Genomic DNA, 56,791 nt, shown 5'->3' with positions numbered 1-56,791 from the left:
CTGATCGCCATGGTGAACATCGCCTTGGTATACAAATACTCAAAAGCAGCTGTTGAAAATGCGGACAAAGAATATCTTGTTGCGCGTTATGAGGGCTGGACCCAAACCCACCTTATCGGCGCCATTGGCGTCTTTATCTTGGGGCGATTGTTCCTTGCGTGGTTGGCGGATCGTTTCTACGCCAGGCAATATGATAAATGGCGCGTTGATCGCACGGTGAATTCGGGATTTGTCGCGTCTCGATTGCTGATCGCGTTGCTGGTATCAGCCCTGATCCTGCCCTTGCTGCTGTATCGCACCACCCAGTTTGCACCGGAAGAGCGTGCCTGTATCCGTCAGGATCGCGCCATTGCAAAGGGCGAGGATGTGCCTTTCAAGAACCGGTTTGACTGTTTTGTTATTGGCGAATTTCCGACCTTTGTCTGGATCGATCGCCCTGATGAGATCTCGTTCCCGCGTGACGAGAATGGCAACCGCACGATCAAACGGACACCGCCCAGTGCCAGTGCGCCACCGGTTAATCTAAACACATATACGGCGCAGGCGATTGACGACTCGATCAGCTATCTCACGGTGTTTTACGGCTTCCTCTTCGATGGGATCACCCATTTTTTACGAGGAATGCTAAGCGCGATCACCTCTGTCTTTGTGGGAACGCCATGGCCGATCACGATGTCTGTCCTGTTGTTCATCGCCTGCAAAATGGCAGGCAGCCGAACGGCAATCTTTGTTGGGGCTTCACTGGTTTATCTGGCCATATTCGGCTTTTGGCAGACGGCGATGGATACGATGTCTTTGGTCGTCGCGGCATCTATCATTTGCGTGGTCATGGGCCTGCCGCTTGGCGTGTGGGTTGGTAAATCAAAACGAGGCCAGGCAGTTGTGACGCCCATCCTGGATGTGATGCAGACGATCCCGTCCTTCGTCTATCTGTTGCCTGCGATTGCCTTTTTCTCGATCGGCAAGCCGCCGGGCATCTTGGCAACTGTGATCTTTGCAATGCCGCCGATGGTACGTCTGACCGCGCTTGGTATCCGGCATGTGCCTGACCACACCAAAGAAGCGGCGCTCGCCTTTGGGGCCAATCCACGGCAATTGCTGACCAAGGTCGAGCTGCCATTGGCGCTGCCATCGATTATGGCCGGGATCAATCAGGTGGTGATGATGAGCCTATCGATGGTTGTCATCGCTGCGCTCATCGGTGCGGGGGGCATGGGCTATGTCGTCACCGAAGCGCTTGAGAATACCGAAACAGGGCGCGGTGTCCTGGCAGGTATCGGAATTGCCCTGTTGGCGATGATGATCGACAGGGTGGTCCAAAAGGCGAAAGTCACTCGCCATTAACGAATTGAAAATGTGGGGCCATTCAGGCCCTGCGGGCAAAGCGAAAGGGAGTATTATGATAAAAACAAGAGATTTCATCGGAGCGGCAGCACTGTCTGTTCTCGCCACTGGTGCCATGGCTCAAGATGCCACCGTAAAAATCGGTGATCTGAGCTGGACTGGGGCCAAAGCCATCGGTTACGTGATCCAGGCCGTGATCGAGGGCCCCCTGGATTCAGAGGCTGAAATCGTGGAAGGCATGTCCGATGGTTCGGTTATCGCTGCTGGGATGGACAAGGGCGATGGATCGGTTGATGTCTATTCCGACCTTTGGATGCCCAACCGACAGGCCATTTGGGACAAGTATATCGATGGCGCTCAGACCGTTGCCCATAACATCCCCTATCAGGGGACGCAGCGCATCTATGTGCCCAGCCACATGGCCGATCTGGTCAGCTCGATCGAAGATCTGCGCGACCCAGAAATTGCCGCCATGTTTGACAAGGACGGCAATGGCTAAGGTGAATATTGGGCTGGTGATGCCGGATGGAAATCAACCCGGATGTGGCAGGTCAAGTTTCAATCCTACGGTCTGGATGATCTGTGGGAGGCCGAAGTGCTGCCGCAGGACACGTTCAAAGCACAGTTGAAAACCGCCGTGACCAGAGAGCAACCGATCCTGTTCTACTACTGGACACCTGAATGGATCCACGCGGCCTATGATATTTCACCGATCGAGGAACCCGCCCGCACCGAAGGCTGTGAGGACGTCAACCTGGATGCTGAGGATTGGTTGGAAGTATCTACTTTCGCCTGTGCCAGTCAGGATGCGAGCATTTATGTCGCCTACTCGAAGTCGCTGGAAGACCGTAACCCGGCGGTGGCCAAGTTCCTCAGCCAATTGGCAATGGACCCAGCCACAATCAACGGCTGGATCCTGCAGATCGGTCGCGACAAAATGGACCCGCGTGATGTGGCCGAGGCCTGGGTCGCGGAAAACATGGACGTGGTAAACAGCTGGATCGAATAGATTTTCTGATCCTCTCTATCTTGACTGCCGGGCGCCAGATGCGGCCCGGCAGTCAGTGCATTTCTCAAACATCTTTCACAGGCCTCCCGCACGTCGCTTTCCTTTGGTGGCGATTATGAATTCTGCATCCTGGAAGCGCCGCCGAACTTTGTCGGTCTGACGGGCTCGTAGTGATGCTAAACGGACCTGTTGCCTCATCGGTCTATCGGCAGGCATTGCTGTGGAGGGGAGATAAATTTCCTTACGTCACCATATGCGTGATTGTGCCGATGCCCTGTATTTTGTCTTTAATAATTCCAATTTTAATGTCACCTTTTCACAATCAATAGTTGACGCTGTCTATTTGTTTAGAGGTCGTTGACTTGATTTTAGTTGCCGGGAGATTGCGAATTAATCGTGAAGTGCAACTTTCAATAAGGGAGAAAACACATGAATAGATATACGCGAACTGCGATTGCAGGTTTGTTGGCAAGCACGTTTATTTACGGTGCGGCCAATGCGGCGGGAACACATCCTGTTACGGGTGAGCCCTTGGCCGATGTTCAGACTTTTACATACCGGGTTCTGGATGAGCATTCCTCTGTCGACCCACAAGTGGTTGAGGACGTAACCGGGGCCGAGGTTGTGCGCGACCTGTTCGAGGGCCTGATGAACCAGGATGAGGATGGCAATTTGGTGCCGGGCGTTGCCACGGGTTTCACAACCAATGACACCAAAAATGTCTACACCTTCACCCTGCGTGATAATGCAAAGTGGTCCAATGGCGACCCGGTCGTTGCCGGTGATTTCGTTTACGCCTGGAAACGGGCAGTGAACCCGGAACTGTCCTCACCCTATGCCTGGTTCATGGAGCTGATGTCGATCGAAAACGCCTCTGCCATTATTGCAGGTGAACAGCCGATCGATAATCTGGGTGTGACCGCGATTGACGATCACACGCTAGAGGTTCGCCTGTCCGCACCGCTGCCGTATTTTGCGCAGATGACCACCCATTCCACCACCTTCCCCGCGCCGCAAAAGGTGATTGAGGAGTTTGGCGATGAGTGGACCAAGCCTGGCAATATCGTCTCGAACGGCGCTTATGTTCTGACCGAACACCTGCCCAATGAACGCTCTGTTCGCGAACGCAACTCGATGTATTGGGACAATGACAATACGATCGTTGAAAAAGTTGTGGCGCTTGTCATCAATGACGAAAACGTCGCGCTGACCCGGTACATGGCAGGCGAGCTGGACCGGACCGAAGTGCCCGCAGGCCAGTACCCACGGTTGAAAGAAGAGCATCCCGAAGAGGCGATCAGCTTCCCACGTCTGTGTAACTACTATTACACTTTCAACCTATCTGATAGCGGACCCGAAGCGTTCAAGGATAACCGGGTGCGTCAGGCCTTGTCGTTGGCCGTGGATCGCAAAATCATCACCGAAAACATCATGGCCGGTGGTCAGCCACAAGCCTATACTTTCGCCCCTGAAGCCACAGCCGGCTTTACCGTTCCTGCTGTAGAGATGGCCTCTATGTCTCAGGCGGAGCGGGATTCGCTGGCTAAGGAGTTGTTGGAAGAGGCGGGTTATGGCGCCGACAATCCGCTGAGCTTTTCCATGATCTACAATACATCCGAGGCGCATAAAAAGGTCGCTGTGGCGCTGAGCCAGATGTGGAAGCAAAAGCTGGGTGTTCAGGCAGAGCTGGGCAATATGGAATGGAAGGTCTTCCTGGACGAACGCGGCAATCAGAACTTTGATCTGGCCCGTGGTGCCTGGTGTGGGGACTATAACGAGGCGTCGACCTTCCTCGACCTGTTGCAATCGGACTCCGGTTACAATAACGGCAAGTTTAACAACACGCGCGTAGACGAGCTGTTGGCAGAGGCGAAGACGTCCAATGATGCCGCGCCTCTCTACACCGAGGTGGAACGCATCATTGCCGCAGAAAACCCGGTGATCCCGATCTATCACTATGCCGGCGTCTATATGATGGACAGCGATGTCGGAAACTGGCCAGTCGATAACGTAGAACAGAACTGGTATTCCAAGAACCTTTACAAGATTGCAGAATAAGCCTGTGATCGACTGAACGTCGCGTTGCCCCATGTCGGGGCAGCGCAACCATGTGAAGGGGATATCACGTGTTTGCCTACATCATTCGTCGGCTGCTGGTTGCCATTCCAACCATACTGTTATTGATCACCGCCTGTTTTTTCCTGATGCATGTGGCCCCCGGGGGGCCTTTTACCTCTGAACGGCCATTGCCGCCGCAGGTTCTGGCCAATATCGAGGCGCGCTATGGGCTGGATCAACCATTGTGGAAACAGCTATGGGACTATCTGGTTAATATCGTTTTGCATTTTGATTTTGGCCCGTCCTTCAAGTTCAAGGACCGGGATGTTAATGACATCATCACGCAGGGTTTCCCGATCTCACTGACCTATGGGTTTTTGTCCTTTATCGCCGCCACGCTGGTTGGGGTGGTGTTGGGCGTTGCAGCGGCAATCCGGCACAATACCTGGATCGACTATTTCGCTGTCGGGCTGGGGATCGCGGCACAAGCGCTGCCCAATTTCATCATGGGTCCGATCCTGATCCTGACCTTTACGCTGTGGCTGGGATGGCTGCCCGGTGGGGGATGGAACGGGGGCGCGTGGCCCTATCTGATTATGCCAGTAATCGCGTTGTCGACGTCCTATATGGGATCAATTGCTCGGATCACCCGATCATCGATGCTAGAGGTTCTGAATTCCAACTTCATCCGCACGGCCAAGGCCAAGGGATTGCCGACCCGTTCGGTGATCTGGCGGCATGCGCTGAAACCCACGATGCTGCCAGTGGTGTCCTATCTGGGGCCGGTCTTTGTCTATGTGTTGACCGGATCGGTTTTCGTGGACCTGTATTTTTCGACCGGTGGATTGGGGCAAGCCTATGTGGGATCGGCCCTGTCGCGCGACTATGCCGTGTTGCTGGGGGTGACGATCCTTTACGGCACGCTAACGGTTGTTGTGAACCTGTTGACTGACCTGGCCTATGCCTGGTTTGACCCGAAAATCCGGTATTGAGGGGCAGTTTGATGTTTGGAAAATCAAAGAAAGCTGCAGACCTTGCCGGGGCAATCACCGATCACACCGTCGTTCAGGGCCGGTCCTTGTGGCAGGATGCGAGGCTGCGTTTTGTGCGTAACAAGGCGGCGATGGCAAGTGTAGTGATTTTGACGCTGATCATTCTGTTTACAATCTTTGGCCCCAGCTTTGCCAAGTGGAGCAACGAAGAGATCGACTGGGTGGTGATGGGCGATGTGCGCGGTATGGGTATGCCGTCAATGGAAACCGGCCATTTCTTTGGTGTCGATGATCTGGGGCGGGATCTGTATTCGCGGGTCATCCAGGCGACGACCACATCCTTGCTAGTGGGGTTGATCGGCGCTGCGACAGCGCTGATTGTTGGCACATTCTATGGCATCGCAGCTGGGTTTATTGGCGGGCGGCTGGACAGTGTGATGATGCGGTTTGTCGATATTCTGCTGGCGATCCCGGCCACATTGATCATCATCCTGATGCTGGTGATCGCGGGGCGATCGTTTGTCACCCTGTTTGTGGCGCTGGGTGCCGTGGGGTGGCTGACCATGGCCCGTATTGTGCGGGGCCAGACCCTGACACTGAAAAACCGTGAATTTATCGAGGCTGCCCGTGCCGCCGGGGTCAGCGAATTTACCATCATGTATCGCCATATCCTGCCCAATCTGTTGGGGGTGGTGATTGTCTATGCCTCGCTTCTGGTGCCGGAAATGATCCTGACGGAAAGCTTTGTGTCCTTCCTGGGGCTGGGGATTTCCGAGCCTCATACGTCGCTTGGGGCGCTGATATCAGAGGGCGCAGGCACAATGGCCTATGGGACGCTGTGGCAACTGCTGTTCCCGCTGACATTTTACATCACCATCATCATTACGATGTTCTTTATCGGTGATGGTCTGCGCGATGCGCTTGATCCGAAGGACCGATAAAATGACACTGTTATCTGTCAAAGACCTAAGCGTACGATTCGACACCCCTGATGGGGCGGTCGAGGCGGTGAAAAACATCAGCTTTGATATCCATCCCGGCGAATGTCTGGGCATTGTGGGGGAAAGTGGATCGGGCAAAAGCCAAACCTTTATGGCCGCGATGGGGCTTTTGCCACCTAATGGTAAGGCCGCTGGATCAGTCATATTGAACGGTCAGGAAATTCTGAACCTGCCGATAAACCAACTGAACCGGATTAGGGGCGATGATGTGGGCATGATCTTTCAGGACCCGCTGACCGCCCTGACCCCACATCTGCGGGTGGGTGAGCAGATGCGCGAAGTTTTGCAAGTGCATGAGGGGCTTTCGGGCACCAAGGCGCGCGAACGCTGCCTGGACTGGCTGAACCGGGTGCGTATCCCAGAGGCGAAACGCCGGTTGGATCAGTATCCACATGAACTGTCGGGCGGCATGCGGCAGCGGGTGATGATCGCCATGTCGATGCTGTGCAATCCGAAACTGTTGATCGCGGATGAACCGACAACCGCGCTGGATGTTACTGTGCAGGCCGATATTCTGGACCTGATGGCGCGGCTGCAACAGGACGAGGGCACCGCCATTGCCCTGATCACCCACGACATGGGTGTGGTGGCGCGCATGTGTGACCGCATTCAGGTAATGCGGCTGGGCGAATTTGTCGAGGCGGGTGACACGCGCGAAATTTTTCGTACCCCGGCCCATGATTATACAAAACAACTGCTGGAAGCGATGCCGCGGATTGATGCAGGCGACGCGCCCAAGGCCATTGATCCGGTCGAAGAACCGCTGTTGCAGGTGGACGATGTAAAGGTGCATTTCCCGATCAAGGTGTCGGGCGGGATTTTCGGCCGAACCATACCCCTGAAGGCGGTAAATGGGGTCAGCTTTGACATTCGCAAGGGTGAAACACTGGGTGTGGTGGGGGAATCCGGTTGCGGGAAATCGACGCTCGCCCGCGCAGTGTTGCAGCTGATCGAACCCTCGATGGGCAATGTCAGCTGGCTGGGCAATCCGATAGTCGGGTTGAAGCGGCGCGAGTTGAACAAATATCGCAAGGATTTGCAGATCGTCTTTCAGGACCCGTTGGCCAGCCTTGATCCGCGGATGACGATCGCAGCCTCGATTGCAGAACCCTTGAAAACCTACCGCCCTGACCTGACGGAGCGGGAGCGCAAGGAATATGTTGCCCAGATGATGGAGCGGGTGGGGTTGAACGCCAACATGATCAACCGCTACCCGCATGAACTGTCTGGCGGGCAAAACCAGCGCGTGGGCATTGCACGCGCCATGATCAATAAGCCCAAGCTGATCATTTGTGACGAGGCGGTATCGGCGCTGGATGTCTCGATCCAGGCACAGATCGTAGCGCTGTTGAAGGAATTGCAGGCTGAATTTGGGCTCGCCATGATATTCATCAGCCACGACCTGTCAGTGGTGCGCGTGGTGTCGAACCGGATCATGGTGCTGTATCTGGGTCGCGTGGTTGAAATGGCGGATGGGGAGGTGATTTGTTCCAATCCTATCCATCCCTATACGCAGTCGCTGATTTCGGCAGTCCCGATCCCGGATCCGGATGTTGAGCGCACCCGTCAGAGGATCAAGCTGCCGGGCGAATTACCATCGCCAATGGACCCGAAAGCCGCGCTGCGATTTCTGCCCAGCCGTTTGTTGATGGGAGAGATCGACTATGTTCCCAGGCTGACCGAGACCGCGCCGGGACATCTGGTGGCTGAACATGATCCGCTGGAAGAAATCATGGCAGGGTCGTGAAAACTAGGCGGATCACAGGTCAATAGGGCGGTTAGCCCAGGGGCAAAGGGGACTTAGGCCCAAATCATTAACTTTTGCCGATTGACAATCCGATGGGGAGCGAAAATTGTAAAGCTTCCAATAGCCTGACTTCCATATGATCGTCGGATGGTTGGGGTCGGGCCTTATCGTAGTATCGCGTGGTCTGATAAGAGAATAAAACATAGGACGGCAAGCTGCGATGTGCCCTGCACCAGTATCTGAATTCACGGATCGCGGATTTATTATCCCGATCGGCGGGGGAGAAGACAGAGTCAAGGAAATGCAAATCCACCGGAAGTTTGTTGAACTTTCCGGCGGAGAGGACGCCGACATCGTCGTCATTCCAACCGCGTCGTTGTTGGAGGAAACAGGCCCTGACTATAACCGCATTTTTTCCGAACTCGGCGCGGGCAAGGTTGAGTTCCTGCCAATAGCCCGGCGGGCAGACTGCGATAATCCTGAATTTGCCAGCATGCTGGACCGTGCGACGGGCATTTTCATGACGGGTGGCAATCAGCTGCGGCTGTCGGCCATTTTGGGCGGTACACTGGTGGCGCAAAAAATCCGCCGTCAGAACGCAGCTGGTGTGCCGGTGGCCGGCACGTCTGCCGGGGCGTCTATAATGTCGGAACATATGGTGGCAGGCGGGAGTGGGAATTCAGCACCTGCCGAGGGCAATATCACGCTGGCCCCAGGGATGGGGCTGACCAATGCGGTGATCATTGACCAGCACTTTACCCAGCGAAACCGATTGGGGCGATTGCTGACTGCGTCCTCGTACAACCCGTTTTTGATCGGATTGGGCGTTGACGAAGATACCGCAGCCTTTATTGGCCCCGACAACGTGTTGGAGGTCGTCGGCAGTGGCTCTGTCACCGTGGTTGATGCCAGCCACCTGTCTCATTCATCGATGTGGGATGCACGCAATGGCGAGGCGCTAAGTTTATTGGGGCTTCGGCTTGACGTTCTGGGTGAAGGCTGTCGTTATGATCTAAATGCTCGGATTGCTTACCCGCCTGACGAGCATCTCGCATTTTGCTCCCTACCGACCTGATACTGTATCTGGAGGGCGCAATTAGAAGGAATTGCAATTATAAATAGGGGAAACGTATGAAAATCGTCTCAACCAATGTCTTCGTCGGGCCTAACGTATGGGCCGGCTTTCCGGTCATTCGACATGTCATCGAATTGGGTGTTCTCGAAGATTGGCCATCTGCGAAGATTGGGACGGATTTCATCGATGCTTTGCTGACTGCATTACCGGGCCTCGCGGAACATGGCTGTTCCTACCGCGAAGCTGGCGGGTTTGTTCGACGGTTGCGCGAGGACGGAGGCACCTGGCTGGGTCATGTCTGGGAACATTGCGCGCTGGAAATTCAGGGTGTTGCCGGATCTGACGTCACCTTTGGCCGCACACGCGGAACCGGAGAGCCGGGTCAATACAACATGGTCTTTCAATACCGCCAGCGCGATGTCGGGCTTGCGGCGGGAGATTTGGCCTTGCGTCTGTTGATGCACCTGCTGCCGCAAAGCCTGAAAGATCAAACCGACTATGAGTATGACGACGAATTCGATTGGGATGATGAATTGCGCTCCTTTGTTTTGCGGGCGCAGCGCAAGGAATTTGGCCCGTCAACCGGATCGTTGGTCAAGGCTGCCGAAGAACGCGACATCCCCTGGATCAGGCTGAACGACTATTCGTTGGTTCAGTTCGGGCACGGAAAGTATCAAAAACGCATTCAGGCGACGATTACATCTGAAACCAAAAGCATCGCGGTGGAAATATCCTGTGACAAGCAAGACACCCATAATCTGCTGAACGATCTGGGCCTTCCGGTGCCTCAGCAGCGCATAGTCTACAGCGCCCAAGAGGCTGTCAGGGGGGCTCGGCGCATTGGGCATCCTGTGGTGGTGAAGCCGTTGGATGCAAACCACGGGCGCGGCGTGTCGATCAATCTGAACAGCGATGAAGAGGTCGAGGCAGGATTTCTGGAGGCAAAGGAACATTCCAAGAGCCGCGCGATCCTGGTCGAGAGCTTTGTAACAGGCTTTGACCACCGGATGCTGGTTGTAAACAACAAGCTGGAAGCCGTGTCTAAGCGGGTGCCGGGGCATGTTGTAGGAGATGGAAAAAGCACAATCGAGGAACTGGTTGATATTGTGAACCAGGATCCCCGCCGTGGGATCGGACATGAAAAAGTCCTGACACAGCTGGAGCTTGATAATCAGGCCAAACGATTGATGGCCGATGCCGAGTATACGGCGGAAACTGTTTTGCCGGAGGGGGAGGTCTTCTACCTCCGTTCAACGGCCAACCTGTCCACCGGGGGCACGGCGATCGACATGACCGACGTTGTTCACCCGGATAACAAAGATATGGCCGAACGTGCGATCATGGCGGTCGGGCTGGATGTCGGTGGCGTGGATTTTCTGATCGAAGATATCTCTAAATCTTACAAAGAAACTGGCGGTGCGATTGTTGAGGTGAACGCAGCCCCCGGTTTCCGCATGCATGTCGCCCCGTCCGAGGGGGAGCCACGCGATGTATCTGGCAAAGTGATCGATATGCTTTTCCCGGTTGGTCAAGAGGCCCGCATTCCAATCGCCGCGATCACCGGAACCAATGGGAAAACCACAACCTCGCGTATGTTGGCCCATATCGTGAAAGGCAGTGGCAAGACGGTTGGGTTAACCTCGACCGATGGTGTTTATGTTGACGGCAAGCTCAGCGTAAAGGGCGACATGACCGGGCCGAAGTCTGCGCAAATTGTTCTGCGTGATCCGGCGGTCGACTTTGCAGTGATGGAAACCGCGCGCGGCGGATTGGTTCGCGCTGGTCTGGGATATCAGCGATCCAATGTCGCAGCCTGTTTGAATGTTTCGGCCGACCATCTGGGATTGGGTGGTGTCAACACGGTCGAGGAACTGGCGGTGGTCAAGCGGGTCGTGGTGCAAAGCGCCACGGATACCGCGGTATTGAATGCCGATGATATCCTGTGTCTGAAGATGGCCGACTACGCCAATGTGAAATCAATTTTCTATGTTACCATCAATCCCGGAAATAATCTGGTGAAGGAACATATCAAGGCAGGTGGCAAGGCGATTGTTCTGGAACAAGGCATGAATGGTGACATGCTGACCATCTATGACAACGGACGTCATATTCCGGTGTTATGGTCGCATCTGATCCCCGCTGCGCTGGAAGGCAAAGCGATGTTCAATGTGCAAAATGCGATGTTTGCCGCCGCGATGGCCTATAGTTTCGATGTGGATCTGGACAATATCCGCCATGGATTGCGGACATTCGATACCAGCTATTTCCAGGCACCGGGACGGATGAATGTGTTCGATGAGCATCCGTTCAAGGTGATATTGGATTATGCGCATAACCCGGCCGCCTTGACCATGTTGGCGGATATGACCGACCGCTTGGATGTCAAAGGGCGTAGGATGATCATGGTTTCGCTGCCTGGAGATCGCAGAAACGAAGATATTGCAGAATCTGTGAAAGCTCTGTCCGGCCATTTCGATCATTTCATTTGCAAGGCAGACAACAACCGACGGGGTCGCGGCTATGACGAAATCCCGAGGTTAATAGAAGCCGAGCTATTGAAAAATGGTGTCGCGCAAGAGGCGATAACCGTCATCCCGGACGAAATCCCAGCCCTTGATGCAGCATTAGATATGGCAGAACCCGGCGATCTGTTGGTGGTTATTGGGGATGATACAGCGAGATGTTGGAAACAGATTATCTATTTCAATTCGGATGATGCAGATGTGCCCGAGAAAGCGCCTACCTCCAGCTATGCTGCTGCGGCTGAATCCGATGATGTTTTCGATTCCGAACAAAACCTGATCCGAGATGAAAGAGGTGTGCGGCTGGCCCGTGTCGTCGACGAAGAAGCTGATTGATCGGAGGGGCCAATGGACCGGATCGAACAGCTGGAATCTGCGTTATCGATTGACTATGCGACCTCTGATGCCCTTCAGGTTGATGAGGCCCGCCGACTGACCGGCCCTGGAATGTTGTGGAACCTGCCGGGGGCTGTCATTGATGTTTTCTTTGATGATCATGATGCAGATCAGATCATTCGCTTGTGGGAAACACATGCGCGCCGGGTTTTAGATGCGCTTGGTTGGGAAGACCAACAGCTGACAACGCGGCGGTTTCACGGTGGTGTAAATCTGGCGATTTCGGCACCGTTGGATCAGCTCTATTCCGCTGTTTTCGCCGCCCAGACGGTCTGGCATTTTTGTGCTGCGGCGCTGTTGGGAACGTCCCCGGGTAATTTCGCAGAAATGGTGGCGGATGTTCGAAAAGTGGCAGAAACTGAGGCCAATCCGACCCTGATCGCGCTAGTGAATGCAGCAAATCTGCATGGGGTAGATATCCTGTGCGATGATGATGAGGTGTCTATCGGACATGGATCTGGCTGCAAGACGTGGCCGGTTGATGCCTTGCCTGCACCCGATCAGGTTAACTGGTCCAGCCATCATGATGTCCCGATCGTCTTTGTCACCGGGACCAATGGCAAAACCACCACCACGCGGTTATGCGCGGCGATTGTGCGGGCTGCGGGGAAGGTTGCCGGGCTGACCTCGACTGACTTTGTTCGGGTCGGCGATGACGTTCTGGATTATGGTGACTATTCCGGCCCCGGCGGTGCGCGCATGTTGCTGCGCGATCCACGGCTGGAAATTGCATGTCTGGAAGTTGCCAGAGGCGGCATATTACGGCGCGGACTGGCCACAACGCGGGCGCGCGCGGCTGTGGTGACGAATGTTGCCAATGATCATCTGGGCCAATACGGCGTGAACACGGTGCCCGAACTGGCGCAGGCGAAATTTTCAGTTCACCGGGCGCTGGCCGATGATGGCGTGCTTATCCTGAATGCCGATGACGCCTATGTTGTGGCAGAGGCGGAACAGACACAGGCCAATATCTGGTGGGTGTCTTTGGACCCAAAAAACCCGCAGATCGTCGGGGCCAGAGCGTCGGGTCAGCCTTGCGCGTTTTTGCAAGGGGATGAGGTGGTGTTTTTTGATGGCCAGACCGATCAGGCTGTGACCCGTGTGTCGGACATTCCGATCGCCATGAACGGGGCTGCAAAATACAATATCTCCAACGCGTTAGAGGCCTTGTGTGTGGGCAAATCGATGGATCTGCCCGACACGGCCATTCGTTCCGGGTTGTCTAATTTCAAGCCCGATCCCAAAGACAATCCCGGCCGCTGTAATGAGTTTTCCAGCAACGGCGCACGCGTGTTTGTGGATTTTGCCCATAACCCGCATTCGATCAGCGCTGTTTGTGACGCATTGTCATCCATCCCGGCCAAACGTCGGTTCATCATGTTTGGGCATGCGGGCGATCGATCCGATCAGGATATTCACGATGTGACCCTGACTGCGCTGCGGTTCAACCCGGATGTGGTTGTGGCGGTAGAGCTGGAAAACTATCTGCGCGGTCGCGAGGCCGGGGTCATCCCCGAACTGATCAAGCAGGCGGCGATTGGGGCTGGAATGGACCCATCGCAATTGCGATACGCACCATCCCCCACAAAAGCGGTGGCGATGATCCTGGAACAGATCGGCCCGGGGGACGTGGCCCTGTTACTGGTGCTGGATGAACGCGAAGAGGTGTTCAAAATGCTGGGGCAGGGCGGGGAATAATCCCTTGGCCCCCAGCATTTCTATCGCACTTTCGGCCAACGATTGTGATTACGTGTTTGCCATTAAGCACAGCAGCTCGACAAGAATTTGGGAGCCCGCCACCGCCGTGGCGCCGGAGGTGTCATAGGGGGGTGAGACCTCGACCACGTCCCCACCAACCAGATTGATCCCAGCAATATCACGCAGGATAATCGCCGCCTGACCAGAAGACAGACCACCAAAGACCGGCGTGCCGGTGCCCGGGGCATAGGCCGGGTCAAGCCCGTCAATATCGAAGGTCAGATAGGTTTTGTGATCGCCCACGATATCCTTGATGCGGCGCGCGGTTTCCGACGGGCCATTTTCGTGAACGAACCGGGCGTCCAGTGTGTTGAAACCCAGCATGTCCGGGGTGTGGGTTCGAATGCCCACCTGAACCGATTTTTCTGGGATGACCAAGCCCTCTTGAACCGCGTGATACATAAAGGTGCCATGATCGATCCGCTCCGGGTCGGGGTCTGCCCAGACGTCTGAATGCGCATCAAACTGGATCACTGACAGGGGGCCGTGTTGGGCAGCATGGGCGCGCAGATTGGGCAGGGTGGTGAAGTGATCGCCACCCATAGAAATAACGGCGCAGTCGGCATCCAGAATGGTGCGGATGTGACGCTCTATCGCCGCTGGGGCCAGATGCAGCTTGCCATGATCAAAGGGGCAATCGCCGTAGTCAACGATATTGAACTTCTCGAACGGATTGACGGGCCAGCCATAGGGTGCGTCCCAGGCCAGCAAAGTCGACATTTCGCGAATTTGGCGTGGCCCGAAACGCGATCCGCCGCGATGGGTGACCGACACATCAAACGGGATGCCGGTAATTGCCACATCGACGCCGCTTAGGTCTTTGGTGTATTTGCAGCGGGCAAAACTGGTGACGCCGGAATAACTAAGTTCACCCATCATTCCACGGGTGGATTCACGGGTGATGGCATTGTCGATGTCGGGCAAATCCATGGGGCACCTTTGGTGTTGGAATAACGCTTAGCCAGATAAGGGTCGTGGATTCTTGGGCAAAACGCACAGCATTTCATAGAGCAGGTTCGCGGCGATCATCGCGGTGTTGCCGGTGGTGTCATAGGGGGGGGAGACCTCGACCAGATCGCAGCCGACAAGATTCAGACCCGCACAGCCGCGCACAATCTCCAGCGCCTGAATGGTGGTCAGCCCGCCCATTTCCACAGTACCGGTGCCAGGCGCATAAGCCGGGTCCAGGCTGTCGATGTCAAAGGTCAGATAGACGGGTGCATCACCGATCTTGCCACGAATTTCGGCCATCAAAGGTGTCAGGGAATTGTGCCAGCATTCTTCGGCCGGGATAACGGTAAAGCCCTGATCGCGCCCCCAATTGAAATCCTCGGCTGCATAACCAGTTCCACGCAGGCCGATTTGAAAGACTTTGTCATTGATCAACAGGTTGTCCTCGACCGCGCGGCGAAATGACGTGCCATGGGCAATTTTTTCGCCGAACATTTCATCGTTGGTATCGGCATGGGCGTCGATATGGATCAGGGCGACGGGGCCGTGTTTATCAGCGATTGCCCGCAGCACGGGGTAGCTGAGTGTATGATCGCCGCCCAGGGTCAGCGGCACAACATCGTGTTTCAGGATGTCTTTGTAGGCCTCGGTGATGATATCGGCGGTTTTGGGCAGGTTAAATGTGTTGATCGCGATGTCACCGATGTCGGCCACTTGCATACAGTCAAACGGCGCCGCACCGGTTGCCATGTTATAGGGGCGCATCATGCAGCTTTCGGCGCGAATGGCGCGGGGGCCATGGCGCGTTCCCGCACGGTTAGAGGTACCAATATCCATAGGAATGCCAACGAAACATGCATCCAACCCTTCGGCAGTGCGCTGAAGGGGCAGGCGCATCATGGTGTGATCCCCACCAAAACGCGGCATGTCATTGCCGCCCAAAGGTTGATTAAAGGTCGGTTTTGAGGAGGCGTTCATAATGGCTGTACCCTGAGAAATAAGAAATTGATTTCACGACCCTAAAGGGAAACCTGACGCGGAAAAATAACATGTTTCGAAATTAAATATTGGGAATAGCAAATGTATCAAGTGCTGTACTGCGCCTGTAATGTTTGACGAAACTTTTCAATGATCTTGGGTTGTGTGCCAGATTTGCTGACCACTTGCATCACGCAGGAAAAATCCTTTGCAGTTTTGGGAAGGTTGCGCAGACGGCCAGAATTCACATAGTGCCGGGCTGCGTGATCCGGAAGCAGGCCGATGTAGCTGCCGCTAAGAACCAGCAACAACTGTGCCTCGATATCCAGCACAACGCGATCATTGTCGTTCATTCGGATCGATTTCTTGCGTTGGCGGCTCCAATACCCGCGATGCGCCCAAGGATGCTGGTAGTAGCTTTCTTGCGTCAGTTGGCGATCTGGCACAGCAAACAGGGGGTGATCTTTCGCACAGTAAAGCGAGTGTGTCTCTGTATAAAGATCCTGATATAACAATCCATTGAGACGATTATCAAAGCTGCAAATACCGAGGTGAAAGGCCCCGCCAGCGACCCCGCTGAGAATGTTCTGAGGCTGATCTACAAACAGGCGCAGCTTTACCGCAGGGGCGATTTTAGAGAATGCGTTGATCGCTTGGGGCAGTCTCAGATTTTCGTCAGAGGCAACACAATCAACCACCACAACCTTAAGCTCACCGACCAGGGACCCCTTCAATGCTGTTAAGTGGTCAGACTGTTCATCCAGCGTTTCCAGCAGGTCTTTGGCGATCTGATGCACCATCTGACCTTTTTCAGTCATCATGAAACCACGGCGGCCACGCTGGCATAGTTTGACGCCAATGCGTTCCTCTAATGTGGTGATGTGATTGGAAATTGTCGGTTGGCTCAAACCCAGTTCCGCTTGCGCGGCGCTGAAGCCATTGTTGCGGACAACACTGTCAAAAACCGCCAGCAGATGTATATCAGATCCAGAGATACGCATACATTCATTGAGATATGCAAATGTAAGAAATTGCAATGTGGAATTTTTGGAAAGAGGCTGCACCGATAGTGACAGGTCTTAACGGATGCGGAATCGCGCGGATGGCATTTCCCGCATTGTCCGACTGGGATGCAACGATCAGCCGCGTGCTGTTCATATTAAAGGAAAGAACATGGTCGCTGTAATTGCACTTACCAAAGATGGTCTAAGCGGATCCCCGATGGAGCCTTGCTCTGACGTGCCGCCAGAGGCGGTATTGCATGGCGAGGCCAACGAAACCGGGGTAATGCATCTGGTGGCTGACAAAGGCAAGTTCCTGATCGGCACTTGGGAATGTACGCCATATGCTGAAAATCTGGCTTATCCGGACCTGAACGAGTTTTGCGTTGTTATTTCGGGTCGTGTCGCCCTGACTGATGCCGCCGGTACTACGACGAAATTTGGCCCCGGTGATTGTTACATCGTCCCCAAGGGATTTGACGGTAGATTCGAGGTTCTGGAAACCCTGCGAAAGGTTTACGTTATCTATAACGATTGATCCTGACGTGCCCGCCCTTGCGTTTTATTGTGGGCCAATTTCTGATGTGAGAGAAAGTGACTGACATGTCGACCCTCAGCAAATCCGCCCTCAAGGATGTAACCCTTTTCCCCTATTGGCTGGACAGCGGCGATGCGCCAGCAACCGAACCCCAGGTGATCGGTCGAAAAGAGGCAGATCTGGTTGTTGTCGGTGGTGGCTTTACCGGTCTTTGGGCTGCCATCATTGCCAAAGAGGCAAATCCCGATCAGGAGGTCATGCTGATCGAGGCGGAAAAAATCGCCTATGGGGCTTCTGGCCGACCGGGGGCGATTGTGTCCACCTCTGTCATGCACGGACTACACAATGCGATCCGGATTTTTCCCAATGATCTGAAGCGGCTGGAAGAGCTGGGTCATGCCAATATGGGTGGCTTTCTGGACACGATCAAACGCCATAACATCGACTGTGATCAGGAATGGAATGGTGAGCTGACCATCGCTGTGAATGACGAAGGCGTCGATCTGGTGCGCGAAGAATATGACCTGCATGTCGAGCATGGTCATGAGGTGGAGCTGTTTGATGGTGGGACGATCAAATCGCAGTTGAACTCGCCCCTGGTTCAGGCGGGCATGTGGAACAAGAAAAACAGCGGCACCGTGCATCCGGCCAAACTGGCCTGGGGTCTGAAACGCGCGGCGATTTCTGTCGGTGTCAAGGTGTTCGAAGAATGCCCGATGAAACGGATCGAGGATGACGGCCCCACAGTCCGGGTTGTCACGCGCGATGGGGAAATCAAGACGCCCAAGGTCCTGCTGGCGACGAATGCCTTTGCCGCCGGACACAAGAAAATCCGTTCGCGCGTTGCCATGGTCCGTGACCGGATCGTGATGACGCAACCTTTGTCCGATGAACAGCTGGGCCGGATAGGCTGGGCCAACCGGCAGGGGATTTATGACACCCGCACGCAGTTGAACTATATGCGCCTGACCAAAGATAACCGTATCCTGTTCGGTGGGCGGTTGGGCTATTTCATGAACAGCCCGCGCGACCCCGAACTGGATCGCACCACGCAGCCCTATGAGCGGTTGGGAGAGGCGTTTTTTCGCACATTCCCGCAACTGGATGACATCCAGTTCACCCATGCCTGGAGCGGCCCGATTGCGCTGACAACCCGAATGGCAGTGCATTTTCAAACCTATTTCGGCGGCAAGGCCGTCTATGCCGGGGGCTATTCGGGCTTTGGTGTTTCGGCCAGCCGTTTTGGCGCGGAAATGGGGCTCGCGAAACTGAACGGCGAGGAAAACCCAGACTTGAACCTCGAATTTGCCAGCACCATGCCCAACATTATTCCACCCGATCCGTTGCGCTATATTGGTGCACAAATCACCATGTATGCTATGGACACCGCAGAGGCCAAAGGAGGCTGGCGGAACCTGTGGCTGAAACTGGTCACAAAGATGGGTTTCCCATTGGTTTAGGAGAGGTTCATGGCGGATTTGGCGATCATTAATGCGCATATCCTGACGATGGATCCGGCCAATCCGGTGGCGCAGGCATTGGCGGTTGATGGCGGAAAAATCACCGCGGTCGGGGATCAGGCCGGGATAGATGTTTTATGTTCTTCAGGCACGCAGATCATCGATGCCAAGGGTGCGACGGTCCTGCCAGGATTTGTCGAAAGCCACATGCATCTGTTCATCGGGGCCCATTCGCGCAAGGTACTGAACCTGTCTGACGCCCATGGAACACAGGCGATTGCGAGGGCTGTACAGGATTTTTCGCGGGCCAATCCAGACGCACCGCTGTTGATCGGACAAGGCTTTCATTACGACTGTTTTGACGGGGATCGTGATCCGACACGCCATGATCTGGATGACATCTGCCCTGACCGTCCCCTGCTGTTGCAGTCGGCGGATTTTCACAACGGCTGGGCCAATACAGTAGCCCTGAACGCGGCGGGTGTTTTGCATGGATGCGATGTTGGCCCGGCGTCAGAGGTGGTTTTGGATGCCGATGGTCTTGCAACCGGGGTTCTAACCGAACCCCCGGCTGTCGCGACGGTTTTGACACTTGGGGCCCATGGTGGGCGCGAGGGATTGGGGCTGGAAGGTGTCGAACCGGCTACACCGCCCACTCTAGCACAAAGGGACGCCGATAAGGCCCTCCTGCGCGAAGGTTTGGCCCATTGCACGGCGCAGGGCATTACTACGATCATCAATATGGATGGCAATCTATATCAGGCCGAGCTGTTGTCGGAAATTGAGGCAGAGGGCGATCTGATCTGCCGGTTGGAACTGCCTTATCATTTCACCCCCGGCGAACCCGATGAAAGCGTTGAAATCGCAGAGAAAATGCGGCGCGACCTGAACAGCGACATGTTGTGGTGCAACCGGATCAAGATGTTCATGGATGGCGTTCTGGACATGGAAACTGCCTATCGCCTGAATGATTACCCCGGCAGCCCCGGCCATCGCAGTGATCCCATGCACATGCCGGAAAGGTTCAACGAATTGGCGGCGGAGTTCGACCGACGTGGTTTTCAGATCGCGGTGCATGCCATCGGGGACGCCGCAGTACGCACCGTTCTGGACGGGTATCAGGCGGCGCGGGACCAAAACGGGTCGCGTGACAGACGCCACCGGATCGAACATATCGAATTGATCGATCCTACCGATATCCCCCGTCTGAAGGAGCTGGGCGTGATAGCATCGCTTCAGCCGCCGCATCCGCCGGGTTGTGAATTTCCTCTGGAACCAAGCGCGACAAAGATCGTCGGGCGCGATGAATGGCCCAATGCCTTTTTGTGGCGCAGTCTGGCTGACGCAGGGGCCAAGATTTGCTTTGCGTCTGATTGGGCGGTTGCGTCGTTGGAACCATTGCTGGGTATCAACTATGCAATGACCCGCAAGCCATGGGCCGAAGACTTGCCAGATGAGCGGCTGAGCTTTGAACAAACCTTGCACGCCTATACCGCAGGCGGGGCCTATGCGGCGTTGAAAGATCAGGAATTTGGCCAGCTCATGCCCGGCCTGGCCGCCGATATCGTGGTGTTGGATCGTGTGTTGACGCCGGATAACGCGGCACAGACGCAGGTTAGCACAACCATTTGCAATGGCTCGGTGACATACGACGCAAACTGACCCCATAACCGAAACAAGTTGATGACACCGCGACCTCGTGAACAGAGTTTGTATGTTGACGGCAGGTGGGTTCGCATCCAGCGGTATCGGCCAAGAGCTGGCGCATGGGGATTGGCGGGCTATCAGGGGGTGAAACTTATCACCGTCGCGAATGCGGGTTAAGCGCGCATTGTCGAAAGAAAGCCGCCCGCGGATCCAAGCATATCGCAATGATCGAATGATCGTGAGTAGATGTAGGCAAGTTGGGAAAGGATGTTCCCTTTTTCATTCAATAATGTTACCGCTAACATTGCGATTCGTATGGTGCGACCGATTGCAGGTTTCACCGCGCTTGAGGAGGTATCTGATGGCGCAATTTCGGATCCTTGCGGTCCCTCGGATATATGACGGGATTGCCTTTTGCGACGTGACCAAATTGGTCTAACTGATTAGACGGAGGTCTGTAATGGCCCATCCTATCGATACCTTGCAACGCGTCACCGACAGGATTGTTCGCCGGAGTGATGCCACGCGCAGTGCCTATCTGCGCCGGATGGAACAGGCGACAAAGGACGGACCGGCGCGCGGGCATCTGTGCTGTTCAGGTCAGGCCCATGCCTATGCGGCAACAGGGCAGGATCAGCAGACATTGGCCAAGGAAAACGCAGGCCATCTGGGGATCGTGACCGCCTATAACGATATGCTGTCGGCCCACCAGCCCTTTGAAACCTATCCGCAGCTGATCCGCTCTGCCGTGCGAGAGATTGGCGGGACAGCGCAAGTCGCCGGTGGCGTTCCCGCCATGTGTGACGGGGTCACACAAGGCGAGGCCGGAATGGAGCTAAGCCTTTTTTCCCGTGATACCATTGCCATGGCGGTGGGCGTCGCGATGAGCCACAATGTTTTTGACGCCTCTGTCTATCTGGGGGTTTGCGACAAGATCGTTCCCGGTCTGGTCATCGGCGCGCAGGCCTTTGGCCATATACCAGCAGTGTTCTTGCCAGCCGGACCCATGGTCAGCGGCCTTGCGAATGACGAAAAGGCCAAGATCCGCCAGAAATACGCGGCCGGGGAATGCGGACGAGAGGAATTGTTGGCCGCCGAAATGGCAGCCTATCATGGGCCGGGAACCTGTACATTCTATGGAACCGCCAACACCAACCAGATGTTGATGGAGTTTATGGGCCTGCACTTGCCGGGATCCTCTTTCGTGAACCCCGGAACGGACTTGAGAGAGGCCCTGACGGCAGAGGGCGCCAAACGGGCGTTGTCGCTCAGCGCGCTGGGCAACAGTTATACACCGGTCTGCAGCATTCTGAATGAGAAGGCGTTCACAAACGGAATTGTGGGGCTGATGGCCACAGGTGGGTCAACCAACCTGTTGATCCACCTCATCGCCATGGCCCGCGCGGGCGGCATTATTCTGGACTGGCAGGATTTTGCGGAACTGTCAGAGGTCGTGCCATTTTTGGCGCGGGTCTATCCAAATGGTTTGGCGGACGTAAACCAATTTCACGCCGCGGGCGGGCTGGCCTATGTGATTGGCGAACTCTTGCGCGGTGGATATCTGCACGCCGACACGCAAACTGTCGCGGGGGAGGGGCTGGAACATTATGTCTCTGAGCCCTTCTTGCACGCAGGCCAACTCACATTCCGCCGCGGTCAAGACAAGAGCTTGAATGAGGCGATCTTGCGCCCCGCAAGCAATCCGTTTCAGGCCAAGGGTGGCTTGAAACGTCTGACCGGTTCTTTGGGCACCGCTGTGATCAAAGTTTCTGCAGTGGCGCCCGAACATCAGTTGATTGAGGCCCCGGCGCGCGTATTCCACGATCAAAATGAGGTCAAGGAAGCGTTCGCAGCTGGGGAATTCACGGACGATGTCATTGTTGTTGTCCGGTTTCAGGGGCCCAAGGCCAACGGTATGCCGGAACTGCACAGCCTGACGCCGATCTTGGGCATCCTACAGGGCAGGGGGCAAAAGGTGGCCCTGGTCACTGATGGGCGTATGTCAGGCGCGTCAGGGAAGGTGCCAGCCGCCATTCACGTCGTACCCGAAGCGCTGGATGGCGGGCCGATTTCACAGATCAAGGACGGCGACATGCTGCGGGTTGATGCGGAAAATGGTACGTTGGACATATTGACGGCGGCCGCACTGGAGAGAGCACCGGTAACCGCCGATCTGGCCGCCAACCAATTTGGCACAGGCCGGGAACTGTTTTCGCTGTTCCGTCAGTCCGTTTCTTCCGCCGATACTGGCGCGACAATTTTCGGAGACCCGTTATGACAAACCCTTCCAGTCAGATTATGCGCGATCTTTGCGGACTGGCCCCCATCGTGCCGGTTTTGGTGGTCAAGGATGTGGCCCATGCCCGCCCTCTGGCCGAAGCGTTGGTCGCCGGGGGGCTGCCCGTATTGGAAGTCACGTTAAGAACCCCTGCCGCTCTCGACGTAATCTCTGCTATGTCCAAGGTGGCTGGCGGCCATGTCGGGGCGGGGACGTTGGTCACTGCCGATGATGTGCGCGCAGCCAAAGCCGCAGGGGCGACATTCGGCGTGTCCCCTGGCGCCACCGATGAATTGTTGGCGGCGTGTGAGGCTGAAAACCTGCCCCTTCTGCCCGGTGCTGCAACGGCCAGCGAGGCCATGACGCTCTTGGGGCAAGGCTATGATATGCAAAAGTTTTTCCCGGCAGATGCATCGGGCGGGGCGCCCGCGCTAAAGGCCATTGGCGGCCCGTTGCCCCAGATCACATTTTGTCCGACCGGGGGCGTCAGCCCGGAAAATGCTGTAAGCTATCTGTCCTTGCCAAATGTCGCCTGTGCGGGTGGCAGTTGGGTTGCCCCAAATGATCTTGTTAAGGCCGAAAACTGGGCTGCGATTGAGGCGCTTGCCAAAGACGCGTCACGCTTGGGCACGTAACGCGACGGCGCCAGATCAATCCTCAGCCGCCGGTTTTTGGGGCGTTTTTCTGCCATGTGTAGCGCTGTGTCAGGGTGCGGCAATAACCTTCAGAATTGTTAGAAACTTTCGATTGCAATTCCCGCTGCAATAAAACATATAGATAATATTCATGTATTAAGGATTCGCGCCCCTATGTCGACAACAGATTCTCTTCGCCCGCAGATGTTCGAAATCGAACCCGACGAGATTGGGGCTTTGGTCGCGCGCTTTTACGCACGGATCAGGGAGCATGAGATTTTGGGCCCGGTGTTTGGCAATTCTGTTGAAAATTGGCCCGAACATGAGAAGAAAATCGCGGCGTTTTGGCGTGGCGCGATCCTGCGGGAGCCAGGCTATTCGGGCAATCCCATGCAGGTGCATCTGGCGAACCCAGACGTCAAGGCCGAGCATTTTCCGATCTGGCTGCAGTTATTCCGCGAAACCGCAGAGGAAGTGCTTTGCCCTGAAAAAGCGGCCTCATTTGCGCATCTTGCTGATCGGATCGGCAAAGGACTATCGTTCGGGATAGAAAACTTCCGACGCCCAGCAGGCAGCCCACCGGTGCTGGTATGAGACTTACCACCTTTTCCGACTACGCCTTTCGCGTCATGCTTTTTGCGGTGGCAAAGAAGGGGCAGCAGTTTACAATCGATGAAGCCAATGCAGGGTTGATGATTTCCAGGGCACACCTGACCAAAGTGGTAAATGCCTTAACCAAAGCCGGATACCTGATTGCACAGCGCGGCCGGAACGGTGGTCTTCGTCTTGCGCGGCCTGCAAGCCAGATCGGATTGGGAGATTTGTTGCGTACCACAGAACATGATTTCAATTTGGTGGAGTGTATGCGGCAAGATTGCCATTGCAGTTTGAGATCGGGCTGTACTTTGCCCCCGGTTCTGCGCAAGGCTACCAAAGCATTCATCAGCGTTCTGGATGAATACACATTGGCAGATTTCGCACTGGAGCCTGAAATGTTCGTGACCAATCCCACCATTCTGCAAAAAGAAGTACAGCTATGACCGCCACCTCCAATTATTCCAAAGCACGTGTCATCACGGACGAAGCTCCGATGTCGGTTGTCCGGCGATGGCTTGCTGCAGGGTGGAAGGATTTCCGGGATAATTTCGCATTATCAATTTGTTATGGCGGTGTCCTGTTTGCCATGGGGTGGATTTCGGTCTGGTTACTTTTGGGTACCGGATTGGGATGGATGCTGCTGCCGTTGCTTGCCGGCGGGGTCCTTGTTGGGCCGTTGGCAACTGTCGGGCTTTACATCGTCGCACGTGGTGAAAAGGGTGTGGCCGCGGGCGGGCAGATTGCGCTGGTCGGGGCCATCTTGATGGTCTTTGCACTGATTTGGATACGCGCCGCGACGGTTCTGTTTGCAATCACTTATGGGCTTCACCCGTTTGGCGGGCCCGTTGAGGTGCTGCATCTGATGGTGACCACCGCATCGGGCTGGGCGCTGTTGATTGTCGGTTCACTGGTTGGCGGGTTGTTTGCCGCCCTCGGATTCGCAGTTTCCGCGTTTTCACTTCCCTTGTTGGTTGATCGACCCATCGATGGGTTTTCCGCAATGGGCCTAAGCTTCAATGCCACCACTCAAAATTTTTGGCTCGCGGTTTGCTGGGGGGCGGTGATTACCGTTCTGACCGGGATCGGAATCATCACAGGCCTTTTGGGTCTAATCGTTATTTTTCCATTGTTGGGCTTTGCCACCTGGCACGCCTATGCGGATCTGTTCAGGGGAGAAGGATCATGACGTCACAGCCGCCAGCCAATGCGGTGCACTATGCGAGTTCGCCACGGTTCACCGAAATCACCACGCCGGAAAAACTGCGCAACGACCATAGCGTCAAGGCCGGGACATGGGGGATGTTGGTTTTGTTTTCCGGCCGCCTGATCTATCGTCGGCCACATAGTGAAACCACGCTAGCGGCGGGTGACACGGCATTGATCTACCCTCAGGAACAGCATTCGGTCGAACCTTTGGAAGGGGCCGAATTCGAAGTGCGTTTTTATCGCGAGGATCCAGCTGATGCAGCGTGATTTAAAAGTCGAAGACTTCATCGTGATGGTTGTGTTGCTGTTCGTTCTGGCGGGCGGTGCGGCCATGTTGGGTTGGGGTGTGCCGGTTGGTTATGTTCTTCATGGTTGGCTTGTCGCGATCGCGGCAGGGTGGGGCATCATGTGGATGCTGAACCGGCTGACGGGACCCGGTGAAACCATTCCCCTGGAATACAATGATGGGGTGATCAAGCTTGGTGTGATTGCAGCCTTTATCTGGGGTGTGGTCGGATTTCTGGTCGGGGATATTCTGGCCTGGCAATTGGCCTTTCCCGATCTGAATGGCGATACGGCGTGGTCAAACTTTGGTCGTCTCCGGCCTGTGCATACGTCGGCGGTTATATTTGGTTTTGGCGGGAACGCTCTTATTGCCACATCATTTTACGTGGTCCAGCGTACATCGCGCGCGCGTCTGGCCAGCGAAACTCTGCCTTGGCTGGTGTTTTGGGGCTACAACCTGTTTCTCGTGCTGTCAGCCACGGGCTATCCGTTGGGCATCACCCAGTCGCGGGAATATGCCGAGCCGGAATGGTATGCTGATCTTTTGCTGTTGATTGTCTGGGTTGGGTATCTGGTCTTGTACCTGTGGACATTGGCGCGGCGGGCTGAGCCTCATATTTACGTGGCAAACTGGTACTATCTAGCCTTTATCGTGGTGATCGCGATGTTGCACACGGTCAACAATCTGGCAGTGCCCGTGTCGATCGCGTACCCCAAGAGCTATTCGTTGTTTGCCGGTGTGCAGGATGCGATGACCCAATGGTGGTATGGGCACAACGCCGTTGGTTTCCTTCTGACGGCGGGCTTTCTGGGTATGCTCTATTACTTCCTGCCCAAAGCGGTGAACCGGCCGGTCTATTCATATCGGATGTCCATTATCGGCTTTTGGGGGATTACCTTCCTCTACCTCTGGGCAGGATCACACCACCTGCATTACACGGCTTTGCCGGATTGGGTACAGTATCTGGGGATGACCATGTCGATCATCCTGCTGGTGCCCAGCTGGGCCAGCGTTTTCAATGGCATTCTCACCATCAACGGCGCCTGGGATAAGGTGCGAACCGATCCTGCTGTGCGGTTCATGATGGTGGCGATCATTTTTTACGGCCTTGCCACATTCGAAGGGTCATTTATGGCCATCAAGCCGGTCAATTCGCTTAGTCACTATACGGACTGGACGGTAGGTCACGTCCACGCAGGGGCGCTTGGCTGGGTGGCCTTCATCACCTTTGGGGCAATGTACAAGATGGTGCCATGGATCTGGCGACGCGAAGGCGTGTATTCCCTGAAGCTGGAGGCATGGCATTTCTGGCTCGCGTTGTCTGGAACGCTGATCTACGTGGGCGCGATGTGGAACAGTGGGATCACACAGTCACTGATGTGGCAGACCTATGATGCCAATGGCGCCTTTGTCTTTTCTTTCCTCGACAGCGTGATCGCGATGCACCCATACTATGTGGCCCGTGCGATCGGTGGCCTACTGTATCTGATCGGCGCCTGTATCGGGGCTTATAATATCTACATGACAATCAGCGGTCCGCGATTGGCACCGGCATCTGATCTGTCGCGGCCTCTGACCCATCCGGCGGAGTAATCTCATGAGCACAAGACACCAAAAACTGGAACGCCATTCGATTGCTTTTGCCATGATGATCCTGGCGGTGGCCTCTATCGGTGGCATCGTGGAAATCGCCCCGCTGTTCACAATCGAAAACACGGTGGAAGAGGTCGACGGAATGCGCCCTTATACCCCATTGGAACAGGCTGGGCGCGATATTTACCTGCGCGAAGGATGCTATGCCTGCCACAGCCAGATGATCAGAACATTGCGTTCTGACGTTGATCGCTACGGCCATTTCAGCCTGGCCGCTGAAAGCATGTATGATCACCCTTTCCAATGGGGCTCAAAACGAACCGGCCCGGATCTGGCACGCATCGGCGGAAAATATTCCGATGCCTGGCATGTGGCCCATCTGGAAGCACCGCGAGAGTTTGTTGAGGGATCGGTGATGCCCGGATACGCCTTCTTGACCGATGCGCCGTTGCAAACCGGCCATCTGCCCGCGTCATTGAAGGCCCTTCAACGTACGGGCGTTCCCTATACTGACGAACAGGTTGCTTCGGCGGTGAAAGACGCCATCAGACAGGCCGATGCAGATCAGAATTACATCGATGAGCTGCAGGAAAGTTACGGAGATAACGTGCAAGTGCGAGATTTTGATGGCCAACGCGGTAAGGTGACCGAAATGGATGCGCTCGTCGCTTACCTGCAGATGCTTGGAACGCTTGTCGATTTTGAGGCGCTGGCAGAAGAGGATTTGATCCGATGACCCATGATGCAATTTTGGTGTTTTCCAAAACCTGGGGTGCGCTCTATCTGTTCGTCGTCTTTGTCGCCGCCGTTTTGTGGACGTACTGGCCTTCCAGACGCCGCCTCTATGAGGACGCAGCCCAATCACCTCTGAACACCGAGGAGGATCACCCATGTCGCTGAAAGAAGTTGATCCGGTCTCTGGCACCGAACTGACAGGCCATGAATGGGATGGGATCAAAGAGCTGGACACCCCGGTTCCCTGGGCGTCAATCTGGGCGTTGCGGATCACGATCGTCGTCGCGGTGCTGTTTTGGATCCTGTTTCCCGCCTGGCCTTTTGTTTCAGACTTCACACGCGGTGTTTTGGGGTATTCATCCCGTGCCACAGTGATCGAAGCAGTGGCAGACGGGCGCACGCTCCGCGCCGACAGCTTTGAGGTGTTTCAGTCGCAAGAGGTGTCTGTGTTAGCGGCCAATCCCGACCTGAAGGACCGTTTTGCCGCCCCGATTGCAAAACTTTACGAAGACAATTGTGCCGCTTGCCACACAGCTGATTTGACCGGGCAAACCGGATTTCCAAATCTTGCGGACAATCACTGGCTCTGGTCGGGTTCGCCAGAGGAGATCGAATACACGATCCGCCATGGCATCAATGCCGAGGATGACTATACAAGATTTTCGCAAATGTTGGCCTTCGGTCGTGATGGCTTTCTGGATGATGCGCAAATCGGGGATGTGGCGGAATTTGTCCTGTCGCTGTCTGGCGCAGAACATAATGCAGATGCGGCGCTGCGGGGCACGGAAATTTTCACGGAAAACTGCTCCTCATGCCACGGTGATGATGGTCGCGGCGGGCTAGAGATCGGCGCCCCCGATTTAGGCGATGACCAATGGATTTATGGCGGCGATCGAGACGCAATCATCACCTCGATCTATGATGGTCGTATAGGGGTGATGCCCGCGTGGTCAGGGCGGTTGAACGACGCCGAAATCCGAATGCTGACACTCTATGTTCTATGGGCCGCCGATGACGCAGCGGAGTGAGAAATCACCAGGCTTCAGAAACGCCATGTACGCGTTTCTGATCCTGTTATTGCTGGGCTATTTAGGGTTCAAAGCCTGGCACCTCTCCATCGCGTTTGATGCCTGGAATAACCAACCCTTACCCGGTGCTCACGAAGGGGCCGCAAACTAGGTGATCTTGTTACCCGATCCATTTCTGTGCGCGATCTGGTGTGAGGAACTGGCCGGATTGCTCGTATAACGTAGCGAGCCTACAGGATGCTCTAAATAGTGCGGATGACGGAAAGACGCCTAACCGAGTGACAGCACCCCGCTAATCATAATCTGCACGTACTTGCCTGTTATAGGTTATTGCAGGGTTGCCATAGATAGAGCGGTCAAGAATCTGTTAATCTTGATTCGCCCCCTCGGGACTGAAATTATTCAATGATTTCAGCCGAAGTGGTGCCCGGGGGCGGAATCGAACCACCGACACGAGGATTTTCAATCCACTGCTCTACCCCTGAGCTACCCGGGCACGGGAGAAGCAGGTCACTGCTTCGGGTCGCGGTTTTCTAGACGGGGGTTGGGGCCGTGTCCAGAGGATAAATGCCAAATTCAATGCTGCGGGCGGTCTTTTTTCTGTTCCGGTGCAGGCGGGTGCTCAACGTCCTGGGTGTCGCCCTCGGCAATGGTATAGCTGTTGGTCAGCCAACGGCCCAGATCAACGTCTGCACAGTGTTTGGAACAGAAGGGTCGGTATTTGCGATCGCTGTCTTTGGAACAAATCGGGCAGATCATTTTGGCAACGTTTCGGTCAGGGGCAGGCGTTCGCGTTTGCGCTGCAGCTCAAAATGGCCAAGTGGGGTCCAGCCCACCAATGCGGTTTCGGTGGCGTCAGCCTTGAACGCGACGCGCAGCACCTGTTCCAGCTGCCGGCGGTCCTTTTTGGGCATCGGCGCAAAATCCACAGTAATCTGACCGCCCAGGCCCCGGATACGCAACTGCCGGGGCAGGTCGCGGGCCGCGGCGATATTGGCTTTCAGACTGGCGGCGGGGGAGGTATCGCCGCCGGTATTTACATCCACGGCAATCAGCGCGCGGGTGGGTTCGACATACATCGAAGCCCCGCCAGACAGGGGGACATGGGCCGCGGTAAACGCATCGATCAGATCGGGCAGGTCGTTATCATACCAGGCACTGGTTTCGTTTGCGATCTGGTCTGGTTCTGCCCATTCGCGCCAGGCCAGATGGTGGGCATCGGGCCCGTCCCATAACAGTTCTGGCCCGTCTTGGGACTGGTCGGCCAGGATTTGGTCGGCGACGGCAATCTGGGCTCCGATATCTTCGGCAATGGCAGCTTCATCCGCGCCAGCGGCCGCGGAGCGGATGATCAGGCCATAGTCACAGCCCAGCATCTGCTCCTTGGCGATCAGTGTCAGCCGGTCGCGTTCGTCATCATTGCGGATAGAGCGGGAAATGTTCTGCCCGGGGGCGGATGGGGTGACGATGGCGTATCGCCCCTTAAACAACAATTTTGCGGTCACCGGTGTCGCCTTGCCATCCTCGGCATGGCCGGTCACCTGCACCAGCAATTGCTGCCCGGGCGACATTCCCTTGGCCTGTTTCAAAAACCCCATACCGCCCGGCAGGCGGACAAAGACTCCACCCTGGCCCTTGATCTGGCGGTCCACCTTGGCACGGTAGATCGCTTCTGGAACGGGGCGTTCGGGATCGGCAGGGTCAATCAACAGGTCGACCAGCTTGCCATCCTCGATCCGGGCGGCGGCGTTCTGATCTCCCAGTTGCCCCAATACAGCGATGCTGCCTTTCATGATCCGGTCTCCAATACGCCTGCGGAATTCAGAAGTGTAACAGTTTCGGTCAGCGGCAAGCCGACGACCGCAGTGTAGGATCCGCTGATCCAGGGAATAAATTGCGCGGCCATCCCTTGGATACCATAGGCGCCGGCCTTGCCCTCCCACTCGCCAGAGGCCAGATAGGCATCGATATCCGCGTCAGACAACTGCTTCATGCGCACCATTGTCACCACATCGCGTTGCCAGACCTGATCCCCCAGCCGCACGGCCACGGCGGTGATCACCCTGTGGCGACGCCCGGACATAAGCCGCAAGAATGCGCGCGCCTGATCGGCATCGGTGGGTTTGCCCAGAATGCGCCGTCCGACGGCCACCACGGTATCGGCGGCCAGGACGGCCTCATCATCGGTGGCGGATACGGCCTGCGCCTTTTCACGCGCCAGGCGTACACAATAGGGGCGGGGCAGTTCACCCTGCAGCGGCGTTTCATCGATGTCAGAGGGGCGGATGTCGTGAGGCGTGACACCGATCTGTGCCAGCAACTCGCGCCTGCGCGGGCTGGCAGAGCCCAGGATCAGTTTTACCATGGTCTTGGGCCCGAACAGGTCAATACAATATGCTTACTTAAAGCGGTAGTTGATCCGCCCTTTGGTCAGATCATAGGGGGTCATTTCCACCTGTACCTTGTCGCCAGCCAGAACCCTGATGCGGTTTTTGCGCATCTTACCTGCCGTATGAGCGATAATTTCATGGCCGTTTTCCAGCTCGACCCGAAATGTCGCGTTCGGCAGGAGTTCCTTCACGACACCTGGAAATTCGAGCATTTCTTCCTTGGCCATGGTCACTCCATTCTAAAACACCCGTCCAAACTGCGGGCGCGTGTTAAATGCGCTTTTGGGCGCAGTTATTCAAGGGGTTTTCAACGTCATTGCCATGAAAGTGACCGTTGAGACACGAGAGAATGGCCCTATCTTGGCGATATGGGCGCTTTGCGTGTCACGTCTGCCAGATGACCCGAGCCTCTGCAGCGTGCAACTCACCCTTTGCCCGGTCAAACCGCAGATGCGCGATGGCCTGTCCATCGGCCTGCGAAAACAGGGTGCCGACGGATTTTCCATTGCTGGTGATATCACATCCCACCGGCGCGTGGCCGTCGATCGAAACCGTCGCCAGCCCCTTGCGCAATTCCGTCTTGTGTTTCATCCGCGCGGTGACTTCCTGACCGACGTAACAGCCTTTGCGAAAATCGACGCCATTCAGGCGTTCAAACCCGGCTTCCAGAATGTAGGTGTCTGGGGTCAGTTCGATCCCGGTTTCCGGGATGCAGTGCCGCACCCGGATTGTCGTCCAATCAGTGTCGTCTTGCGGCACCGTTTCGGGACCATAATATCGCCACCCCAACGCCTCGTGACGCGGATCGGGCAGGGCGCCCTCGGGCATCGGGCCCAGCCCGCGTGTAACCTGCAACTCACTGGCAGATATCTGCACGTCCGCGCGCAGTTTATACATCGTCAGACGGCGGACCAGCTCCTCTGCCAGAACCACACTGACATCAATCAGGATCGCGTCTGGTTCCTCTTTCATCAGGAAATCGGCCAGATACTTCCCCTGAGGGGTCAGAATGGCGGCATAGACCAGACCCTGATCCAGTTTGGCAATGTCATTTGTGACAAGGCCCTGCAAGAACCCATGCCGATCAGCCCCGGTAATTGTCAGGATCTTTCGCTCGTCCATTGATCGCCCCTTCATTGCGGATCGGCGTGGTCTTGATGCTCTGCTTCAGCCTTGGCTTGCAGTGTATATAGATCGGAATACAGCCCGCCGCGTTCAAGAAGGTCGATATGGGTGCCTTCTTCGACCACGCGGCCCTGATCCATCACAATGATCTTGTCGGCGTTTTGAATGGTGGACAGCCGATGGGCGATGACCAATGTGGTGCGATTTTCGCTCAGCGTTTCCAATGCCGTCTGAACCGCATGTTCAGATTTTGTGTCCAGTGCCGATGTCGCCTCATCCAACAGCAGAATAGGCGCATCCCGCAAAAGCGCGCGCGCAATGGCCACCCGCTGACGCTGACCGCCAGATAGGTTGCTGCCACGCGGCCCAACGGGGCTGTCCAGGCCGTCAGAAAGGCTCGGCAGGAAATTACTCACCGCGGCGGCGTCCAACACCTCGTTCAGCGACGATGCATCCACACCGTTTTGCCCCATCAGGATGTTTTCACGCAGGGTTTCGTCAAACAAAAGCGTGTCCTGCGACACCACCGAAAACAACCCGCGCAGATCGCTGAGTGTCATGTCCTGCAGGTTAGCACCCCCAATCGTGACAGTGCCGGCATCGGGATCAACAAGGCGTGTCAAAACATTGAAAAGTGTGGTTTTTCCGGCCCCGGACGCACCAACCAGCGCGACGGTCTGACCAGTTGGGACTGTAAAACTGACATCTCGCAATGTTGGGGCTGATCCGTAATGCAACGTGACAGCGTCAAATCGAATTTCCGTATCGTCCCGATCCGGGGGGGTGATGGGATTTATCGGCGGCACGATGGATGGCGTTTCGTCAAACAGACTATAAAGCCGTTCAAGACTGGTTGCAGCAACCTGCCAGGTTCCGGCAATTCCACCCAACCGGCGCAAAGGCTGGAAGGTCAGGGACATAGCCGTGAAAAAGCTCATAAACTGACCCACGGATTTTTCGCCGGAAATGATATCCTGCCCACCAATCACCAGAACCCCGAAAAAGCCCAGGCCAGTTGTGAAATCCACCAATGTGGGAACGGTTGCGCGACTGGCGGCAATTTTCAGTTGAGCCTTAACGATCTTCCCGATGATGCCTTGAAATCGGGAATGCTGGTAGGCCTCCATCTGGTTGAGCTTAACCGGGTTGATCCCGTGAAAAATCTCATCCAGGCGCGTGGATCGTAGCCCTGCCTGTTCGCGTGTCTGATGTGACTTTCGCCGAATATAGCGCTGCAATAGCGTGGTCGGTATGATCAACAGCGGGACGGCGACCAATGCAACCAACGTCCAAACCCAGTCAATCGACAATGCAACGATAAAAAGCCAAAACAGCGAAAAGATATCCCTGCCGACGCCCTGAATGATCACAGACCAGACGTTTTGCACTGCCGCCGTGTCGCCCTGAACTTTCTCCATCAGCAATCCGGGCGGGTTTTTTTGATAGAAAGAACTGTCCAGGGTCATCAGATGCGCCACCAGATCGATCTGCATTTCCGTTGAGGATTTCAGTGAGATGCGCGCCAAAATGGTTTTCTTAATCAACTCGCTGATGCCTCTAGCGGCAAACAGCGCGAAAATCGCCCCCCCGATCCACCAAAGCGCTGTCTCATTCTTCCCGACAAAGACCTGGTCGAACATTGGTTCCAGCAGTTTTGACAAGATCGCCAATGTGCTGCCTTCGATCATCATCAAAAACACAGACAAAGCCATCCACCATTTGTGCTTGACCAGATAGTCGCGCCACAAACGCCCCATCAGGTTTCGGGATGAATAGCGTTCATCGATTTGTTGGGTGTCGGGAACTGAATTGGTCAACGATTGAAAGCCTTGCACCTGTTCCTGTCGGGTCTAACTTGAACCGCAACACCACGCAAGGCGCTATGGCCCGGCAGAGGATGTCATTTCCTTGCGGCCGCCAGCGCCTTGGGCAGTTCTTCGCCGAAGATTTGCAGCACCTCATGAGGTCCTGTTGAGACGCGAATGCATCGATCCTGCGGCTCGACAAAGGGCATGCGGATAAATACCTGCCGCTGAGCGAGCTCCGCTACGATCCGCCGGGCAAATGCACCGTCCGACCCGCAGTCCATGGTCACGAAATTGGTCGCCGACGGGATCGGGATCAGCCCGTTTTCCACGGCAATGTCTGAAAGGGTTGCGCGGGCCCTGGCCACCTGATCCAGCACCCATCCCAGATGGTCGCGGTCTTGGAACGCCGCCAATGCACCGATCTGGGCGACCTTGTTCATGCCGAAATGGTTGCGGATCTTGTTGAAGGCCAGGATCAGATCAGGATGCGCAATCGCATAACCAATCCGGGCGCCCGCCATGCCGTAAGCCTTGGAAAAGGTGCGCATTCTGATGATATTGGGATGGCTAATATCAATTGGCGGCGCCGATCCCTCGGGCGCAAATTCGGCGTAGGCCTCATCCAGAATCAACACGCTGCCATCGGGTACGTTGCGGATCATCACCTCCAGCTTCTGCGCTGAATGCCACGTCCCCATTGGATTGTTGGGGTTAGACAGATAGATCAGCTTGGCCCCAACCTCCCGCGCCTTGGTAATCAGCAGGTCAGGGTCCTCGCGGTCATCGACAAAGGGTACCTGATGCAGCACCCCCCCGAACCCGGCAACGTGATAGTTGAAGGTGGGGTAGGCCCCCAGAGACGTCACCACCGGATCGCCGGGCCCAACCATCAGGCGCACCAGATCCCCCAACAGCCCATCAATCCCGATGCCCATGGAAATGCAGTCGGTGGGGACATCGTAGTGATCTGATATCGCATGGCGCAGATCATGGCTTTGGGAATCGGGGTATTTCCAAATCTCGCCGGTGGCGGCCTGCATGGCCTCTACTGCTTTGGGCGAGGGGCCAAAGAGGTTTTCATTCGCCCCCAGACGCGCGCGAAACAGCTGTCCCATGGCACGTTCCTGGGTTTCCGGCCCGACAAAAGGCACCGTCGAGGGCAGGCTTTCAACAAGGGGTGTGAGACGGAGTTTTGTCATGACGCCACTATGCCCGAAACAGCGCGCCGGGCAAGAGGGTCGGGGGAGGGGCGCTGCCCCTCTGTCCCCGGGATCCGCCCGTTCGCGGCTGGATTGGTCCGCCGGACCAATCCTAATCGCCGCTTACCCCGAGGTTTTTTGGCGAAAGGAAGGATCAGGCGATCTGCGCCAGCCGATCCAATGCCTCTTTCAGCTTGGCCTCTTCGTCCTCGCGCAGGGCAAGGTTTTCGCGCGCCTCTTCGACCACCTCATCGGGGGCGGAGGCCACGAATTTCGGGTTGTTCAGACGGCCACGCAAGCCACCCAGTTCCTTGGCGAGCTTCTGGATGGATTTCTCCAGACGCGCTTTTTCAGCCTCAATATCAATCACATCGGCCAAGGGCAGGGCAAAGGTGCCGCCGTCAACCGCCACGGTGATGGACCCTTTTGGCTGTTCATCCGCAAATGTTAGGCTGTCAACGCGCGCGAGTTTGAAGATCATCGCCTGATTGCGTTCCAGCGCCGCATTTCCAGCCGTGTCCAGCGCATTGCACACCATCGGGATTTTCAGCCCGGCAGGCACATGCACCTGTTGGCGGGCCGACCGGATGCCCTCAATTAGCGATATCACCCAGTTCAGCTCCCGGTCCGCATCTGCATCAATCAGATCGGCGGACAGCTGCGGCCAATCGGCATGGATCAGCATTTTGTCGCGGGTGCCGGTCAGGCCCCACAGTTCCTCTGTAATGAACGGCATGATCGGATGCAGCAGGATCAGCGCCTGATCGATGGTCCAGGCCAGCGTCGCCTTGGTTTCGGCAACCAGTTCCTCATCGTCACTGTCCAGCAGCGGTTTCGACAGCTCGATATACCAGTCGCACAGCTTGCCACGGGTAAAGGCATAGAGCGCAAGTGCGGCATCATTGAACCGGAACTGATCAAACGCCGTGTTCACATCCTCCAGCACCCGCGCGGTTTCACCGATGATCCATTTGTTGATCGCGGCAGTGGCGGCAGGCGGGTTGGCACCCGACGTTCCGGCCTGATACGCGCCCTTGTGATCCAGCGCGAAGGCGACAGAATTCCAAAGTTTCGTACCGAAATTGCGGTAGCCCTTGATCCGTTCCATATCCAGTTTCAGAACGCCGCCGAGGCTGGCCATGGCGGCCGAAGAAAACCGCAGCGCATCGGCACCGAATTCGTCAATCACCTCCAGCGGGTCAACGACATTGCCGACAGATTTCGACATCTTCTTGCCCTTGGCATCGCGCACAAGGCCATGCAGATACACGGTGTCAAACGGCACCTGATCGACGACAGCCAACTGCATCATCATCATCCGGGCGACCCAGAAAAACAGGATGTCCTGGCCGGTCACCAGCGTCGAGGTCGGGAAGTAACGGTTCAGTTCATCCGTCTGTTCCGGCCAGCCCAGCGTGCCGATGGGCCAGAGACCCGAGGAAAACCACGTGTCGAGGACGTCGGGGTCGCGGTATAGCCCCATGCTGTCTCGACTTTCGAGCTCTGCAGCTGATTGCGCATCGCCGACTTGGATAAAGTTGAAATCTGGGTTTACAATGTCGCCCTTCAGGTAGTCCGAATAATGGCTCTTTGCTTGTTCAACAACTTCCTCATAGCTTGATGCGCAAAACGCGATGGGTGAAGCAAAATCAGTGGGTAAACCATTCTCGTCCAGACCCGGCCCATACCAAACCGGAATCTGATGCCCCCACCACAGCTGGCGGCTGATGCACCAGGGTTCGATATTATCCAGCCAGTGGTAATAGGTCTTCTCGCCCGATTCCGGCAAAATCTTTACCGTGCCACCCCGCACCGCGTCCAATGCCGGGCCGACGATTTTTTCGGCGTCCACGAACCATTGGTCGGTCAGCATCGGTTCAATGACCACCTTGGACCGGTCGCCAAAGGGCTGCATGATCGGCTTGTTTTCCACCACCGGAATACGCTCCAGATGCTCGGCCCCGGTGTCCTCGTCGATGGATTTCTCCAAGACAGTCACGGCCAGCCCTTCACGGGTGATCTGCTCAACCACGATTTTACGCGCCTCAAACCGGTCCAGCCCACGAATGTCATCGGGAACAAGGTTCACTGCATCGGCCTCTGCCTCTGACAACTCCCGTTCGCCACGGGCGACCGACAGCGCCAGCGCCGCGGCTTCGGCATAGGGCGCCCCATCGGCGCGCATCTGCGCCTTGGTGTCCATCAGGCGGTACATCGGGATGCCGCCACGCTTGGCGACCTGATAGTCGTTGAAATCATGCGCCCCGGTGATTTTCACTGCACCGGACCCGAAATCCGGGTCAGGATATTCATCGGTGATGATCGGGATCAGGCGACGATGTTCGCGTGGCCCAACCGGAATTTCACAAAGTTTACCAACGATTGGCGCGTAACGTTCATCTGATGGATGCACCGCCACCGCGCCGTCGCCCAGCATGGTTTCCGGCCGTGTCGTGGCGATAGAGATGTAATCCCGCGTCTCGCGCAGGGTGACGTTGCCGTCCGCATCTTTCTCGACATACTCATAGGTCTGCCCATCGGCCAACGGGTATTTGAAATGCCACATATGGCCGGCAACTTCGATATTTTCGACCTCTAGATCGGAAATCGCGGTTTCAAAATGCGGGTCCCAGTTGACCAGCCGCTTGCCGCGATAAATCAGGCCCTTGTTGTACATATCAACAAAGACCTTGATCACCGCGTCATGGAAATTGGGCGATCCATTGCCCGCATCGGGGTCACCTGCGGCACCGCCCATGGTGAACGCCTCGCGCGACCAATCACAGCTCGCACCGATGCGCTTCAGCTGGCCGATGATGGTGCCACGGGATTTGACCTTTTGCTGCCAGACACGATCCAGAAACGCCTCGCGCCCCATCTCAGCCCGGCTGGGTTCCTGATTGGCGGCCATTTCGCGTTCCGTCACCATCTGCGTGGCGATGCCCGCATGGTCGGTTCCCGGTTGCCACAGCACGTCATAGCCCTGCATGCGTTTCCAGCGGATCAGGATATCCTGCAACGTGTTGTTGAACGCATGCCCCATATGCAGGCTGCCGGTCACATTGGGCGGCGGGATCATGATGGAATAGGGCTCTGCCCCCTCACGCGCGTTGGCCCCAGCGGCAAAGGCCCCGCTGTTTTCCCAGTTTGCGTAAATCCGTGCCTCGGCACTGGCCGCATCAAAGGTCTTTTCCATCGCCATGGGAACGCTCACCCGCTGTCAAAATTCCAAGTCGTCCCGCTTTAGCGAAGGCTCAGGCAAAGGGCAACGCCACAGGCGTCCCCTGCTTCATTTTGCCGAAAATACTCTCGCCGAAGGCATCTCGAGCCTCTGACAAGAGGCGAGGTAGAAACAGTGGTGCGGGAACCGCGCCTCCATTTGATAAGACCGTTCAGGTGATCGCTTCCAGCCGTTCCTTGGTCATGTCGCCGGGCACGATGGTGATCGGGATCGACAGGCTGCCAGAATTTTTGCTGAGCGCAGTAACCAGCGGGCCGGGGCCTGCCTTATCCGTGCCCGCGCCCAATACCAGAACGCCGACATCGGGGTCCTCATTTGCCTGGGCCAAAACTTCGGTCACGGCCTCGCCCTCGCGGATCACCAGTTCGGGATCGATGCCTTGCTTGTCACGCATCCATTTGGCGAAAACTTCGAAATGCACCTGAATGCGTTCGCGGGCCTCTTCGCGCATCAGATCGCCAACGCCCAGCCAGTGGTTGAACTCTTCCGGGGGAATCACGGCCAGCACCTCGACCCCACCATTGGTTTTGGCTGCACGCATGGCGGCAAAGCGCATAGCGTTCAGGCATTCATGGCTATCATCAAGCACGACAAGAAATTTACGCATGAGAGCTCCCCTCTATCCGAGGTGATGATGGCGGAGAGGGGGACGGTGCGCAAGCCAGATCGTCCATCTGCCCGGATGATAAATGTAAAGTTCAGACCGGTTTGTGTCGCATTCAGACCTGAAGCTCTGCATCGGCTCATCCCATGCTGGGTTAGGATCAAAACATGATGACAGACGCCAAACACCCGCAGACTGCCCCGCTGGAATTTGCTCTGGCGCCGGACCTGACTCCGCCAGAGGCGGCGCTGGATTGGGCGGCAACGCTGCTGATCGATACGATCGGTGTGGCGGCCGGGGCCACCGTGCTGGCATCCGGAAAAATCGCGCGTGATCATGCGGTTATGTTTCAAAACACCCCCGATCCCCGGCGCGGCGCCAGGATCATGTTTGATGGTCGGCGGGCCAGCTTGCCCGGGGCGGGATATGCTGCGGCAACTCAGATTGATAATCTTGATGGGCATGATGGCTATAACCCGACAAAGGGACATATCGGTTGTGCGGTGGTGCCTGCGCTTTTTGCCTTGGGTGAGGGGCTGCCTGATCTCAGCGGTCGGCAGGCCTTGACGGCCCTTGCCATGTCTTATGAATTTGCGGCCTGCGCGGGGATTACTCTTCATGCTACGGTCAGCGATTATCACACTTCTGGCGCCTGGAATGCGCTGGGCGTGGCGGCGCTGGCCTGCCGGTTGCGCGGTGCCACGCCAGACCTGCTCCGTCATGCCCTGGGCATTGCCGAATATCACGGCCCACGCAGCCAGATGATGCGCGAGATAGACAATCCGACCATGCTCCATGACGGCTCTGGCATGGGGGCTTGGGTGGGTCTTAGCGCCGCGTTATTGGCTGAACAGGGTTTCACCGGCGCCCCGGCGATCACGGTTGAGGCGCCAGAGGCCGCACCCCATTGGCAGGATCTGGGGCAGGTCTGGACCGTCGCTGACAATTACATCAAACCCTATCCCGTGTGCCGTTGGGCCCATGCTGCGATTGATGCGCTCTACATGCTCAGGCACGATCACACATTTACGCCTGATGACGTGGCAGAGATCGAGGTGCGTACATTCTCCCAGGCCGCGCGCCTGTTCGCCGGTATCCCTGAAACCACCTCGCAGGCTCAGTACAGTCTGGGGTTTGCATTGGCGACGATGCTGGTTCACGGGCGTATCGGGCCGGGTCATATTTCGGGTCGGGGACTGAAAGATGGTGACGTCGCACGGGTCTTGCCCCGGATCACCGTGATCGAGGATGAACGCTACAACGCGCAGTTTCCGGCCAGCCGCTTGTCAGAGGTCGCCGTTACACTGACGGGTGGTCGGGTGCTCTCCTCTGGTGCCACGCACGCCCGGGGCGGGCCGGAATCCCCCTTGAGCGATGCAGAGCTTTACGCCAAGTTTCGCGCCATGACAGATGGAACCCTTTCTGTGACCCGTGCAGATGCCATCTGGGCGATGCGCGAACGGCTATTGATGCCAGAGGCACGTTTTTCTGAACTCTCCGATCTGGTGATGCCAGCGGTGGAAAGGACATCATGACCACACCCAAAATCCTGTTGCATTCCAATAACCCGGATCCGCTACGCAAACGACTGGCGCAGGCCGTACCCAGGGCCGAGGTAGAAATCTGTACGACCTATGAAGGTATGGCAGATGCGCTGGCATCCTTTCGACCCGACATTTCCTATTCCGTCCGGTTTGGTGGCACCTACGGTTTCCCGACAGAGGATATTCTGGGCCCGCATGGCCCAAAATGGATCGCGGTGGGCGGGGCAGGCTGTGATCATCTGGGTCACTGGGATGAGGCCCGCGTGACGGTCACCAATTCCGCGGGCGTTGCCGGGGTCATGATGGCCGAATATGCCTTTGGCTGTTTTCTGCACTTCACGCTGGATATCGACGGGTTGGCGGCGGACCGGCGGGCTCGGCACTGGCAATGGGGCCGTGCCGTTCGCCCGCTAAAGGGCAAGACCATCCTGATCGTCGGATTGGGCGGCACCGGGCGGGCGGTGGCCGCGCGGGCCAAGGCGTTTGGCATGTATGTGATCGGCACCCGCGCGCGGCCTGAACCGATGGATAATGTCGATGAGGTCCATGCCAGCACCGATCTGCCATCATTATGGGGGCGGGCCGATGCGATTGTTATATCCGTACCGCTGTTGCCCTCGACAACCGGGCTCGTCGATCATGCGGCCTTTGGGGCGATGAAAGATGGGGTGCTTTTGGCCGATGTCTCTCGCGGCGGGATCGTGGTGCAGGACGCCCTTGTCGATGCCGTGACATCAGGCAAGATCGGCGGGGCAGGGCTTGACGTGTTCGAACTGGAACCGCTGCCCGAGGACAGCCCTGTCTGGGGTCTCGACCGGGTGATCATCTCGCCCCATTGTTCCTCTGTTCACGCCGATTGGGAAATGGACTCGTTTGAGCTGTTTCTGGACAATCTTCAAAACTGGATGGCGGGCAGGCCGCTTTTCAACATCGTCGATCCGGCACGCGGTTATTAAGGGGGCACCAATGACAGAGCGTATGACAGGGGTAATCACGCCCCTTCTGACACCTTACAATGCGGATCTGTCGATCGCGCAGGATCTTTATCTGGATCACGCCGCCCATTGTCTGACCAAGGGCGCGCATTACCTGTCGCCCTTTGGCACAACGTCAGAGGCCAACAGCCATTCGGTAGCCGAACGCTTGGCCATGGTCGAACTTCTGATCAGCTCCGGCACCGCGCGCGCCGATCAGTTGATGCCGGGAACTGGGTTGTGTTCTATGGAAGAAACCCTGACCCTGACCCGCCACGCCGCCCAGATGGGATGCCGCGCGGCAATGATCCTGCCGCCGTATTTCTATGTCGATGCCACGGATGAGGGGCTGTATCGCTATTTCAGCACCCTGATCGAACGGGTGGGGCATTCGGATCTGCGCATCTGCCTCTATCACATCCCGCAATTTGCCGGAATCGGGTTCAGCCCAACCTTGGCCGCGCGGCTGAGCAACGCGTTCCCAGGTATCGTCATCGCGCTGAAGGACAGCTCGGGTGATTGGGCCAACACACGCGCCGTGATCGAGGCCGCCCCAAACCTGTCGGTTTTTCCCGGATCTGAAAGCCTGATGTTACAGGCGATGTGCCTGGGCGGTGGGGGCTGTATTTCCGGCAGCATGAATTCTAATATCGCCCCGATCCGCGCCATGTATGATCTAGCTGCCGAGGGGCGCTTTGAGGAAGCCGAGGCAATGATGGATGATATCAATCGTCACCGGCTGGCCGTGCAAAGGGCCGACCTGATCCCCGCCCTGAAATCGCTGAAAGCGCACCAAACCGGCGACAACCGCTGGCTCACCCTCCGCCCGCCACTGACAGATGCCGATCCCGCAGTGGGCGCGGATCTGGCGGCAACGCTGGGTTAGAAATATCTACCGGTCACCGGTGTTGATCCGTCCACCCGGAGAGCTCAAAACCACTTCCCAGCTGCCTGCCGGGACCGGCGTGCCGGTGCGATTACAATTGGCGACCTGTTTTGTCAGGTCGTCATTGGCCTCAACCTCGGCAAAGAAATTCAGGTTGGTCAGGATGGGTTCTTGCCCCAATTTGGCCGATGCCCGGCGCATGACGTCACGAGTCAGAGGTTTGGCTTTTGCCGATGAATACTGCCCCACACCACAAATCAGGATTTCGCCATTCAACTCGGTAACGCCCCATTGGTAGGTATAAGTTCCTAGGCTTCCTTCCCAGTCAATCTTTCCTGCCGCGAATTTGTCGCTCACCGGTATCGCATGCGTCAGCTTTCCAGTTTGTGCAGAGCTACAAGCCCCCAATAAAAGCGCGGCGACGAGCGGAAACAAAGTCGATCTCATGGGGCACCTCTTAAAATCCATACGTCATAGTCAACGCCGGGCATGTTAAACGGTTGATGTCATCAGAAAAAGGCCGCCTTCCACAAAAACACCCGTTTGACGATAAACACAGTGTTTCGCGCTGCCGCGGGTCGATTTCACGCAAATTCACGCAAACTTCGCGTTTGAATGCGGTCTCGCCTGACGTTCGCGTCACACAAGGGCGTCATCACTATGGCACTAATCAACCGATACAAACTGGAGAAATTAATGTCATATCTGATCAACAGCAGCTTTGGACCCAAAGACATGGAACGTGCGACAGTTCCCTTTATTCTGGCCTGTTCGGCCGCCAACACTGCGACAACCAAAGTCTTTCTAACAGGCGATGCATTGAACCTTGTGATCAAGGGCAATGCCGCCGGTCTGGCCGCCAAGGGCTACACCCCGGTCAAAGACTACATTGATGAGTTTGTCGAAAAGGGCGGGCGCATTCTGATTTGCCGTGTCTGTGCGAACGTGATGGGTGTCAACGATGAAGACCTCGTAGACGGTGCTGCATTGGGCGGCGCCCCGGACACCATCGCCTTTCTGGAGGCAGGTGCAAAAGTTCTGCATTAATTTCATTGTGATAAAACAAATGCGCCCCTGAAAGATCGGGGGCGCAAAGTCGATGGGGGTTTTTAAACGAGTTATCCGATCAGGCCGCCATCCTTGCGGGTTACGGCAACAATCGCTGACCTTGGGATCGTCGTGCCGCCGTTAGGGAAGTGACTATCGCCTTTCTCGCCCGGGTGTTGAATACCGACAAAGGCCGTACGGCGATCAGCCGACCAACATATGCCTGTCACCTCACATTCTTTCGGGCCTACCAAAAAGCGGCGGATTTCACCGGTCATGGTGTCACCGACCAGCATCTGATTGTTGCCCATACCAGCAAAATCATCCGTGTTGGAATACTTACCATCTGTTTGGATCCACAACATGCCGTTGTCATCAAAACTGATCCCGTCGGGCGAATTGAACATATTGCCTGCGTTGATGTTTTCGGACCCGGCATTGACGTCCGAATGCACGGTTGGATTGCCAGCCAGCGCATAAAGATCCCAGTCGAAAGTCTCGGCGGTGTGATCGTCGCCTGCCGGGCGCCAGCGGGCAATCTGGCCGTATTTATTGCCAATCCGCGGGTTCGCGGCGTTGACAGATGTGTCATCGCCCCCGGCATTTGGTTTTACGCCACGGTTTTTATTGTTGGTCAGGGCCACGTAAACCTCGGCCTTGTTCGGGTTTGATGCCACCCATTCCGGCCGGTCCATGGTGGTGGCGCCAACTGCAGAACCCGCTTTACGGGTGAAGACACGGATTTCAGCATCTAACATGCCCGTGGTTGCCGGGGTCAGGGCCAGCCATTTTCCAGTCATATCGTCATGGAATTTGGCGACAAACAGATCGCCGTCTTCCAGCAGGTTCGAATTGTCGCCGGTGGCGGAATAGACGCCCTTGGAAACAAAGCGATACAGAAACTCGCCCCGTTCATCATCGCCCATATAGACGACGACCTTGCCATTGGCGGCGATCACAACTTCGGCGTTTTCATGTTTGAAGCGACCCAATGCCGTACGCTTTTTCGGGGTGGAGTTCGGGTCAAACGGGTTGATCTCAACCACATATCCGGCGCGGTTGGGTTCATTTGGGTGTTTTGCGATGTCAAAACGCTCATCCAATTTGGCCCAGCCATAGCCCCAATCTTCCAGATTGATACCATAGCGTATTTCTTGCTGCGTGCGTTTCAGCGCCTGATCAGAAGAAGAGAAATAGCCGTTAAAGTTTTCTTCGCAAGCCAGATAGGTGCCCCAGGGTGTTTCGCCGTTTCCGCAGTTGTTCCAGGTGCCTAGCGTTATCCTGCCGGATGGATCGGCATCGGTTTTCAACAGGTCATGACCAGCCGCAGGCCCGGTCAGCGCCATATTTGTGCGTGGTGTGATCCGGCGGTTCAGTTCGCTGTCTTTTACAACGGTCCAGCCGCCATTGGCCGTGCGCTCAATTTCAACAATCGACACGCCATGGGCCATCATGCCCTTTTCAATGTCGTCATTCGTGGCCGGTTTGCCATCAGGGTTGTTGCCCCACAGGATGTTGCGGTTTGTGTACTCATTGTTCACCGCCATAATGGATCGGCCGTTGAAGCTGAAAAAGGACATGCCGTCATTGTTGTCGCCAAAGGCGCGGGCCTGCGTGGCGGCAGTGCCACGGGTCGCTTCGTCCATGTCGGGTGTGTCGGACCACAGCGGATCACCCCACTGAATCAGAACCTCCCAGTCGAACCCGTCGGGAACGATGATTGTGTCAGCGCTATTGGCCGCAATCTGGTCAAAGCCAAACCGATCAGGGGTAGCGCCAACCGCGTCGGCCCGTCGTGTCATGGCGGTGGTGCCAACAAGAAAGCTGCCAACACCAAAGGTCATGACCTCGCCCAAAAACCCACGGCGGGACAGTGCGCGTTCCACAATGCGATCAAAATCGCAGTCGTCTGGTCGCGGATAGTTTACTTCGTCGAATTCATCAAAAGACAGTTCGTCTTTGGCCATGCCGAAATCTCCTGGCTGGATGGTAACATGTTCCGCAGTTTTTGCAGATGCAGCTATCCTGCCGGTAATCCGAAACAGTTAAATGACAGAGATGTATCAGTTGCGTGACGTTACGCCTCCGCCAGCAGCGCTGCCAGATCCAGCCGCTGTGTTACCATGGCCAGGCTGCCATTGGAATTGCGGGGCCAATCAGCCTCTGCCCGGTCTCGGTAAAGCTCCACCCCATTGCCATCCGGGTCTGACAGATAAACCGCTTCGCTGACACCGTGGTCAGAGGCGCCCTCTATCTGATACCCCGCATCAATCACGCGTTTGACGGCTTTGGCCAGTTCGGCCCGGTCGGGATACAAAAATGCCGTATGAAACAGCCCTGTATGGCCGGGCGGGGGCGGGGTGCCGCCTTTGGATTGCCAGGTGTTCAGGCCAATATGGTGGTGATAACCGCCAGCAGACAGAAAGGCAGCCTCGTCGCCAAATTTCTGTTGCACGCCAAAGCCCAGAACGCCCGAATAAAATCCGATGGCGCGATCCAGGTCAGACACTTTAAGATGCACATGTCCAATGCGGGTTTCAGGATGTGTTGTGGTCATGGTCTTTTCCTTACTGAATTAGTCGGAAAATAAGCGCGGGATCCGTACACACAAGATGCACCACCGCACAGGGCCTGTGCAAAAGAAAAGGGGCCTCGCGGGCCCCTTTCAGAAATCAAGGATAGGTTTGCGATTACCGCGACCGCACCATGCCCACAATGTCATAGGCCTGATCCAGAATAGGTTGGGCTATGGCATGGGCGCGTTCGGCCCCGTCACCCAAGATACGGTCGATCTCTGTGGTGTCTTCCATCAACCGGGCCATCTCTGACGAAATCGGCGACAGCTTCTCAACGGCCAGTTCCGCCAGCATGGGCTTGAACTCGCCAAACTGCTTACCGCCGACCTCTTCAATCACATCTGCCGGATCTCGCTCGGCCAATGCTGCATAGATATTGATCAGGTTGCGCGCCTCTGGCCGGTCTGCCAATCCATCTAGCTCCGATGGCAGAGCCTCCGGATCGGTCTTGGCCTTGCGGATCTTCTTGGCAATCGTGTCGGCGTCGTCGGTCATGTTGATCCGGCTCATGTCGGACGGGTCAGATTTTGACATCTTCTTGGACCCGTCACGCAGAGACATGACCCGCGTCGCGGCGCCCTCGATCACTGGTTCTGTGATCGGAAAGAAATCGACGCCAAAGTCATTATTGAACTTCGCCGCAATATCGCGGGTCAGCTCCAGATGTTGTTTCTGATCCTCTCCCACCGGAACGTGCGTGGCGTGATAGATCAGAATATCCGCCGCCATCAGGTTCGGATAGGCAAACAGGCCGACAGAGGCATTCTCCCGGTTCTTGCCGGCCTTATCCTTGAACTGCGTCATCCGGTTCAGCCACCCCATTCGGGCCACACAGTTAAACAGCCACGCCAGTTGGGCATGGGCCGGCACCTGCGATTGGTTGAACAGGATGGATTTCTGTGGGTCCAAACCGGATGCAATATAGCCCGCCGCCAGTTCCCGCGTCGCCCGGCGCAGATCGGCCGGGTCCTGCCAGACGGTGATCGCGTGCAGATCGACGATGCAATAGATCGTCTCGATCCCTGAATCTTGCATTTCAACAAACCGTTTCACAGCGCCAAGGTAATTGCCCAGCTGCAGGTGGTTCGTGGGCTGAATGCCGGAAAAGACACGTGGGGTATGTGCCGCGCCTTTGGCGCGAGGTGTGTGGACCACCTCTGTCATATGCGGATACTCCGTCTGGATTTATTCTTCGGCATCGCTTACCCATCGGACAGGCGGGCGTCAACCAGACCCGTGGAAAGAGGACGAGCCAATGTATGACGACAATCTGAATGCAGCCCCGGTAAACCCGTTGCCGCCGGTGATCGTGGCCATGGCACTGGCGCTGTTTTCGGTGGAGGTTTTGCTGAGCCTCGGTGGGCAGGGGGTTGTCGGCGGGGCGGAGGCCGTGGGCTGGCGGCAATGGGCGATCCAGAATTTCGCGCTGAAAGGCAACGCGCAGAGTTGGATGCTGCAATCCGGCCAGTTCCCGGCAGAATTCCTGTGGCGCTATGTGACCTATCCGGTTGTTCATGGCGGGTTTATCCACATGGCCTTTGCTGCGGTTCTGCTGCTGGCGCTGGGCAAGGCGGTGGCAGAGATTTTCGCCGCCTGGGCCGTACTGTTGGTGTTTTTCGCCTCCTCGATCCTGGGGGCGGTGGCCTTCAGCCTGACTGGCACGCCGGGTTGGCTTTTTGGCGCCTACCCGGGCGTCTTTGGCATCCTTGGCGCCTTCACCTTTCTCTTGTGGGTTGACCTCGGCCACAAAGGCGCCAACCAATACCGCGCCTTTACGCTCATCGGATTCCTGCTGGGGATCAGATTGTTGTTTGGCATCCTGTTCGGGGCTGATCTGGACTGGATCGCCGAGGTCGTGGGCTTTGTCACCGGTTTCGGCCTGTCCTTCGTGGTGTGCCCCGGAGGCTGGGGGCATGTGGTGGCGAAGGTGAGGCGGAGGTGATTGCACCGTAGGGTGGGCAATTTGCCCACCGTCTCTTCAGACATAAGAACTTCTGCAAATTCAACCTCCCGCCCGGCGGCCCTCACAAGTCTATTTCCAACGGTACTGCGTGCCGCCGTAGGCCGGGCTTCAGCCCGGCACAGGAACAACGCCGACCTCAATGCGCCGGGGTAATCCCTGGCCTACGTGTCACGATTTCGACGGTTCCGTAGGGTGGGGTTTCACCCCACCATTCCCCCAAACCCAAAAGTTAACGCGCACCGCCCCGCGAAAAACCCACCGTCGCGATACCGATAAAATACCGGCGTAATACCGACATGTGATTTTGCGTTAACGTTTCCGCCTCAGGGCTCTGACTGACCCAACTCGCTTTCCAAAAACCGCTCAAACGCGTCCAGATTGACGGCCTCGAACTGGCCAAAGCTCTGCATCCAGATCGACGCATCGCGCATCGCGTCGGGTTCCAGCTTGCACCACTTCACCCGGCCGCGTTTTTCCTGGCTGATCAGCCCTGCTTTGGTCAATATTGTCAGGTGCTTAGAGATCGCCGCCAGTGACATTTCAAACGGTTCTGCCACATCCGTTACGGCCATGTCATCCTCCAGCAACATCATCAGGATATCGCGGCGGGTGGCATCAGACAGGGCCGAAAAGATCGTGTCGATAGAGGCGTTCATGAGGGCAGAGTAGGGGGTCCGATCAGCAATTGGAATGGACGATATCACAATATTCGGGTGGACATTTGCCTTAACTCTTATATGCCTGAAAACATTGTATTTTCGGGGGTTTCAAGATGCCAATCAGGTACTGGGTGATCATTTTTATTCTGGGAATCGGATGGGGAACGTCCTTCCTTTTCAATGCCTTGCTTCTGCGTGAACTGGGCCCGATCAGCGTATCGATGGGCCGCGTAGGCTTTGGTGCGCTGGGCTGTTGGATCTGGGCCTTGGCAACCGGCAAGCCCCTGTGGCTACCCATGCGTACCGTGATTGGCCTGATGGCGCTGGGCACGATATTTTTTGCCATTCCCTTCGCACTCTTCCCGATCAGCCAGCAGTATATTTCTGGCGGGCTTGCTGGCATCATCAACGCGACAACGCCCCTGATGGTGATCATCGTGTCGCATTTTTGGCCCGGTGGGGAACGCGCCAGCCTATTGAAAACATTGGGTGTATTAGTGGGGTTTTCCGGGATCGTTGTTTTGACGCTACCTGTTCTGGAACATGGCGTCAGCGCCGAGCTATGGGCGATCCTGATCGCACTTTGCGCCCCGATCTGCTATGGGTTCGCGACAAACTTTGTGCGTTATTTCAAGGGTGTGGAGTCCACCGTGATCGCGACCTGGACGTTAACGGGGGCGACGCTCTTCATCTCACCGATTGCCGTTGGGATTGAAGGAATGCCGGTGATCACCCAATCCCAAACATGGTTCTCGCTCTGCATGATCGGGTTTGTGATGACGTCGGCATCATTTATCGTGCTTTACTGGCTGTTGCCGCGCGTTGGACCCACGACCACGTCAACGGTAACATTCATCACGCCAATCTCTGCACTGATATCCGGCGTTCTGATCCTGAGCGAGGTGATCCTGCCTGAGCATTTGTTGGGTATGGCCATTATCTTTGTCGGTTTGCTGTTGATCGATCAGCGTCTTTTTCGCTCCCGTCGGCGACCGGCAGCAGGGTCATGATCGAAGGCGCTGAGCCAGAGTCAACCATTTGGTTGAATATATAAATGCCCGGTAAGTGACTGTGTTGAACAGGTGTTGCCATAATTAATAAAAGTAAATCAATTAGTTATGATGTTTGTCCCGCTATTGACTCTGCCCCCCCACCTTTCTAGGTTCGCCACATCTGAAACGGGGGGCATAAACGCATGTCAGACGCGCCAGAATCCGACCGGCTGAAACAGTTGGGAAAGCGGATTGATGAAATGCGCGATGATATGGAACCGGGGCCTCGCGCGGACGAACACTTTTCGATGGCCAATTTGGCCTGGCGGATGGTGATAGAACTTGTGGCCGGTCTGGGGATCGGTTTCGGCATCGGATACGGGTTGGATTGGCTGTTTGGCACCAAACCATTCCTGATGGTGCTGTTTATATTTTTGGGCTTCGCGGCCGGTGTGAAGACGATGATCCGCACGGCGCAAGAAGTTCAGGCAGAACAGGCGGCACATGACGCCGCAAAGAAAGACTAGGCCGGGTCAGACCCTGGCAAAGGAGAATGGGACAGATGGGCAAGATTTTCTTTTGGGCTATATTGGCGCTGGTTATCGTGTCGGGCGCATTGTTTTCCCCTGAAAAAGCTGGCCTTGCCATTCACCCGATGGATCAGTTCGTTGTCGCGCCGGTCTTTGGTCACGGTGAAATTGGAATGTTCACCGTCACCAACGCAACTGTTTGGTTGGCCCTGTCCGTTCTGGCGATGATCGGGTTGCTGGTCTTTGGGACCCGCCGCCGCGCGATCGTGCCCAACCGCACCCAATCGGTGGCCGAACTGGCCTATGGCTTTGTCTACAAGATGGTCGAAGATGTTGCTGGCAAAGATGCCATCAAATTCTTCCCCTATATCATGACACTCTTCATCTTCATCGCGTTTGCCAACTTCCTTGGCCTTTTGCCGATGTCCTTCTCGACCACATCGCATATCGCCGTAACCGCGATCTTGGCCGCGCTGGTCTTCTTCACCGTCACCATTGTTGGCTTTGTCAAAAACGGCGCTGCGTTTCTGGGCCTCTTCTGGGTGTCGTCGGCGCCATTGGCGCTGCGCCCGATCCTGGCCATTATCGAGCTGATTTCCTACTTCGTGCGCCCGGTCAGCCACTCCATTCGTTTGGCGGGCAACATTATGGCGGGCCACGCGGTTTTGAAAGTGTTTGCAGGCTTTGCCGCGGCGCTGGGGCTGTTCAGCTTCTTGCCGATCTTTGCCATCACCGCAGTTTATGCTCTCGAAGTTCTCGTGGCCTTTATCCAGGCTTACGTATTCACCATTCTGACCTGTGTTTACCTGAAGGATGCGCTGCATCCGTCGCACTAAGGTCTGAACCCTAACCAAGTTATCGAAACTTCCCATCGTAAGGAGAATTCACATGGAAGGCGATCTCGCACACATCGGCGCAGGCCTGGCAGCAATCGGTTCCGGCGCAGCCGCTATCGGTGTTGGCAACGTAGCTGGCAACTTTTTGGCTGGCGCACTGCGCAACCCATCCGCAGCTGGCGCACAGACTGCAACCCTCTTTATCGGTATCGCATTTGCAGAAGCACTGGGGATCTTCTCGTTCCTCGTCGCTCTGCTGCTGATGTTCGCCGTATAATCCTTACGAACCATCCTTACGGCCGGGTGGGTCTGAACTGATCCACCCGGTGTAACCGAGGTTTGCGAGGAGGAAGACATGGCCACAACTGAAACTAATACCGGCCACGGCGCTGCAGATGCAGCCCACGGCGCGGCAGGTCACGCGGAATCCGCCGGCGGTATGCCGCAGCTGGATTTCTCGACCTTCCCCAACCAGATTTTCTGGCTTCTGGTCACGCTTGTCGTGATCTATTTCGTCCTGTCCCGGATTGCACTTCCGCGTATTGCGGCGGTTCTGTCAGAACGTCAGGGAACCATCACCCATGATCTGACGGCAGCCGAAGAGCTGAAGCAAAAAGCCGAGGAAGCCGAAGAAGCTTATAAAAAGGCGCTGGCCGATGCCCGTGTCGAGGCGAACCGCATCGTCGAAGCGGCCAAAGACGAGATCAAGGCTGACCTTGATGCTGCCATAACCAAGGCCGATGCCGAAATTTCCGCAAAATCTGCGGAATCGGAGAAAGCAATCTCCGACATTCGCGCCGGTGCGGTTGAAAGCGCCAAAGAAGTGGCCAAGGATACCGCGCGGGAAATCGTCGCGGCCCTTGGGCAATCTGCGGATGCCAAAACCGTGACTGCGGCTGTCAATGCACGGTTGAAAGGGTGAAGATGATGAAAAAACTATCCATCCTGTTCGCCTTGACCGCCAGCCCGGCCTTTGCCGCCAAAGGTGAAGAAGGCTTTTTCGTTCTCAGCAACACGGACTTTGTTGTCACCCTGTCGTTTCTGCTGTTCGTGGCCGTTCTGGTTAAGGCGGGCGTACCCGGACTTTTGACCGGATTGCTGGATAAGCGCGCAGAGGGCATTCAGTCTGATCTGGACGAGGCCCGCAAGCTGCGTGAAGAGGCGCAAACCCTGCTGGGGTCTTACGAGCGCAAGCACGAAGAGATGAAAGAGCAGGCGGAGCGCATCGTCGCCCACGCCAAAATGGAAGCGGAAGAAGCGGCAGAACAGGCCAAAGTGGACCTGCAAGCCTCGATCGCCCGCCGTCTGCAAGCCGCCGAAGATCAGATCGCCTCTGCCGAGGCTGCTGCTGTCAAGGACGTGCGTGATCAGGCCATCGCGGTTGCCATTGGCGCTGCCGGAGATGTCATCGCCAAGAAGATGACTGCCGCCGATGCCAATGCCCTGATCGATGCGTCGATTTCTGATGTCGAGGCTAAGCTGCACTAACCAGCTCTTTATTTTGCGAGATACTTGAAAACCCGGCCATTGGCCGGGTTTTCTGTTCCGAACCGTTCCTGAAAGGAGCGCCTGCGGCGCAAGACCTTTATCTCGATCCCGCCCCAAAGGGCGGTCTCGCGAGGAGCCTCTGGCGGGAGTATTTGCGCCAAAAGAAATGGAATTATTTTATTCGATAGCTCGCGGAGCTTCTGTTAACATTTGCATTAATTCCGAAAGTTTTCAAAGCATTCTCGACTGTGTGAATTGGTGTCGGATTTGTAGGTCCTAAGGTTACGCTTTCAATTAGTTCAGCATCAAAACCAACTCTAACAAAAGGAGAGATGATTTGATTGTGTTCCCTGTAATCAAGCTCCCTAATGTCGTACGGGGAGATGAAACTGAACAATCTCCATTCTTTTTCTTCATGGAACGCGCTATTTTTGACTGTAAACAACTGACGCAAGGTATCTCGCTGAGTTTGATGTTTTTCAGCGGTGAAATTTAATGACATCGAGCCAATTCCATCAGCACTCTCACTGTATTTTTTTGCATCTTCCATAAATGCCTGTGCAAGAGACCCTACAACCTGATTGATTGAACTCCAGTCTTGATTTCCGTATGCAATTCTCGACAGCGACAGAGCTAAACCATCGTTTTGCGTGCGAGCTAGGTCATCCAGTTTTTCCGCGTTGAATGCTATTGAGTATCCAGTTCCATCCTGCGCATACCCTCTCCATTGGCTTAGAAGGTCGCTCTCTTCTGAAAAACATGTCCCTAGCGCCAAGTGGTTTCTGAGAACATTTTCAACTGCAATTCGGGCTCCGTTTCTTAGGGGACGCTTCTGGGAATCTCGCCGATCAAACTTGCCTAGCCAATGGTTTAGCATCCATATTCCTTCAGCTTTATCATTGGAGTGAGAAAGTGAAGTCAGCCAAAACTGTTTGTGTTTTATTAAGGACAGAAAAACGGAAGGTGAACAATAGTGGTGTAACTGATAAATGGGTTTGCCATCGTTAAATTGCAGCATTTTTGTTGCTCCCAAACACCTCTTCAAAGCACTTCTTCAACGCCACATCCAGATCATCCAGCGTCACGGGTAAGCCCAGATCAACGAGGCTGGTGACACCGTGATCGGAAATTCCGCAGGGCACGATGCCGGTGAAATGGTCGAGATTGGGTTCGACGTTGATTGAGATGCCGTGAAAGCTGATCCACTTGCGCAGGCGCACACCGATGGCGGCGATCTTGTCTTCCTGCGGTTGACCGTCAGACCCTAGTGGTTTGTCATGCCGCACCACCCAAACGCCCACGCGGCCTTCGCGCCGTTCACCTTTGACATTGAACTCGGCCAAGGTACGGATCACCCAATCCTCCAACTGCGCGACGAATTTGCGCACATCGTGCCCGCGCGCACCGACATTCAGCATCGCATAGGCCACACGCTGCCCCGGACCGTGATAGGTGTATTGCCCGCCGCGTTTCGATGGGTAGACCGGAAAACGGTCCGGGTCCGTCAGGTCCGCCGGATCGGCGGATGTGCCGGCGGTGTAAAGCGGGGGGTGTTCAACCAGCCAAACGGCCTCTGGCGCTTCGCCAGTTGCGATTTTCGCAACACGATCTTCCATGAACGCAACGGCTGTCTCATAACCGGTCAAGCCATCAGAGGTGATCCATTCGACGGCTTGGGGTGAGACGATGTTGATGCGGTCATCCGGCATAAGGTGTTTTGCTTCTTTGGCCTAGGCGGGGGTCTTTTTGGCAGAGCCTTAAGGCGAAGTCAAAGCCGTCGCAATACAGTCGTAATACCGACGTGATACAGCAGGCGATTTTCCGGGCTGACGCCTGCAAAATTCGCTTCCCTTCGCGCCGACGCATTGCTATACGGCGCGGGCCTACCTGATCATGTGCGGTCGTGGCGGAATTGGTAGACGCGCAGCGTTGAGGTCGCTGTGGGGTAACTCCCGTGGAAGTTCGAGTCTTCTCGACCGCACCAAGGCAATGAAAAGTAACGATTTATTCTCCCCCATGTAAGGCAAGGAGACACTATAAACCGCCCACTTCCCCAGCAAATTTTGAAACGTGGGCGGACCTGTTGAGCTGGTCGTTAGATATGTGCGATGCGAGCAGCCTTTTTTCACAAGACCTCGATACAAGTTTTCCAAGATCGTGGGGCCTCACTTGACCACATCGGCGATTTCGAGCAGATCGATTGGCGGCCAAACCTCGATAGCGCGTGCAAAATCCAGGTTCACGGTCAGAGCAAAGTTCTTCATTTGTGCAACCGGCAATGTACCAGCTTCGGCACCATCGATCAAAATGGGGGCTGCCTGATGTCCTGCCAACTGGCCGATGTCGTAATATCGTGCTGCCACAGAGATGAGCGCATTGCCGTCTCGGACCATTTCCTCGTAGGGGCTTATCACGGGCAAACCGGCATCTCTAGCTGCGGCGCCCAGGATCGCCGCATTTGAGCGCAAGAACGAGGAACTTCCTACATAAATCGCCTCTGCACCCCGGGCCTTGATAGACCGGACTTTGTCGCTGATATCCTCAACCACGGGAGAGCCGCCATTCGACAAGGTAAAGGCATCATCGATTAGCGTGACCCCAAGTTGGGGCAACAGCTCCGCCAGCTCATCACGTTTGATAACCGAGTTTTCCTTGTTTGGATTATAGAGAAGGCCGAGGTTTTGCATATTAGGCAGAAGCCGCCGGAGGGTTTCGACATTCACAGTTTCCGGCACTCTGTTGTAAACGCCTGTAAGGTTGTCACGCCCAGTTCGGTCAAGGCTCTCGATGATCCCCGAACCCAGAGGATCGGTGATAATCATGAAAACTTGGGGTATTTCATGATTTAGGGACGGGTCCTCGAGATCAGCCAGCTTACCCGCGGTGCCCAGCGTTACCGTCGTTCCCCACGAAATGATCAGATCCACATCAAGTGCGCGCGCCTCCTCAACCAATCGGATGATCTCCAACTTCTCAGATGCGGGGTATCTCATTCGGGGTCGCCCCCATCGCCTGTCATGCTTTTTTTGAGAAGGCGCAGTTCGAGCGTTTGCTCCGCAACGACCTCCTTAAGATCCTTTGCTTCGCGGCGCAGTTCCTTCACCTCATCAGTGTTGGCGGCACGCGCCGTATCCCCAGCCAGCCGCTTCTTCCCGGCTTCCAAGAAGTCCTTTGACCATTTGTAATAGATCCCCTGCGATATGCCTTCGCGGCGACAAAGCTCAGCAATGCTGTCTTCGCCGCGCAGCCCATCCAACACGATCCGGATCTTCTCTTCGGATGAATAGTGCTTGCGCGTGGCGCGTTTGATATCTTTGACGATCTTCTCGCCGGGGCTCTTCGTTGTCTTTCTCATCGTCCACTCCTCGGTGGTTACGATGAGCAACAATCACTCTCTTAGCAAATCGCCCTATTTGGACCCATAAGTGCTGACGTCAGACACGTGAAGGAAGGATTCGACACAATCGAGAAGGCTGTTCTGCGAAGTAGCTTCGATGGACTGGTGAACCGACGATCGGTCCACAGGGAATTTGATACTTTGGCGAAGCATCTGCCAGAAGCGGCTGGACCGGAAGAATTTACTGATGTGTTGTCGCGATTGGATACGGCGAAAGCCCTAAGATTATTAGTCTGATTATGCTAACGACATTGCGGCCCTGAGTAGACCGTTCATTTTGGGAAGCAGGGGACCAACGACCGCTTTTTTTGTTTGGTGGTATTGGTGCTAATTTGCAGCGAATGACTACATCCCGCCCTCTGCTCCAAGTTTCGCAAACTGCCAGAATTGTATTTGGGTCCTTCCTGGACCATCCAGCATGCGGGTAATTCGCACCCCGTGTTGCTGGGGTGTTTCGTTATTTTTTTGGGTTGAGGATGGGGTTGGTGTTGTTGTTCTGCATCCAGTAAGTCGAAACAAAACGGCAAGTTCCAGACATTCAAGTGTAGAGCAGCGAATGCCCGGAAAGAGCCGATTCTGTTGAAAAACAACGTGTCGCGAGTGCAGAATGTGTCGCCAGAAAGAATGGCCGCATGCCTTTCTTGTCAGGCTGTTCGCGGTTTCTGCGGTGCAGGAAAGATCTTGGCTAACTTCCGGA

51 protein-coding genes, 2 tRNA genes and 2 pseudogenes (1 of these 55 cut by a window edge) are annotated in these 56,791 nt (G+C 55.9%); 34 read left to right on the top strand and 21 right to left on the bottom strand.

The genetic code is table 11. From position 1 onward, the window contains the following. The 9 genes and pseudogenes from AC2D8P_RS13165 to AC2D8P_RS13125 form a co-directional block, all read left to right on the top strand. Positions 1-1,344 carry the 3' portion of an ABC transporter permease gene (locus tag AC2D8P_RS13165; protein WP_484703245.1) on the top strand. It extends 201 nt beyond the left edge of the window, so only the last 1,344 of its 1,545 coding nucleotides appear in the window; the start codon falls outside the window, past its left edge; its stop codon occupies positions 1,342-1,344. A gap of 10 nt (positions 1,345-1,354) precedes the next feature. After that, a pseudogene (locus tag AC2D8P_RS13160) lies at positions 1,355-2,353 on the top strand (ABC transporter substrate-binding protein). A gap of 429 nt (positions 2,354-2,782) precedes the next feature. Further along, a complete protein-coding gene (locus AC2D8P_RS13155; RefSeq protein WP_484703244.1) occupies positions 2,783-4,411 on the top strand; it encodes a peptide ABC transporter substrate-binding protein in 1,629 nt (542 codons plus the stop codon). Between the two features lie 68 nt (positions 4,412-4,479). Next, complete coding sequence (gene oppB, locus AC2D8P_RS13150) at positions 4,480-5,403, top strand: oligopeptide ABC transporter permease OppB (protein ID WP_484703243.1); 924 nt, start codon at positions 4,480-4,482, stop codon at positions 5,401-5,403. A gap of 11 nt (positions 5,404-5,414) precedes the next feature. Then, positions 5,415-6,344, top strand: a complete 930-nt coding sequence (locus AC2D8P_RS13145; RefSeq protein ID WP_484703242.1) for an ABC transporter permease subunit — start codon at positions 5,415-5,417, stop codon at positions 6,342-6,344. 1 nt (position 6,345) lies between these two features. Beyond that, on the top strand, positions 6,346-8,151 hold the full coding sequence (locus AC2D8P_RS13140) for an ABC transporter ATP-binding protein (RefSeq protein WP_484703241.1): 1,806 nt from the start codon (positions 6,346-6,348) through the stop codon (positions 8,149-8,151). A gap of 220 nt (positions 8,152-8,371) precedes the next feature. Further along, positions 8,372-9,226, top strand: a complete 855-nt coding sequence (locus tag AC2D8P_RS13135; RefSeq protein ID WP_484703240.1) for a cyanophycinase — start codon at positions 8,372-8,374, stop codon at positions 9,224-9,226. 56 nt (positions 9,227-9,282) lie between these two features. After that, on the top strand, positions 9,283-12,084 hold the full coding sequence (gene cphA, locus AC2D8P_RS13130; RefSeq protein ID WP_484703239.1) for a cyanophycin synthetase: 2,802 nt from the start codon (positions 9,283-9,285) through the stop codon (positions 12,082-12,084). Between the two features lie 12 nt (positions 12,085-12,096). Further along, positions 12,097-13,842, top strand: a complete 1,746-nt coding sequence (locus AC2D8P_RS13125) for a Mur ligase family protein (RefSeq protein WP_484703238.1) — start codon at positions 12,097-12,099, stop codon at positions 13,840-13,842. A gap of 48 nt (positions 13,843-13,890) precedes the next feature. Here AC2D8P_RS13125 and speB (AC2D8P_RS13120) read toward each other — a convergent pair whose 3' ends face one another. From speB (AC2D8P_RS13120) to AC2D8P_RS13110, 3 genes are all read right to left on the bottom strand, one after another. Further along, positions 13,891-14,832: an agmatinase gene (gene speB, locus AC2D8P_RS13120; RefSeq protein WP_484703237.1), complete on the bottom strand. Its 942-nt coding sequence runs from the start codon at positions 14,830-14,832 to the stop codon at positions 13,891-13,893. A gap of 27 nt (positions 14,833-14,859) precedes the next feature. Beyond that, entirely contained in the window at positions 14,860-15,831 is a 972-nt protein-coding gene (speB, locus tag AC2D8P_RS13115; protein WP_484703236.1) for an agmatinase, read from the bottom strand. A gap of 107 nt (positions 15,832-15,938) precedes the next feature. Continuing rightward, positions 15,939-16,832, bottom strand: a complete 894-nt coding sequence (locus AC2D8P_RS13110; RefSeq protein ID WP_484703235.1) for a LysR family transcriptional regulator — start codon at positions 16,830-16,832, stop codon at positions 15,939-15,941. 172 nt (positions 16,833-17,004) lie between these two features. Here AC2D8P_RS13110 and AC2D8P_RS13105 point away from each other — a divergent pair, with 172 nt between their 5' ends. From AC2D8P_RS13105 to ccoP, 13 genes are all read left to right on the top strand, one after another. Further along, complete coding sequence (locus AC2D8P_RS13105) at positions 17,005-17,370, top strand: cupin domain-containing protein (RefSeq protein ID WP_484703234.1); 366 nt, start codon at positions 17,005-17,007, stop codon at positions 17,368-17,370. Positions 17,371-17,435: 65 nt separating this feature from the next. Continuing rightward, positions 17,436-18,830: an NAD(P)/FAD-dependent oxidoreductase gene (locus AC2D8P_RS13100; protein WP_484703233.1), complete on the top strand. Its 1,395-nt coding sequence runs from the start codon at positions 17,436-17,438 to the stop codon at positions 18,828-18,830. 9 nt (positions 18,831-18,839) lie between these two features. Then, the gene (locus AC2D8P_RS13095) at positions 18,840-20,492 is read left to right on the top strand and encodes an amidohydrolase (protein ID WP_484703232.1); all 1,653 of its coding nucleotides are present in this window, start codon (positions 18,840-18,842) and stop codon (positions 20,490-20,492) included. A gap of 445 nt (positions 20,493-20,937) precedes the next feature. Further along, the gene (edd, locus tag AC2D8P_RS13090; protein WP_484703231.1) at positions 20,938-22,755 is read left to right on the top strand and encodes a phosphogluconate dehydratase; all 1,818 of its coding nucleotides are present in this window, start codon (positions 20,938-20,940) and stop codon (positions 22,753-22,755) included. Next, entirely contained in the window at positions 22,752-23,390 is a 639-nt protein-coding gene (gene eda / locus AC2D8P_RS13085; protein ID WP_484703230.1) for a bifunctional 4-hydroxy-2-oxoglutarate aldolase/2-dehydro-3-deoxy-phosphogluconate aldolase, read from the top strand. The genes edd and eda overlap by 4 nt, the downstream gene beginning before the upstream one ends. A gap of 174 nt (positions 23,391-23,564) precedes the next feature. Continuing rightward, a complete protein-coding gene (locus AC2D8P_RS13080; protein ID WP_484703229.1) occupies positions 23,565-23,984 on the top strand; it encodes a group III truncated hemoglobin in 420 nt (139 codons plus the stop codon). Beyond that, positions 23,981-24,430 carry an RrF2 family transcriptional regulator gene (locus tag AC2D8P_RS13075; protein ID WP_484703228.1) on the top strand — a complete coding sequence of 150 codons (450 nt, stop codon included), beginning with the start codon at positions 23,981-23,983 and terminating at the stop codon, positions 24,428-24,430. The genes AC2D8P_RS13080 and AC2D8P_RS13075 overlap by 4 nt, the downstream gene beginning before the upstream one ends. Continuing rightward, positions 24,427-25,173, top strand: coding sequence for a DUF2189 domain-containing protein (locus tag AC2D8P_RS13070; protein WP_484703227.1), 747 nt, complete (start codon positions 24,427-24,429; stop codon positions 25,171-25,173). Before AC2D8P_RS13075 ends, AC2D8P_RS13070 begins: the two co-directional genes overlap by 4 nt. Continuing rightward, entirely contained in the window at positions 25,170-25,460 is a 291-nt protein-coding gene (locus tag AC2D8P_RS13065) for a TehB-like domain-containing protein (protein ID WP_484703226.1), read from the top strand. The genes AC2D8P_RS13070 and AC2D8P_RS13065 overlap by 4 nt, the downstream gene beginning before the upstream one ends. Next, positions 25,450-27,072, top strand: coding sequence for a cytochrome-c oxidase, cbb3-type subunit I (ccoN, locus tag AC2D8P_RS13060; RefSeq protein ID WP_484703225.1), 1,623 nt, complete (start codon positions 25,450-25,452; stop codon positions 27,070-27,072). Before AC2D8P_RS13065 ends, ccoN begins: the two co-directional genes overlap by 11 nt. A gap of 4 nt (positions 27,073-27,076) precedes the next feature. Further along, the gene (gene ccoO, locus AC2D8P_RS13055) at positions 27,077-27,808 is read left to right on the top strand and encodes a cytochrome-c oxidase, cbb3-type subunit II (RefSeq protein ID WP_484703224.1); all 732 of its coding nucleotides are present in this window, start codon (positions 27,077-27,079) and stop codon (positions 27,806-27,808) included. Then, positions 27,805-27,972, top strand: coding sequence for a cbb3-type cytochrome c oxidase subunit 3 (locus tag AC2D8P_RS13050; RefSeq protein WP_484703223.1), 168 nt, complete (start codon positions 27,805-27,807; stop codon positions 27,970-27,972). The genes ccoO and AC2D8P_RS13050 overlap by 4 nt, the downstream gene beginning before the upstream one ends. After that, the gene (gene ccoP, locus AC2D8P_RS13045; RefSeq protein WP_484703222.1) at positions 27,963-28,835 is read left to right on the top strand and encodes a cytochrome-c oxidase, cbb3-type subunit III; all 873 of its coding nucleotides are present in this window, start codon (positions 27,963-27,965) and stop codon (positions 28,833-28,835) included. Before AC2D8P_RS13050 ends, ccoP begins: the two co-directional genes overlap by 10 nt. Positions 28,836-29,256: 421 nt before the next feature. Here ccoP and AC2D8P_RS13040 read toward each other — a convergent pair. From AC2D8P_RS13040 to AC2D8P_RS12995, 10 genes are all read right to left on the bottom strand, one after another. After that, positions 29,257-29,331: transfer RNA gene (locus AC2D8P_RS13040), tRNA-Phe, on the bottom strand. 80 nt (positions 29,332-29,411) lie between these two features. Further along, positions 29,412-29,594, bottom strand: coding sequence for a DNA gyrase inhibitor YacG (locus AC2D8P_RS13035; protein WP_484703221.1), 183 nt, complete (start codon positions 29,592-29,594; stop codon positions 29,412-29,414). Continuing rightward, the gene (locus AC2D8P_RS13030; RefSeq protein WP_484703220.1) at positions 29,591-30,628 is read right to left on the bottom strand and encodes a ribonuclease E/G; all 1,038 of its coding nucleotides are present in this window, start codon (positions 30,626-30,628) and stop codon (positions 29,591-29,593) included. The genes AC2D8P_RS13035 and AC2D8P_RS13030 overlap by 4 nt, the downstream gene beginning before the upstream one ends. Continuing rightward, on the bottom strand, positions 30,625-31,200 hold the full coding sequence (locus tag AC2D8P_RS13025; RefSeq protein WP_484703219.1) for a Maf family protein: 576 nt from the start codon (positions 31,198-31,200) through the stop codon (positions 30,625-30,627). The genes AC2D8P_RS13030 and AC2D8P_RS13025 overlap by 4 nt, the downstream gene beginning before the upstream one ends. A 33-nt stretch (positions 31,201-31,233) precedes the next feature. Beyond that, positions 31,234-31,452: a translation initiation factor IF-1 gene (gene infA / locus AC2D8P_RS13020; protein ID WP_011455993.1), complete on the bottom strand. Its 219-nt coding sequence runs from the start codon at positions 31,450-31,452 to the stop codon at positions 31,234-31,236. A gap of 157 nt (positions 31,453-31,609) precedes the next feature. Next, positions 31,610-32,347: a CAF17-like 4Fe-4S cluster assembly/insertion protein YgfZ gene (ygfZ, locus tag AC2D8P_RS13015; protein WP_484703218.1), complete on the bottom strand. Its 738-nt coding sequence runs from the start codon at positions 32,345-32,347 to the stop codon at positions 31,610-31,612. 11 nt (positions 32,348-32,358) lie between these two features. Next, positions 32,359-34,107 (bottom strand): ABC transporter ATP-binding protein, encoded by a 1,749-nt coding sequence (locus AC2D8P_RS13010; RefSeq protein WP_484703251.1) that lies wholly within the window; start codon positions 34,105-34,107, stop codon positions 32,359-32,361. A gap of 143 nt (positions 34,108-34,250) precedes the next feature. Continuing rightward, the gene (locus AC2D8P_RS13005) at positions 34,251-35,357 is read right to left on the bottom strand and encodes a pyridoxal phosphate-dependent aminotransferase (RefSeq protein WP_484703217.1); all 1,107 of its coding nucleotides are present in this window, start codon (positions 35,355-35,357) and stop codon (positions 34,251-34,253) included. Positions 35,358-35,511: 154 nt separating this feature from the next. After that, complete coding sequence (locus AC2D8P_RS13000) at positions 35,512-38,559, bottom strand: valine--tRNA ligase (protein WP_484703216.1); 3,048 nt, start codon at positions 38,557-38,559, stop codon at positions 35,512-35,514. A gap of 190 nt (positions 38,560-38,749) precedes the next feature. Further along, positions 38,750-39,205 carry a universal stress protein gene (locus AC2D8P_RS12995; RefSeq protein ID WP_484703215.1) on the bottom strand — a complete coding sequence of 152 codons (456 nt, stop codon included), beginning with the start codon at positions 39,203-39,205 and terminating at the stop codon, positions 38,750-38,752. A gap of 164 nt (positions 39,206-39,369) precedes the next feature. Between AC2D8P_RS12995 and AC2D8P_RS12990 the strand changes: the two genes are divergently transcribed. Genes AC2D8P_RS12990 through AC2D8P_RS12980 form a run of 3 tightly spaced genes read left to right on the top strand, consistent with a single transcriptional unit; the run spans position 39,370 to position 42,606 of the window. After that, the gene (locus AC2D8P_RS12990) at positions 39,370-40,737 is read left to right on the top strand and encodes an MmgE/PrpD family protein (protein WP_484703214.1); all 1,368 of its coding nucleotides are present in this window, start codon (positions 39,370-39,372) and stop codon (positions 40,735-40,737) included. Further along, positions 40,734-41,702, top strand: coding sequence for a D-2-hydroxyacid dehydrogenase (locus tag AC2D8P_RS12985; protein WP_484703213.1), 969 nt, complete (start codon positions 40,734-40,736; stop codon positions 41,700-41,702). The genes AC2D8P_RS12990 and AC2D8P_RS12985 overlap by 4 nt, the downstream gene beginning before the upstream one ends. 10 nt (positions 41,703-41,712) lie before the next feature. After that, positions 41,713-42,606, top strand: coding sequence for a dihydrodipicolinate synthase family protein (locus tag AC2D8P_RS12980; protein WP_484703212.1), 894 nt, complete (start codon positions 41,713-41,715; stop codon positions 42,604-42,606). Positions 42,607-42,612: 6 nt separating this feature from the next. On the opposite strand, the gene AC2D8P_RS12975 is transcribed toward AC2D8P_RS12980, so the two are convergent. Continuing rightward, positions 42,613-43,053 carry a hypothetical protein gene (locus AC2D8P_RS12975; RefSeq protein ID WP_484703211.1) on the bottom strand — a complete coding sequence of 147 codons (441 nt, stop codon included), beginning with the start codon at positions 43,051-43,053 and terminating at the stop codon, positions 42,613-42,615. Between the two features lie 249 nt (positions 43,054-43,302). Between AC2D8P_RS12975 and AC2D8P_RS12970 the strand changes: the two genes are divergently transcribed. Next, complete coding sequence (locus AC2D8P_RS12970) at positions 43,303-43,653, top strand: DsrE family protein (RefSeq protein ID WP_484703210.1); 351 nt, start codon at positions 43,303-43,305, stop codon at positions 43,651-43,653. A gap of 71 nt (positions 43,654-43,724) precedes the next feature. On the opposite strand, the gene AC2D8P_RS12965 is transcribed toward AC2D8P_RS12970, so the two are convergent. From AC2D8P_RS12965 to trpS, 3 genes are all read right to left on the bottom strand, one after another. Continuing rightward, positions 43,725-45,620, bottom strand: coding sequence for a PhoX family protein (locus AC2D8P_RS12965; protein WP_484703209.1), 1,896 nt, complete (start codon positions 45,618-45,620; stop codon positions 43,725-43,727). Between the two features lie 110 nt (positions 45,621-45,730). Beyond that, complete coding sequence (locus AC2D8P_RS12960) at positions 45,731-46,210, bottom strand: VOC family protein (RefSeq protein ID WP_484703208.1); 480 nt, start codon at positions 46,208-46,210, stop codon at positions 45,731-45,733. Positions 46,211-46,343: 133 nt separating this feature from the next. Next, the gene (trpS, locus tag AC2D8P_RS12955; RefSeq protein ID WP_484703207.1) at positions 46,344-47,393 is read right to left on the bottom strand and encodes a tryptophan--tRNA ligase; all 1,050 of its coding nucleotides are present in this window, start codon (positions 47,391-47,393) and stop codon (positions 46,344-46,346) included. Positions 47,394-47,484: 91 nt separating this feature from the next. Here trpS and AC2D8P_RS12950 point away from each other — a divergent pair, with 91 nt between their 5' ends. Next, positions 47,485-48,171 (top strand): rhomboid family intramembrane serine protease, encoded by a 687-nt coding sequence (locus AC2D8P_RS12950; RefSeq protein ID WP_484703206.1) that lies wholly within the window; start codon positions 47,485-47,487, stop codon positions 48,169-48,171. Between the two features lie 344 nt (positions 48,172-48,515). Here the strand turns inward: AC2D8P_RS12950 and AC2D8P_RS12945 are convergent, their stop codons facing one another. Next, complete coding sequence (locus tag AC2D8P_RS12945) at positions 48,516-48,848, bottom strand: ArsR/SmtB family transcription factor (RefSeq protein WP_484703205.1); 333 nt, start codon at positions 48,846-48,848, stop codon at positions 48,516-48,518. Positions 48,849-48,964: 116 nt separating this feature from the next. Between AC2D8P_RS12945 and AC2D8P_RS12940 the strand changes: the two genes are divergently transcribed. From AC2D8P_RS12940 to AC2D8P_RS12915, 6 genes are all read left to right on the top strand, one after another. Beyond that, the gene (locus AC2D8P_RS12940; RefSeq protein ID WP_484703204.1) at positions 48,965-49,861 is read left to right on the top strand and encodes a DMT family transporter; all 897 of its coding nucleotides are present in this window, start codon (positions 48,965-48,967) and stop codon (positions 49,859-49,861) included. 185 nt (positions 49,862-50,046) lie between these two features. Beyond that, positions 50,047-50,370, top strand: coding sequence for an AtpZ/AtpI family protein (locus tag AC2D8P_RS12935; RefSeq protein ID WP_484703203.1), 324 nt, complete (start codon positions 50,047-50,049; stop codon positions 50,368-50,370). A gap of 35 nt (positions 50,371-50,405) precedes the next feature. After that, positions 50,406-51,209, top strand: a complete 804-nt coding sequence (locus AC2D8P_RS12930) for a F0F1 ATP synthase subunit A (RefSeq protein WP_484703202.1) — start codon at positions 50,406-50,408, stop codon at positions 51,207-51,209. A gap of 52 nt (positions 51,210-51,261) precedes the next feature. Next, positions 51,262-51,486, top strand: a complete 225-nt coding sequence (locus AC2D8P_RS12925) for a F0F1 ATP synthase subunit C (RefSeq protein WP_484703201.1) — start codon at positions 51,262-51,264, stop codon at positions 51,484-51,486. A 78-nt stretch (positions 51,487-51,564) separates the two neighbouring features. Next, positions 51,565-52,131 (top strand): F0F1 ATP synthase subunit B', encoded by a 567-nt coding sequence (locus tag AC2D8P_RS12920; protein ID WP_484703200.1) that lies wholly within the window; start codon positions 51,565-51,567, stop codon positions 52,129-52,131. Positions 52,132-52,136: 5 nt separating this feature from the next. Further along, entirely contained in the window at positions 52,137-52,697 is a 561-nt protein-coding gene (locus AC2D8P_RS12915; protein WP_484703199.1) for a F0F1 ATP synthase subunit B, read from the top strand. Positions 52,698-52,869: 172 nt separating this feature from the next. Here the strand turns inward: AC2D8P_RS12915 and AC2D8P_RS12910 are convergent, their stop codons facing one another. Together AC2D8P_RS12910 and lipB are read right to left on the bottom strand one after the other, a co-directional pair. Beyond that, entirely contained in the window at positions 52,870-53,715 is an 846-nt protein-coding gene (locus tag AC2D8P_RS12910) for a DUF2971 domain-containing protein (RefSeq protein WP_484703198.1), read from the bottom strand. After that, complete coding sequence (gene lipB, locus AC2D8P_RS12905) at positions 53,702-54,406, bottom strand: lipoyl(octanoyl) transferase LipB (protein WP_484703197.1); 705 nt, start codon at positions 54,404-54,406, stop codon at positions 53,702-53,704. Before lipB ends, AC2D8P_RS12910 begins: the two co-directional genes overlap by 14 nt. A gap of 188 nt (positions 54,407-54,594) precedes the next feature. On the opposite strand from lipB, the gene AC2D8P_RS12900 reads away from it, so the two are divergent. After that, positions 54,595-54,681 (top strand) — tRNA-Leu (locus AC2D8P_RS12900). 181 nt (positions 54,682-54,862) lie between these two features. Here the strand turns inward: AC2D8P_RS12900 and AC2D8P_RS12895 are convergent. Further along, a pseudogene (locus AC2D8P_RS12895) lies at positions 54,863-56,052 on the bottom strand (ABC transporter substrate binding protein). Between the last annotated feature and the right edge of the window lie 739 nt (positions 56,053-56,791).

Source organism: Roseovarius sp. YIN77 (genome assembly GCF_057219155.1).
This window is presented reverse-complemented; position numbering and strand designations above follow the sequence as displayed.

What these genes read in the sequence shown, in the direction of transcription:
- lipB (WP_484703197.1), bottom strand. Translation starts at nt 54,406, where the DNA reads ATGCCGGATGACCGCATCAACATCGTCTCACCCCAAGCCGTCGAATGG.
- AC2D8P_RS12960 (WP_484703208.1), bottom strand. Translation starts at nt 46,210, where the DNA reads ATGACCACAACACATCCTGAAACCCGCATTGGACATGTGCATCTTAAA.
- AC2D8P_RS12970 (WP_484703210.1), top strand. Translation starts at nt 43,303, where the DNA reads ATGTCATATCTGATCAACAGCAGCTTTGGACCCAAAGACATGGAACGT.
- speB (WP_484703237.1), bottom strand. Translation starts at nt 14,832, where the DNA reads ATGGATTTGCCCGACATCGACAATGCCATCACCCGTGAATCCACCCGT.
- AC2D8P_RS13035 (WP_484703221.1), bottom strand. Translation starts at nt 29,594, where the DNA reads ATGATCTGCCCGATTTGTTCCAAAGACAGCGATCGCAAATACCGACCC.
- AC2D8P_RS12915 (WP_484703199.1), top strand. Translation starts at nt 52,137, where the DNA reads ATGAAAAAACTATCCATCCTGTTCGCCTTGACCGCCAGCCCGGCCTTT.
- AC2D8P_RS12990 (WP_484703214.1), top strand. Translation starts at nt 39,370, where the DNA reads ATGATGACAGACGCCAAACACCCGCAGACTGCCCCGCTGGAATTTGCT.
- AC2D8P_RS12930 (WP_484703202.1), top strand. Translation starts at nt 50,406, where the DNA reads ATGGGCAAGATTTTCTTTTGGGCTATATTGGCGCTGGTTATCGTGTCG.
- ccoN (WP_484703225.1), top strand. Translation starts at nt 25,450, where the DNA reads ATGCAGCGTGATTTAAAAGTCGAAGACTTCATCGTGATGGTTGTGTTG.
- AC2D8P_RS12945 (WP_484703205.1), bottom strand. Translation starts at nt 48,848, where the DNA reads ATGAACGCCTCTATCGACACGATCTTTTCGGCCCTGTCTGATGCCACC.
- AC2D8P_RS13105 (WP_484703234.1), top strand. Translation starts at nt 17,005, where the DNA reads ATGGTCGCTGTAATTGCACTTACCAAAGATGGTCTAAGCGGATCCCCG.
- AC2D8P_RS13145 (WP_484703242.1), top strand. Translation starts at nt 5,415, where the DNA reads ATGTTTGGAAAATCAAAGAAAGCTGCAGACCTTGCCGGGGCAATCACC.
- AC2D8P_RS12925 (WP_484703201.1), top strand. Translation starts at nt 51,262, where the DNA reads ATGGAAGGCGATCTCGCACACATCGGCGCAGGCCTGGCAGCAATCGGT.
- AC2D8P_RS13065 (WP_484703226.1), top strand. Translation starts at nt 25,170, where the DNA reads ATGACGTCACAGCCGCCAGCCAATGCGGTGCACTATGCGAGTTCGCCA.
- AC2D8P_RS12940 (WP_484703204.1), top strand. Translation starts at nt 48,965, where the DNA reads ATGCCAATCAGGTACTGGGTGATCATTTTTATTCTGGGAATCGGATGG.
- AC2D8P_RS13080 (WP_484703229.1), top strand. Translation starts at nt 23,565, where the DNA reads ATGTCGACAACAGATTCTCTTCGCCCGCAGATGTTCGAAATCGAACCC.
- infA (WP_011455993.1), bottom strand. Translation starts at nt 31,452, where the DNA reads ATGGCCAAGGAAGAAATGCTCGAATTTCCAGGTGTCGTGAAGGAACTC.
- AC2D8P_RS13140 (WP_484703241.1), top strand. Translation starts at nt 6,346, where the DNA reads ATGACACTGTTATCTGTCAAAGACCTAAGCGTACGATTCGACACCCCT.
- AC2D8P_RS13095 (WP_484703232.1), top strand. Translation starts at nt 18,840, where the DNA reads ATGGCGGATTTGGCGATCATTAATGCGCATATCCTGACGATGGATCCG.
- eda (WP_484703230.1), top strand. Translation starts at nt 22,752, where the DNA reads ATGACAAACCCTTCCAGTCAGATTATGCGCGATCTTTGCGGACTGGCC.
- AC2D8P_RS13075 (WP_484703228.1), top strand. Translation starts at nt 23,981, where the DNA reads ATGAGACTTACCACCTTTTCCGACTACGCCTTTCGCGTCATGCTTTTT.
- ccoO (WP_484703224.1), top strand. Translation starts at nt 27,077, where the DNA reads ATGAGCACAAGACACCAAAAACTGGAACGCCATTCGATTGCTTTTGCC.
- AC2D8P_RS12995 (WP_484703215.1), bottom strand. Translation starts at nt 39,205, where the DNA reads ATGCGTAAATTTCTTGTCGTGCTTGATGATAGCCATGAATGCCTGAAC.
- AC2D8P_RS12985 (WP_484703213.1), top strand. Translation starts at nt 40,734, where the DNA reads ATGACCACACCCAAAATCCTGTTGCATTCCAATAACCCGGATCCGCTA.
- AC2D8P_RS13000 (WP_484703216.1), bottom strand. Translation starts at nt 38,559, where the DNA reads ATGGCGATGGAAAAGACCTTTGATGCGGCCAGTGCCGAGGCACGGATT.
- AC2D8P_RS13100 (WP_484703233.1), top strand. Translation starts at nt 17,436, where the DNA reads ATGTCGACCCTCAGCAAATCCGCCCTCAAGGATGTAACCCTTTTCCCC.
- AC2D8P_RS13005 (WP_484703217.1), bottom strand. Translation starts at nt 35,357, where the DNA reads ATGACAAAACTCCGTCTCACACCCCTTGTTGAAAGCCTGCCCTCGACG.
- AC2D8P_RS12950 (WP_484703206.1), top strand. Translation starts at nt 47,485, where the DNA reads ATGTATGACGACAATCTGAATGCAGCCCCGGTAAACCCGTTGCCGCCG.
- AC2D8P_RS13030 (WP_484703220.1), bottom strand. Translation starts at nt 30,628, where the DNA reads ATGAAAGGCAGCATCGCTGTATTGGGGCAACTGGGAGATCAGAACGCC.
- cphA (WP_484703239.1), top strand. Translation starts at nt 9,283, where the DNA reads ATGAAAATCGTCTCAACCAATGTCTTCGTCGGGCCTAACGTATGGGCC.
- AC2D8P_RS13110 (WP_484703235.1), bottom strand. Translation starts at nt 16,832, where the DNA reads ATGCGTATCTCTGGATCTGATATACATCTGCTGGCGGTTTTTGACAGT.
- AC2D8P_RS13155 (WP_484703244.1), top strand. Translation starts at nt 2,783, where the DNA reads ATGAATAGATATACGCGAACTGCGATTGCAGGTTTGTTGGCAAGCACG.
- ygfZ (WP_484703218.1), bottom strand. Translation starts at nt 32,347, where the DNA reads ATGGACGAGCGAAAGATCCTGACAATTACCGGGGCTGATCGGCATGGG.
- AC2D8P_RS12910 (WP_484703198.1), bottom strand. Translation starts at nt 53,715, where the DNA reads ATGCTGCAATTTAACGATGGCAAACCCATTTATCAGTTACACCACTAT.
- AC2D8P_RS12920 (WP_484703200.1), top strand. Translation starts at nt 51,565, where the DNA reads ATGGCCACAACTGAAACTAATACCGGCCACGGCGCTGCAGATGCAGCC.
- AC2D8P_RS12965 (WP_484703209.1), bottom strand. Translation starts at nt 45,620, where the DNA reads ATGGCCAAAGACGAACTGTCTTTTGATGAATTCGACGAAGTAAACTAT.
- AC2D8P_RS12935 (WP_484703203.1), top strand. Translation starts at nt 50,047, where the DNA reads ATGTCAGACGCGCCAGAATCCGACCGGCTGAAACAGTTGGGAAAGCGG.
- AC2D8P_RS12980 (WP_484703212.1), top strand. Translation starts at nt 41,713, where the DNA reads ATGACAGAGCGTATGACAGGGGTAATCACGCCCCTTCTGACACCTTAC.
- AC2D8P_RS13125 (WP_484703238.1), top strand. Translation starts at nt 12,097, where the DNA reads ATGGACCGGATCGAACAGCTGGAATCTGCGTTATCGATTGACTATGCG.
- AC2D8P_RS13070 (WP_484703227.1), top strand. Translation starts at nt 24,427, where the DNA reads ATGACCGCCACCTCCAATTATTCCAAAGCACGTGTCATCACGGACGAA.
- AC2D8P_RS13025 (WP_484703219.1), bottom strand. Translation starts at nt 31,200, where the DNA reads ATGGTAAAACTGATCCTGGGCTCTGCCAGCCCGCGCAGGCGCGAGTTG.
- AC2D8P_RS13010 (WP_484703251.1), bottom strand. Translation starts at nt 34,107, where the DNA reads ATGGGGCGTTTGTGGCGCGACTATCTGGTCAAGCACAAATGGTGGATG.
- ccoP (WP_484703222.1), top strand. Translation starts at nt 27,963, where the DNA reads ATGTCGCTGAAAGAAGTTGATCCGGTCTCTGGCACCGAACTGACAGGC.
- speB (WP_484703236.1), bottom strand. Translation starts at nt 15,831, where the DNA reads ATGAACGCCTCCTCAAAACCGACCTTTAATCAACCTTTGGGCGGCAAT.
- AC2D8P_RS13135 (WP_484703240.1), top strand. Translation starts at nt 8,372, where the DNA reads ATGTGCCCTGCACCAGTATCTGAATTCACGGATCGCGGATTTATTATC.
- AC2D8P_RS12975 (WP_484703211.1), bottom strand. Translation starts at nt 43,053, where the DNA reads ATGAGATCGACTTTGTTTCCGCTCGTCGCCGCGCTTTTATTGGGGGCT.
- edd (WP_484703231.1), top strand. Translation starts at nt 20,938, where the DNA reads ATGGCCCATCCTATCGATACCTTGCAACGCGTCACCGACAGGATTGTT.
- AC2D8P_RS13050 (WP_484703223.1), top strand. Translation starts at nt 27,805, where the DNA reads ATGACCCATGATGCAATTTTGGTGTTTTCCAAAACCTGGGGTGCGCTC.
- trpS (WP_484703207.1), bottom strand. Translation starts at nt 47,393, where the DNA reads ATGACAGAGGTGGTCCACACACCTCGCGCCAAAGGCGCGGCACATACC.